This window comes from Vagococcus humatus (assembly GCF_003950325.1).
Lineage (GTDB): Bacteria > Bacillota > Bacilli > Lactobacillales > Vagococcaceae > Vagococcus_C > Vagococcus_C humatus.
The window spans coordinates 1-57,671 of sequence record NZ_PXZH01000007.1 but is presented as its reverse complement, the minus strand read 5'-3'; the positions used below and the strand labels follow the sequence as shown (position 1 = coordinate 57,671).

The window sequence follows — 57,671 nt, the reverse complement described above, 5'->3', positions numbered from 1 at the left end:
TTACGAGTTTTTTCTAAAGGATATTCTCTAGGCATTCTTGTGTTTCTCCTCTCACTTGTGCTAAAAATCTTTTATTTATCATGTCATCTGCTTATTAGTAACAGTGTTTCTTTTCTAAAAGCAGAGAGGATTTTACCAACGGTAATGAGCAAACGCTCTGTTGGCTTCAGCCATTTTATGGACATCTTCACGTCTCTTAACAGATGCACCACTGTTGTTAGCAGCATCCATTAATTCTTTTGCTAAACGTTGTTCCATTGTATGTTCTCCGCGTAAACGAGAGAAGTTAACAATCCAACGTAGAGCTAAAGTAATTTGACGTTCTGGACGAACTTCAACGGGTACTTGGTAGTTAGAACCACCTACACGACGAGCTTTAACTTCTAAAACAGGTTTAACGTTCTCTAAAGCTTGTTCAAAAACTTCAATTGGATCGTTTCCTGTGGATTCTTTGATTACATCAAATGCGCTATACACAATAGATGCAGCAGTTCCGCGTTTACCATCAACCATTACACGGTTAATTAAACGAGTCACTTCTTCTGAATGAAACATAGGATCTGGTAAAACTTCACGTTTTGTGACAGGACCTTTTCGAGGCATTCAAAATTCCTCCTTCCAAATATTTTTTATATGTATTTAAGTAAGTTGATTTTTCTTATATATAAGAAAGCTTCAATTAAGCTTTAGGTTTTTTAGCACCGTATTTAGAGCGGCTTTGTTTACGATCAGTCACTCCAGCAGTATCTAAAGCTCCACGTACGATATGGTAACGTACCCCTGGTAAGTCTTTTACACGTCCACCACGAATAAGAACAACACTATGTTCTTGTAAGTTGTGTCCGATTCCTGGGATATAAGCAGTTACTTCAATGCTGTTTGATAAACGAACACGAGCATATTTACGTAACGCTGAGTTAGGTTTTTTAGGTGTCATAGTTCCTACACGAGTACAAACTCCACGCTTTTGAGGAGAATTTGTATCAGTAAAAGATTTTTTCAAACTATTGTAGCCTTTTCCTAATGCAGGTGAGTCTGATTTAGTAGTTTTTGATTGACGTGATTTACGAATCAATTGGTTAATTGTTGGCATTCTTTTTCCTCCTTCCTCACATTTGTTTCTAGTACCACACATCCTGGTGGTTCATTTTTTTGACAAAAAAGAATGCAAGTAATCTTGCAGTCACTTTGTAAATGCTTTTCAAGACAGTCAGCACGTCTTTTAAGAGACCTGTACTTAAAGCACCTTAAAAAGCTTATCATATACAATTTAACCTGTCAACAATTTTTCATTTATTTTTTTATATGTCCCTATTCATGGAAAATATCTCACAAAAGATAAAAAATCTGAAAGAATTCAAGAAAACGCCTACCAATTTAAGCTAATTATCAGTACAATAGTTAATTGTAAATCATATATTGTTGGAGGTTATCATGAATTTAAAAGAAATGGTTGGTATCGAAGCAGCAAAACATGTTAAAAGTGGCATGGTGGTAGGTTTAGGAACAGGTTCAACTGCCTATTATATGGTGGAAGAAATTGGCCGTCGGATGAAAGAAGAAGGCTTAGATATTGTCGGAGTAACGACTTCTTCTGCAACAGAAAATCAAGCAAAAGAATTAGGCATCCCCCTAAAAAGTATTGATGAAGTGTCACACGTTGATTTAACTATTGACGGAGCGGATGAAATTAGTCAAGCTTTTAACGGTATTAAAGGTGGCGGAGCTGCTCTTTTATTTGAAAAAATTGTGGCAACCTATTCTAAGAAAGTCATTTGGATTGTGGATCAATCTAAAATGGTAGAAGACTTAGGTAAATTTCCATTACCTGTAGAAGTCATTCCTTATGGTTCAGACCAGCTTATGCGTTTGTTTACGGAAAAAGGGTTACATCCTGTTTTACGTCAAGATGAACAAAAAAATATCGTGAAAACAGATAGTCAAAACTACATTATTGACTTACATCTAGAACAAATTAAAGATCCAGATGAATTAGCTAATTGGTTAGATAAACAAGTAGGCGTGGTTGAACACGGGTTATTCTTACATATGGTTGATACAGTTATCGTTGGGTATGAAGACGGTCCGAAAACTCTACAAGCAACTAAGTAAATGAAACAAAATTAGAATGAGGAAGGAATTTGTTTAATGCATACGCCAGATGAGATTGTTGATATTAGTATTAATATGGGAGTCAAAAAAGTACATAAACCTTTATTATCAAAATTAATTTTAGGGTTTATTGGAGGAGCTATGATTTCCCTTGGCTATTTAGCCTACATTCGAGTTATTTCTTCGGTAGCTCATGAATGGGGAAGTTTTGCTAGTTTAATTGGAGCTAGTGTCTTTCCAATTGGTTTAATTGTTATTTTGCTAGCTGGAGGCGAGTTAATCACAGGAAATATGATGGCTGTCTCTATTGCTTGGTACAATAAAAAAGTAACTGGTAAACAACTACTTCAAAATTGGGTAGTGATCACACTAGCCAACTTAGTCGGCGCACTATTTGTCGCTTACTTTTTTGGTCACCTTGTAGGATTAACTAGTAGTGGCGTCTTTTTAGAAGAAACTATTGCAGTTGCTCAGTCAAAAGTAGCGGCTACGCCATTACAAGCGATTATCTCTGGAATCGGCTGTAACTGGTTTGTTGGTCTTTCTCTGTGGTTATGCTACGGAGCAAAAGACGGTGCTGGAAAAATTTTAGGCACTTGGTTCCCTGTTATGGTTTTTGTTGCCATTGGTTTTCAGCATAGTGTGGCAAATATGTTTGTCATTCCTGCCGCTATTTTTGAAGGCGGAGCTACTTGGGGACAATTTATTCAAAATGTTATTCCAGTGTACTTTGGTAATATTATTGGTGGAGCTGTTTTTGTCAGCGGAGCTTATTACGTTAGTCTAAAACATCACTAAAAGCCATGTCACTCCTAATCACTTTTCTTGGATATTTTCTGAAAAGAAGGTACAATATAGGTGTTATAAGGATACTTAAACACATAGGAGTGAATAATATGGCAAAATTAGTCTTTGTTCGTCATGGTGAAAGCCAATGGAATGCTTTAAACCAGTTTACTGGTTGGGTGGATGTAGATCTAAGTGAAAAAGGAACGGAAGAAGCAAAAACGGCTGGACATAAAATCAAAGAAGCTGGTATTGCGCTAGACGTTGCTTATACATCTGTGTTGAAACGTGCGATTAAAACTTGTCATTATATTTTAGAAGAATCTGATCAATTGTGGGTACCTGAATATAAATCTTGGCGTCTAAATGAACGTCACTATGGAGCTTTACAAGGATTAAACAAAAAAGAAACAGCTGATAAATACGGAGCAGACCAAGTCCAATTATGGCGTCGGTCTTATGACACATTGCCTCCATTATTAGCCGAAGACGATCCTGAATCTGCTGTTAACGATCGTCGTTATCAACACTTAGACAGACGAGTGATCCCTGGCGGAGAAAACTTAAAAGTGACTTTAGAACGGGCAATTCCTTACTGGGACGACTTTATTGCACCTAGCTTAATTGATGGTAAAAATGTTTTAGTTGCCGCTCATGGTAATTCACTAAGAGCCTTAACCAAACACCTAGAAAATATTTCAGATGATGATATTATGGGCGTTGAAATTCCAACTGGCCAACCAATTGTTTATGAATTAGATGAACAATTAAATATTATCTCTAAATCAACCCTTTAAAACTAATAAAAAAGAGAGCCTTTTTCAAGGTTCTCTTTTTTATTTTCTAATTTAAATACCTTGAGTTAAACAATTTTCATAAATAGCTCTAACATCTTTTACAGCTAAAGGTACATAGGCTGTTGTTGCTAACGTACTATGTTCTACTGCTTTTTCAGCCATTAACTGCAAGTTATCTTCTGGAATACCCACTTCTTCTAAGGTCATAGGAATACCCCAAGACACAAAGCAATCATAAAAAGCTTGAATGCCTTTTTCAGCTGTTTCAAATAAATTATCTGAATTAACTGGAATGTCCCATACATAATGAGCTAAATTAGCCATTTGTTCCACTGTGTCTTCATTTAAGATATACTTCATCCAACGTGGGGTTAAAATAGCTAGACCGATCCCATGAGTAATGTCATAAAAAGCACTTAACTCATGTTCCATTGGGTGACAACTCCAAGTCCCAACTTTCCCTCGACCAGTTAAACCATTTAAGGCTAATGTACTGGACCACATTAAATTAGCCCGTGCTTCATAATTATCTGGTTGTTTTAGCGCTTGTGGGGCATAGTTGATTACTGTTCGCATTATTCCCTCAGAAATTCTATCTTGGACATAAGCTCCTTTATTTTGACTAAAATAGTTTTCTAATAAATGACTTAAAATATCCACTGAACCTGCTGCTGTATGTTTAGTTGGCACTGTATAAGTATAAGTTGGATCTAAAATAGACACTTTAGGAATCATTAAAACAGAATGAATACCTAATTTTTCATTTGTTTCAACATTGGTAATTACTGCTCCCCAGTTCATTTCAGACCCAGTTGCTGCCATTGTTAATACTGTAAATAATGGCAATGTTTTAGTAATCAAACTAGAATCTTTCGTAAAATCCCATGGACTGCCTTCATAGAACACACCAGCTGAAATAGCTTTTGAACAGTCAATGGTAGAGCCTCCACCAATAGCAATAATTCCTTCTATTTGATGATCTCGGCATAATTTAACGCCTTTTTCAACTGTTTCTAAACGAGGATTTGGTTCTACCCCACTTAGTTCAGTTATTTCAAACCCTTGTTCAGTTAATAATGTGGTAGCTTGATCATAAATGCCATTACGTTTGATACTTCCTCCGCCATAAACAAGCAATACTCGTTTACCATAAGGGGCAATACTCTGTGGTAATTTTTTGATTTGATCTTTTCCAAAATAGATTTTGGTTGGTGTATAAAAAGTGAAATTTTCCATAATATCCTCCGGTTCATTCATAATTGTTTAAGCAATCCTTACATTTATAGTAACAAAAAACTCAATGAATGCACATGAAAAGATTCATGGCTTTCATTGAGTTTTTCTTGATTAAGCTTGAATAAGCGTTTCTAACGCAACAATAATCATTTCATCAAAGGTTTTTTGACGTTCTTCAGAAGTGGTTTCTTCCCCAGTTAACATGTGATCACTCACTGTCATAATCCCTAGGGCTTGGACTTGGAATTTAGCTGCTAAATAGTATAAAACTGCCGCTTCCATTTCAATTCCTAAAACGCCGTACTCCCCTAATCGGAAAGTATCCTCTAAACTATCTTTATAAAAAACATCATCAGATAAAACATTCCCAACATGGGTAGTAAAACCATGTTCTTTTGCAATTTGATAAGATTTTAACAACAAGTCAAAATCCGCAATTTGCGGAAAATCATATTTAGGAAAATCATTTCGAATCATAGAAGAAGGAGTTGCAGCTGCTTGAGCTAAAACTAAATCACGCACATGGACATCTTTTTGAATTGAGCCACATGTTCCTACACGTACTAATTGTTTCACATCATATTCACGGATTAATTCATTGATATAAATAGCTGCAGAAGGCATTCCCATCCCAGTTCCTTGAACAGAAACAGGGACTCCTTTATATGTTCCTGTAAATCCTAGCATACCTCTTACTTCATTATACAAAGTAGCATTTTCTAAAAAATGCTCTGCAATATATTTTGCCCGTAATGGATCTCCAGGCAGTAAGATTTTTTCAGCAATTTCTCCAGGTTTTGCCCCAATATGAACACTCATGACAGTTTCTCCTTTATCTTATAGATTAGCTAATGTTTGTTTGATTAATGATTTAAAATCAGCTTTGACACGTTCAGTTGTTTCAACTACTTCTTTATGGTTTAAAGTAGCTTGCATTCCTGCCGCTAAATTAGTCACACAAGTAACACCTAAGACACGCATACCCATGTGACGAGCTACAATAACTTCTGGTACTGTTGACATACCTACAGCATCTGCTCCCATTAAACGAGCCATTCTAACTTCTGCTGGAGTTTCGTAGGTTGGACCTGAAAATCCCATGTAAACCCCTTGTTGTAAAGTGATTTTTAATTCTGTTGCAACAGAACGAGCTACTTTGCCGTATTCTTTGTCAAAGGCTTCAGACATGTCAGGGAAACGAGGTCCTAAGTTTTCATCATTAGCACCAATTAATGGATTAGCTCCCATAAAGTTAATTTGATCGGTAATAAGCATTAAGTTACCTGGTGTAAATGAAGTATTAACTCCACCAGCTGCATTAGTTACCACTAATGAGTGAGCACCTAAAGCTTTCATTACTCGAACTGGGAAAGTAACTATTTCCATAGTGTTTCCTTCGTAATAGTGGAAACGACCTTGCATAGCTAACACTTTTTTACCAGCTAATTCACCGTAAACTAGTTGCCCTGCATGTCCAACAACAGTAGATACAGGGAAGTTTGGGATGTTTTCGTATTTAATAATAATAGGTTCGCTAATTTCATTAGCTAGTTCACCTAAACCAGAACCTAAGATTAAACCAAAATCGACGTCAGTCACTCCTTGTTCTTTGATATACGCTGCTGTTTGTTGTAATTTTTCACTTAATGTTGTCATGTTAGAAACTCCTTTTTATTTTGTTAATTAGTTTAACTCAGTTAAGAAACTTTGACCGTTTTCAGGTAAGGTGACCTTAAAGTTATCTGCAATTGTTGCCCCAATATCTGAGAAATGGCCAACCGGAAGAGCGCCTGACTCTTTCATTTGTTTACTGTAAACCATTAACGGAATATATTCCCGGGTATGATCGGTACCTTTAAAGCTTGGATCGTTCCCGTGGTCTGCTGTAATCATTAATAAATCATCCTCTGCCATTGCCTCAATAATTTCAGGTAAGCGAGCGTCAAATTCTTCTAAAGCTTCTCCGTAACCTGCCACATTCCGGCGGTGTCCGAATAAGGCATCAAAGTCTACTAAGTTAGTAAAACTTAAACCGGTAAAGTCTTGTTTCATAACAGTAAGTAATTGATCCACTCCGTCCATGTTAGATTTTGTTCTCACAAAATCTGTCACTCCTTGACCATTAAAAATGTCATTGATTTTACCTACAGCGATCACGTCTTTTCCACCTTGTTTTAAGTGGTCTAACACAGTATCCCCAAATGGATCTAGAGCATAGTCATGACGGTTAGGAGTTCTAGTGAAGTTACCTGGCTTTCCGACATAGGGTCTAGCAATAATTCGGCCAATCATATACGGATCCTCTTTGGTAATTTCCCGAGTGTAGTCACAAATTCGGTACAATTCTTCTAACGGAATAATGTCTTCGTGAGCGGCAATTTGAAGCACAGGGTCTGCTGAGGTATAAACAATTAAATCCCCTGTTTTCATTTGATGCTCACCGTAATCATCCAGCACTTTTGTGCCGCTATAAGGTTGATTACACACAATGCCGCGACCTGAAAATTCAGAAATTTTTTCTAGTAATTCTTCTGGGAAGCCTTCTGGAAAAACTCTAAACGGCGTTTGAATATTTAAGCCCATGATTTCCCAGTGACCTGTCATGGTATCTTTTCCAACAGACACTTCTTGTAATTTCGTTGCATAACCTTTTGGCTTAGCTACTTCTTTGACCGTTTTTAAGGGAGCGATGTTCCCTAATCCTAGTTGTTCCATGTGAGGCACATGTAAGCCAGCTATTTCTGAAATATGTCCCAACGTATGAGAACCTACATCCCCAAACTGCGCGGCATCTGGTGCTTCTCCAATTCCAACAGAATCCAATACAATTAAATGAACACGATTAAACATGTTGATTCCTTCTTTCTTTTCTCCATCAAGTATTATTTACCAGAAACGTGCCATAAGAAAGGACAAATTCTGTCATTCCTTGGCACGTTTTGTTTATTATTTAGATTTAATATAAGTTTGTCCGTTTGCTTTAGGCCCTTGAGATTTACCAATGAATAGAACTAATACCAATACAGTCAACACGTAAGGTGCTGCTTGTAAATAAACAGATGGTAAATTTTTCAAGAAGTCAATTTGACTACCAATAACTGCTAAACTTTGAGATAATCCAAAGAAAATAGCTGCAGCCATTACGGTTAATGGGTTCCACTTACCAAAAATCATAGCCGCCATAGAAATGAATCCTTGACCAGCAATTGTGGAAATAGAGAACTGTCCAGAAATAGATTGAACAGCTACCGCTCCACCCATACCGCCTAAGAAACCAGAAATCATTACGCCAGCATATTTCATGCCGTAAACATTAATTCCTAGAGTATCAGCCGCTTGTGGATGTTCCCCAACCGAACGCAATCTTAAACCAAATTTAGTTTTAAAGATAACATAGTAAGCTAAAATAGCAACTAATACTGCTACATAAGCTGGTGCTGATGTATCTTTAAAGAAGATTTCTCCTAAAACCGGAATATCTTTTAATATAGGAAAACTAGTTTTACCAAAACGAGCTTTAATCAAGTCTGTTTGACCATGTCCATCAAAGATCATTTTAGTTAAAAATACTGTCAGACCTGGTGCCATTAAGTTAATAACAGTACCACTAACAATATGATCAGCACGCAAGTTAACAGTTGCTACTGCGTGAATCAAAGAAAATAGTATTCCAATTACACCACCGAATAACATAGCTATCCAAGGTGTTAATGCGCCAAATATATTGACAGTAAATAAGTTAAACACTGTGGCACTAAATGCCCCAATTGTCATGATACCTTCTAATCCTACGTTTACAATCCCACTACGTTCTGAAAATGTACCACCCAACGCTGTAAATATTAAAGGAGCTGAGTAGACTAGAGCAGAGGATACGATAATCGCTAATGTTCCTACCATGATTAAGCCTCTCCCTTCCCAGTCATTTTTTTAGCTGCAAATTTATCCATAATGTAGCGAATGGCATAATTAATTCCTACAAAGAAGATAATAGAAGCAATCACAATTTCTACAATTTCTTTTGGCACACCAACACTTGGCATTTTCAATCCACCAATTTTAAGAACGCCAAATAATAGGGAAGATAATAAAATACCAATTGGATTTCCGCCACCTAATAGAGAAACAGCTAAACCATCAAATCCAATTTCTGGAGCAGCACTTAATACATAAAGATTTTCAAATGTTCCTAATCCTTCTACAACTCCACCCATACCTGCTAAAGCACCTGAAATAACCATTGCTAAAATAATGTTTTTCTTAGCATTCATACCAGCATATTCAGAAGCAAGTGGATTCAATCCAACTGAACGAAGCTCAAAACCTGCTGTTGTTCTCTTCATTAGAACCCAAACTAAAACAATCATTAATAAGGCTAAGAAGATACCGCCGTTTAAACGAGAGCCTCCTGAAAGTTGAGTTAAAAAGTCACTTCTTAAAGAGGCATTCGGACTAATTTTAGGAGTAGCATCTGCATTGTCAGTTAACACATAACGAACAATATGGTTACTAATATATAAAATAGTGTAGTTCAACATAATAGTTACGATAACTTCACTTGTACCAAATTGAGCTCTAAAGAAACCAGCAATCCCTGCCCATAAAGCACCTGCTAGAGTTCCAGCAATAATACATAACGGTACTAATAAAGCTTTAGGTAAATCTGGGAAGGTCATAGCTAACCAAATGGAAGCAATCCAACCACATAAAGCTTGACCAGCTAACCCAATATTAAAGAAGCCAGCTGTATAAGCGACTGAAAAACCTAAACCAGTTAAGATTAGCGGAGTAGCTAGCCGAACAACTTCTCCTACATTATACGCACGACCAAAGGCTCCTTCTATCATAGCCCCGTACCCTTCAACTGGATTGTATTGGAAAACTAACATAATAATGGCACCTAGTAATAATCCGGCTAAAACCGAAATAACTGGAACAGCTATACTTCTTACTAATTCATTTTTCTTATTCATGACTTACCGCTCCTTCCTTCACTTGCGCAACTTCTGCTCTTGCTCGTTCTAAAGGAACACCAGCCATTAATAAACCAAGCTCTTGTTCGTTTGTTTCTTTTGGATCAACAATTCCAACTACTTGTCCTTCAAACATCACAGCAATTCTATCAGAAACATTTAAAATTTCATCTAATTCAAAACTAACACACAAGACACCTTTACCACTATCTCGTTGTTCAATTAATCGTTTATGGATGTATTCAATCGCTCCCACGTCCAACCCACGAGTTGGTTGTGCTACGATTAATAAATCTGGATCTCGATCAATTTCCCGTGCGATAATCGCTTTTTGTTGGTTACCACCGGACAAAGCACTGGCTGGTACCAACTCGTTAGTGGTTCTCACATCGAATTCTTCTATCAGTTCTCGTGCGTGAGAATTAATCATCTTATAATCTAAAATACCATGCTTACTTAATGGCTCTTTGTAATAAGTTTGAAGAGCTATATTTTCCGCTAGTGTCATTGGTAAAACTAAACCAAAACGATGACGGTCTTCTGGAACATGTCCCACGCTATTTTCAGTAATAGTTCGTGGTCGTTGACCGGTCATATCTTTTCCGTTAATTTCAACTGTTCCACTTTCTACTTTTCGCATACCTGTAATGGCTTGAAGTAATTCACTTTGACCATTACCATCAATTCCCGCAATCCCAACTACTTCTCCTGCGCGAACTTCTAAATTTAGTCCATTAACTGCATTCAACCCACGATTTTCTTTCACCACTAAATCTTTAATTTTTAGCACTGGTTTCGTAGGATGAGATGGGCCTTTCGGTGTCTTAAAGGACACCGAACGACCTACCATTAAATCGGCCAATTCTTGTTGAGAAACGTCTGCTACATTAACTGTATCAATACTTTTTCCTCGACGAATAATTGTACACCGATCTGCTACAGCTTTAATCTCATCTAATTTGTGAGTGATAATAATAATAGATTTTCCTTCTGCTACTAATTCTTTCATAATCACGATTAACTCATCAATTTCTTGAGGAGTTAACACAGCAGTTGGTTCATCAAAAATTAATAAATCTGCCCCACGATATAATGTTTTTAAAATCTCAACACGTTGTTGCATACCAACAGAGATATTACCGACTAATTCCCCTGGTTCAACTTTGAAACCATATTTTTCCGAAACAGCCAGAATGTCTTGATATGCTTGTTTGTTGTCAATAGCAACACCATTAGTTGGTTCGCTACCTAAAATGATGTTTTCGGCAATTGTAAAATTGTCAATCAACATAAAATGCTGATGCACCATTCCAATACCTAAGCGATTAGCAACAGTCGGACTAGATATTTTTTCTTCTTTACCATTAATACGAATAGTTCCTGAGGTTGGTTCTAATAAACCTGATAAAATATTCATTAATGTTGATTTCCCAGCACCGTTTTCACCTAATAAGGCATGAATTTCACCCTTTTTAACACGTAAATTAATGTTATCGTTGGCTTTGAAATTCCCAAATGCTTTTGTTATGTTTTCCATTTCAATCACGTATTGTGATTCGCCCACTTTATTCACTTCCTAACTATTTCGGTCAAATATGTTAACGTGTCACTTGTCTAAGTGTCTTAACAATTATTTTTTACTTGGTTTTTCTGGAACTTTAATGTCACCAGCAATAATTTTATCTTTTGCTTCATCAACTGCTTTTTGGATATCAGGATTTACTTCGTCTAATTGGCCCTTAGTTAAATCAACACCGCCGTCTTTAAGACCAAATACTTCTGTTTTACCACCATTGTATTTGCCATCTTGTGCGTCAGTAGCAATTGTTTTAACAACAGTACCTACACCTTTTAATGTTGAAGTTAATGTTACGTTACCGCCGTCATATTCACCTTCATCATGTTGGTCACGGTCTACTCCGATTACCCATACAGGATTTTCAGGTTTAGTTTTCATAACGTCGATTGCTTCTGAGAACACACCATTACCAGTATCACCTGACGCATGGAAAATCACGTCAGCACCACTTTTATACATAGCTGCTGCAATAGATTTACCTTTAGCAGCATCACCAAATGATCCTGCATATTTCACATCAATTTTGATGTCTTTATCTACTGATTTAACACCATCAACAAAGCCAGCTTCGAAACGGCCAATTACTTCCCCTTCTTGTCCACCAACAAAACCAACATGTTTAGTTTTGCTTGCTTTAGCTGCTGCAATACCTGCTAAGTATGATGCTTCATTATCTTTAAAGATAACTGATTCTACGTTATCTTTTCCTTTGATAACATCATCAATGATTACAAATTGTGTGTCTTTGTTAGCATCTGCAATTTCTTCAATGGCTGGTTGTAATTTAAATCCAATACCAAAAACTGTGTTGAAACCATCATCAATAGCACTGTTTAAGTTTGGTGTAAATTCTGAGTCTGAGTTAGATTGGTAGTAGTTATAACCACCTGTTCCTTTTTTCTTATCGTTCTCTTTACCCCACTCTTGTAAACCTTCCCAAGCAGATTGGTTAAATGATTTATCATCTACCCCACCTACGTCAGTTACTAATGCTGCTGAGTAGTCTGCTCCTTTACCTTTGTCTCCACCTGTTGCAGTATCGTCAGCTTTTTTGCCTCCACCACAAGCTACTAGCGATACAGCTAGACCTAGAGTAAGTAACCCTAAACCAATTTTTTTAGATGTTTTCATCTTCTAAAGCCCCCTATATATTTTTTTTATTTAACAGCCAATCCGGCCAATTAAATCAGAAATTATAACTGCTCTTCAGTAAATGAATATGGTAATAACTCACCAACGGTTACATCTTTTAGTTCGCCATCTTTATTTACTAAGGTAACTGGCATTGATGGGTCGCAAAATTCTATCATGACTTGCCGACAAGCTCCACAAGGTGAAATAGGTTCATCTGTATTGCCTGAAATAACTAAATGACTGAATTCCTTATCTCCTTCAGATACCGCTTTAAAAATAGCTGTACGTTCTGCACAATTAGTTAAGCCAAAAGATGCATTTTCAATGTTACTACCTGTGTATATTTTACCTTCTTTGGTTACTAAACAGGCACCAACAGGAAAATGTGAATAAGGAACATAGGCAAAATCTTGTGCCTGTTGAGCGGCTTTAACCCATTCTTCTTTAACACTACTCATCGTTTATAGCCTCCTAAGCTTCGGTTACGATTTGAATACTAGCACTAGTACCTAAACGTGTGGCACCAGCGTCAATCATAGCTAACGCTTCTTTTTTCGAATGAATTCCACCAGAAGCTTTAACTCCCATTTCAGGTCCAACAGTTTGACGCATTAACTTAACATCTTCTACTTTTGCCCCACCTGTTGAAAAGCCTGTGGAAGTTTTAACAAAATCAGCACCAGCTTCTTTAGCTGCTTGACATGCTAGTTTAATTTCTTCATCTGTTAATAAACAGGTTTCAATAATTACTTTGACTAATGCTTTATTTTTAGCTTCTTTAACGACTGCTTCAATATCTCTTTGAACGACTACTAATTGTCGGTCTTTCAAAGCACCAATATTAATCACCATATCCACTTCATCAGCCCCGTTTAAAATAGCATCTTTTGTTTCCAGAGCTTTGACTTCGGTTGTTGTAGCTCCTAAAGGGAATCCAATAACTGTACAAACAGCAACTGGCTCTTTAGCTAAGGCTTCATAAGCATATTTGACCCATGTAGGATTCACACATACTGAATAAAATTGATGTTTCTTCGCTTCTTCAATAAGTTGCTTAACCTGAGCTTGAGTTGCATCAGCCTTCAATAGCGTATGATCAATTTTTCGATTTAACTCCACGTTACGTCCCTCTTTCTATTACTCTGTGATAATTTTCCTAACTAATACAGGTTCAGCGACTTCTTCACCAATTTCTATATTGTTATATAATAGCTGTTCCACTTCTGTAATATCTTCCGTATTAGCGTATACCGTAACAAGTGGTTCACCTTGTTCAACAGCCATACCAACTTTTTTATGTAGTTTAACACCAACTGTGTAATCAATCACGTCTTCTTTTGTCTTACGGCCTGCTCCTAATAACATAGCGGCAATCCCAACGTTTTCAGCGTGAATATTGCGAATATAACCTGATTCTTTTGCTGGTAAAACAGTAACATATTTAGCTGTTCCCATTTTTTCTGGTTGATCTACAACACTTGGGTCTCCCCCTTGGTTTTCGATCATTTCTTTGAATTTAGCTAACGCTTTACCAGAATGAAGAGCTTCTTCTAGTAATTGGCGGGCTTCTTCTAAAGTTTCAGCTTTTTTAGCTAAAACAACCATTTGACTTCCTAAAACAAATACCATTTCTTCTAAATCTTTAGGTCCTTGTCCTTTTAAGGTATTGATAGCTTCTTCAATTTCAATAGAATTACCAATCGCTTCTCCTAAAGGCTGAGACATATCAGATATAACAGCCATTGTTTGACGACCAGCTAATTTACCAATACGAACCATTGTTTCAGCTAAACGTGTAGCATCTTCAATATTTTTCATAAAAGCACCATCACCTGTTGTTACATCTAAAACAATTGCATCTGCCCCAGCTGCAATTTTTTTACTCATAATAGAACTAGCGATGAGAGGAATTGAATCAACAGTTGCTGTCACGTCCCGTAACGCATATAATTTTTTATCTGCAGGGGCTAAATTTCCGGATTGGCCTGTAACAGCAACCTGACTCTCATTCACTAAACGAATGAACTGTTCATTAGGTATTTCTACTTGAAAGCCTGGAATCGCTTCTAATTTATCAATCGTTCCACCAGTATGTCCTAAGCCTCGGCCAGACATTTTAGCTACTGGAACGCCAACACTTGCAACTAGAGGGGCTAATACTAATGTAGTTGTATCACCAACTCCACCTGTTGAATGTTTGTCTACTTTTATCCCTGTGATAGATGCTAAATCAATCACATCGCCTGAATTGGCCATATTAAGAGTTAAATTAGTAATTTCAGTATCAGTCATATCTTGATAAAAAATAGCCATTAATAAAGCACTCATTTGATAATCAGGAATATCCCCGTTAGTATAACCTTTTACTAAAAACTCAATTTCTTCTGTTGTTAATGATTTTCCGTTTCTCTTCTTTTCAATAACATCGACCATTCTCATTCGATCATCCCCTTATAGTTCGTTATTAATTATAACTAAATCTACTGAAAATATAAAATATTTTCTAGTAAAGCGTTTTACTAAAAGTAATCGCTTTCTTTAATCGCTTACAAAAGAGATAATAACATCTCTTTTTTAATTAGTCAACCGTTTTACGCTATCTCTTACCAATAATTTAGTCTCAAAAATCTTGTTAGGAATGCGTTGTTTAGGGTTTTCTATAGCATCTAAAATAAATTTTGCTGCATAAAAACCAATATCAAAAGTTGGCTGGTAAACAGTGGTTAAAGCCGGTGCCATATACCGAGCAATTTCTAACCCGTCAAACCCTATAACTGATACATCATCAGGAACACGTAAATCAGCTTCTAAAAGAGCTTGGTAAGCTCCCACAGCCATTTGGTCATTACTACAAAAAATAGCTGTAAAATCTTTTTGACTTTGTTCGATAACTTGTTTCGTTGCTTGATAACCACCTTGCATAGTTAATGGTCCTTCTGAAATTAATTGAGGATTATAATCTATATTGTAGTCTTCTAGACAGTTCAAATAACCTGTAATTCGTTCTGATAATTGATAGTAGTCACCAACTTCTTGAATAAAGGCAATTTTTTGATGGCCCATTTCTATAAAATACTTAACTCCGGAATAAACCCCTTGATATTCTTCTACCAATAATTTACCTTGTTCTCGAGGATTTTTACCCATATCAATCAAAACAAGTGGAATATGTCTTCTTAACACATCATCATTTTTCAAGATTTTCTCACTTAATATATTAGGCGTAGCAATAATAATTCCTTCTACAGAACGGTAAACCAGTTGTTGAAAATATTTTTCTTCAAGTTTAGGATCATGTTTAGAGTTACATAAAATAATCATGTATCCTAAGGAATTAAAATAAGATTCCACTCCTTCGATTAATTTAGAGAAAAACAAATCTGTTACATCTGGAACAATCATCCCGATTGTTCGAGATTTTTTCATGATCATATTTTGAGCAAAAAAATCAGGTTGATAGTTCAGTTCATCTACTACTTTAAGTACACGTTGCCTTGTTTCTTCACTAAACCGACTGCCTTTATTATTTAAAATATGGGAAACAGTCGTCGTGGAAACACCTGCTTTTTCCGCAATATCTTTAATCGTAATTTTCATTTTGCTCCTTCTCCTTAATATAAATTAACGGACCAATATCCCCTTAAGAATACCAAACTTTTTGAGAAATAGGTAGTTTCTTTTTTTCTGAAAATCTGAAAATTAAATTGACTTATTTCTTTATATTTTATATAATGAGAAAAACATTAAGAAATGAGGAGTTTTTGCTATGAAAATCTTACATCACTTAAAGAATATTCGCCCCATAAATAACTCATTTTTCTTTAGCTATTTTAGATAGCGTTTGTAAACATGTCACTCATGGATACAAACGTTAACCTTGTATCTATGATGGCTAAAGCATTTTTTGTTGGATTTGTTTGCCACATAGCAATTGCTCTGAATGGCTAAACTTTCTAACAAATAAAAGACAGGTATGATTTTATCATTATTTTATTATTAGAATTCAATCCATTCAGATAAATATCTGAATGGATTTTTTTATTTTATTTTTAAGGAGGAAACACATGAAAAAAAGAAACCGCTGGCTCATTTATCTGTTTGGTTGCCTTAGTTTAATGATTAGTATCGGACTAGCCACCCACCTGACTAAAGAAAAAGCCAAAAACTATTACACTGTTGGAGTACTACAACTAGTTCAACATCCTTCACTGGATGCAGCTTATCATGGGTTTAAAGACCGGTTAGAAACAACTCAGCAACTAGATAAACCTGTTCATATTGTCTTTCAAAATGGTCAAGGAAATCAGGATAATCTTAAAAACATGAGCGAAAAACTAATTCGTGATAAGCCAAATTTACTACTAGGTATCGGTACCCCCTCTGCTATCTCTCTTTTAAATGAAACAAAACAACTGCCAATTTTAGTGACAGCTGTAACAGATTTAACTAGTTTACATTTAATTCACTCCAATCAACATCCTGGTGGAAATTTAACTGGAACTTCTGACATGGTGCCAATTACTGACCAAATAACCTTACTTCTAAAATTACTTCAAGGAAAAAAACATGTAGGTATTCTCTATAATGCTGGAGAGGAAAACTCTGTTATTCAAGTTAATCTTGCCAAACAATTTTTAGAAAAACAGCATTGCCAAGTTTCTTTACTCACAGCGACTAGTACCAATGATGTGCAACAAGTAACAGAAAGCTTAGCTAAAAAAGTCGATGGACTTTATATTCCAACTGACAATATCTTTGCTAGTGCTATGCCTATTGTTGGTCAAGTAGCTCAGAAATACCAACTCCCTGTCGTCACTGGCTCTATTGATATGGCTAAAGAAGGAGGCACTGCTACTTACGGAATCGATTACTATTCTTTAGGACAGCAAACTGCTGATATGGCGATTAACCTGCTTAAACAAAAAAAACAGCCTGCTACTTATCCAGTAGAAACTTCTAACCACCTGACTTTATATCTTAATCATGACAAATTAAATCAACTGAATATTCCATTAGAGTCTATTCAAGTTAACTAGAAAGGAAGTTTTATATGCTTAATTTTTTAACTCATTTACCAAGTATTTTTATCTCATCTGTTAGTCAAGGGTTTCTTTGGTCATTTTTAGCTGTAGGCGTTTATATTACCTTTCGCTTATTAGATATTCCTGATATGACCACAGAAGGTAGTTTTCCTTTAGGTGGGGCAATTGTTTCCATCTTGATTTTACAAGGCGCTTCTCCAGTAATTAGTACAAGTTTAGCCGTTTTAGGTGGCATGTTAGCGGGTTTAATCACTGGTTTGTTACACACAAAATTAAAAATACCTGCTTTATTAGCAGGTATCATCACAATGACTGGTTTATATTCGATTAATTCACGAATTATGGCGAACAGTGCTACTTTATCTTTAATTCAGCAACCAACTGTTTTCTCATGGTTTGAAAAAATACTTAAACAGCCCCATCTTTCTATCATTATATTAGGAGGAATGTTATTGCTGATCCTACTTCCATTATTATATCTGTTTTTCCAAACTGAAATAGGTTTAGCCATTATTGCTACAGGAGATAATCTAACGATGAGTCAAGCTAATGGCATCAATACGAATAGTACACAATTACTTGGCTATATGTTAGCTAATGGCTTAATTGCTTTAAGCGGTGCGCTTTTAACTCAGCAAAAAGGATTCTCTGATTTAAACGCTGGCATAGGTACCATTGTCATTGGTCTAGCCTCAATTATTGTAGCGGAAGTTCTATTTAAACAAAAACCCTTACTCACTCGGCTATTCACTATTGTTTTAGGCACTGTTGTTTACCGCTTAATTCTGGCCTTTATTTTAGAATTGCCAATTCAAGCTAATGATAATAAGTTTTTCTCAGCTTTATTTTTAGCTGGTTGTCTCTGTTTACCACTTTTACAACAACAAGAAAAAAAATTAAAAAAAGGAGTGACTTATCATGGCTAATCTGTTAGAACTAAATAATGTCAATCATTATTTCCACTTAAACACGGTTCATGAAACCCATGTCCTTCAAGATATCCAATTAACGATGAAAGAAGGAGAGTTTGTCACCATTATTGGTGGAAATGGGGCAGGGAAATCTACCTTATTAAATAGTATTGCTGGCACTTTCCCAGTCACATCTGGAAATATTCTCTTAAATCAAGAAGATATTACTAAAAAAAATGTTGTACAACGTAGTCAATTTATTAGTCGAGTCTTTCAAGATCCTAAAGCTGGAACTGCTGTGCGACTAACAGTAGGTGAAAATTTAGCTATCGCTGCTTGTCGTGGTAAAAAACGGACGTTATCTAGGGCGAAAACAGCTAAAAACCGTTCCTTTTTTATCGAAAAATTAAAAGGATTAAACATGGGTTTAGAAGAAAAAATAGATACTGAAATCGGCTTATTATCAGGAGGACAAAGGCAATCTATTACTCTTTTAATGGCAACATTAAACAAGCCTAAATTACTCCTATTAGATGAACATACTGCTGCTCTTGATCCTAAATCTTCTCACATAATTATGAATAAAACCAAAGAATTAATTGACCAACAACACTTAACAACTTTTATGATTACTCATAATATGGAAGATGCTTTAAATTATGGACAACGACTCATTATGTTACATCAAGGAAAAATAGTAGTAGATTTAGATGAAACAGCGAAGAAAAATTTAACAGTAGCTGACTTATTAACACTTTTCCAAGAACAAAGTGGTCATTCTATACAGGATGATGCCCTTTTATTACAGTAAAAAAATAGTTATCCACATGTGGATAACTATTTTCAGCTATTATTCTTTACTTTTTTCAATATATTTTAACGCACCACTGGGACAAGTGTGGATAGTTTGAATAACTTTTTCTTTGTTGTCTGCATCAGGTAATACCCAGGGTTTTCTTTCTAAATTAAATACCTGTGGATTACCTGTTGTACATTTAGCAGAATGCTGGCACTTATTTAAATTAAAATAAACATCTACCTCTTTTCCTCTATATTTGCGGTATCCTTGATCTAATAATTCTTGCTCCTTCATTTGTCATCATCCTTTTTTATTTTATACCTTTATTATACAAAAAAAGCCACTTAGGAGCTAATCATTTAAGATTAGCCTGAGTGTCTTTTTTTATTTAGCATGACGGTTATGCTTAAAACTGTAAATAGTTAATAACATAGCCAAACTACATAAGATAAACGCACCTGTATAAACAACATGCATCCCATAAATAAAATAATTAGGATGATCTTCCAAATAAGTGGTAACAGGATAACCTGCTCGGTGGCTCATAGACCCATAAAGTAAGGTAGTAGATAAAGCAATACCAATCACCATACCAATGTTTCTAAATAAACCATTTAAACTCCCAACAACCCCTAATTGATCTAAGGATACACTACTCATAACAATAGTATTATTCGGTGACTGAAAAATACCATTTCCTAAGCCAAGTAAACCAATACTTACAATAAACCACCAAAGCGGTGTTTTTAAATCAATAAACGCAAATGAAAGTTGAGCAAGAGTCATAATAGCTAAGCCAATGATTGTTAACACTCTAGGACCATATTTATCAGTAAAATAACCACTGACAGGAGCTGTTACAACCATTACTAAAGGGAATACCATCATAAGTAATCCTGCAAATGAGGCGTCATATCCATGAGCATTTTGTAAAAAGAACGGCAATACCACATTCATAAAAAAGTTAGCAGCAAACACTAACATAGCGGTAACTAACCCAGCTGTTAAAACTTGGTTATTAAATAATTTAAAGTCTATTAACGGTTGAGCCACCCTTTTTTCTCGGTAATAGAACAAGACAAAACTAAGTACGCTTATAGCTAGTAAACCTAAAATCAAAGGTTGAAGAAACCCGATTTCTTGTCCTAAAAAAATACTGGCAAAAAATGGTAGTAAAAAACTAGCAAAACTGATAAATCCTAGCCAATCAATAGCCACACCACTTTTACTAAAGTCTTGGGGTAAAATATATTTGCCTAATACCATAGCTAATAAACCAACAGGGACATTAATCCAAAAAATATAAGACCAACCCATGTTAGCCACTAAAACTCCGCCAATACCTGGTCCAGTAATAGAGCCTAGTGACACAAAGGTCCCAATTAACCCTAAAGCTCGTCCTCTTTCATGAAAAGGAAACACTTCAGTAATAATCCCAATGTTAGTAGCCATTGTCATACTAGCCCCTAAAGCTTGAATAACTCGGCCTACTAATAAGGTTGTTAGTGAATGAGGAACGCCACACAAAAAAGAACCTATCACAAAAATGAATGTTCCTAACTTAAATATTTTAATTTTTCCCACACTGTCACCAATTTTCCCAAATAAAGGTAAACAGGTACAAATCGTCATTAAGTAAATCGAAACAACCCAAGTAATTTGATTAGTTGGGACTTGTAACTCTTTAGACATGGTGGGTAAAGCAATATTAACAATACTCCCATCTAAAGTTGCCATAAATGTAAATAAACCCACTGCAAATAAAATAAGCCAGCGTTTCTTCTGAACTGCTGGGTCCTGCTGAAAATCAATATGTGTTGCCATAAAATTCCTCCCTAATTTTAAATCTCTACTTATTATACTGATTCTAAAAAAAAGATGTAAGTAAAATCAACTCAAAAAAAACTGATAAAATGTTGGGACTACTTCCAATATCTTATCAGTTTCTTTCGTTAATATAATTAGATTAATTTCTAATCTTTCTGTTAATTACCTAATAAAAAATCCAGTACATTCATACCGCTCTCAGTTTCAGCTCGGTATAATTCTGTAAATCCACATCGTTTACAGCTAATAGTTAAAAACTTTTTATTCTGAACATCAAAAATTTTAGCAAAATTTCCGCCTGTTGCTTGAAACTGATCAGATATGTAATGCTCACAGCCACATTTATCACAAATATATTGTTTTTTCTCCATGTTAGTTCCCTCCAATTAATCTCTTTCTTTTATTATACCTTTTTTTTGGACATAATTTATCCGTCTTTGGTCTAGTATTTAACTGTTCTTCTAAGTTAAAATAAAGGGAGTGAAAGGAGTTTTCTTGATGACAACAAAAGATAAGGTACTAGCCTTACTAATTAACGATTATCCACAAGCAATTTCTGGAGAGCATATTGCTACACAACTGAATCTGTCTAGAACGTCTATTTGGAAAGCTATCCAAGAGTTAAAAAAAGAGGGACATCACATTATTAGCACTCCAAATGTAGGCTATCAGTACGTGCCAAATAATACATTAAGTGCCGCTGCTATTAGTCATTTTCTATCCCCTGATTTAAAAAAAGCTATTCAAATCGAGCTAAAAGAAGAAGTGGCTTCTACTAATCAACTCTTAAAACAACAAGCAGATTCTATCAATGCCGACCATTACCTCTTAATTGCCAATAATCAAACCAAAACAAGAGGCCGCTTTGGAAGAGAATACTTTGCATCTGACAAAGGAAATGGCATTTATTTTAGTCTGATGCTACATCCTCACTGTGAACTAGATTATATCCCTCAATATACCATTATTACTGCAGTTGCCTTAGTTAAGGCTATTCAGGACTTAACGGATAAACACCCTAATATTAAGTGGGTCAATGATATTTATCTTAACGAGAAAAAAATAGCTGGTATTTTGTCTGAAGCAATTACTAACATTGAAACCCAAACAATTTCTACTATTATTATTGGTGTAGGAATTAATTTTTCTATTCCACAACAAGAGTTTCCTGTAGATTTACAAGAAAAAGCCACCTCACTTTTTTCAAAAGAGGCCCCTACTATCTCTAGAAATGAATTAATTGCTCGGTTTCTTACCCATTTTTATGACTGTTTAAATCACTTAGATACTTATCCTTTCATGGATATTTACCGACAACATTCTTTTGTGTTAGGTCGCTTAGTCAGTTTTACCCAAAATCAGAAAAAATACCAAGGAAAAGCTATTCAAATTACAGACAAAGGAGAGTTAGTGGTAGAATTAGCAGATCAAAGCCAAAAAATTCTCTCTTCAGGAGAAATTAGTTTACAATCTTATTAACTAATTAACTTGAACTCCTGCAAATAACTCGCTATAATGCCTAGAGATTACTAATTTTAGAAATGGAGAATGACATGATAACTGTAACAAATGTAAGTTTACAATTACCAGATAAAAAATTATTCGAAGACGTTAATATTAAATTTACTCCAGGAAATTGCTACGGCCTAATTGGGGCTAATGGAGCAGGTAAATCAACCTTTTTAAAAGTATTAGAAGGACAAATCCAACCTAGTTCAGGATCCGTGACACTAGGACCTGATGAACGCCTTGCTACTTTAAAACAAAATCACTTTGACTACGAAGATCACACTGTTTTAGAAACAGTCATTATGGGACATAAACGTCTCTATGAAGTTATGACAGAAAAAGATGCTATTTACATGAAAGAAGATTTTTCTGACGAAGATGGTATTCGTGCAGCAGAATTAGAAGGAGAATTTGCAGAGTTAAACGGATGGGAAGCTGAACCAGAAGCTGCCACTCTTTTACAAGGTCTACAAATTCCAGATGAGTTACATCAATTAAAAATGGCAGAATTACCTGCTGGACAAAAAGTAAAAGTATTGTTAGCTCAAGCTTTATTTGGCCAACCAGATGTTTTACTATTAGATGAGCCTACTAACGGACTTGATATTCAGTCCATTGCTTGGTTAGAAGAATTTTTAATTGAATTTGAAAATACCGTTATCGTTGTATCCCATGACCGACACTTTTTAAATAAAGTATGTACTCATATGGCTGACCTTGATTTTGGTAAAATTCAATTATATGTAGGTAACTATGATTTTTGGTTAGAATCTAGCCAATTAGCGGCTAAACTTCAAGCGGATCAAAATGCTAAAAAAGAAGAAAAAATTCAAGAATTACAAGAATTTATCGCACGCTTTAGTGCTAATGCCTCTAAATCTAAACAAGCTACTTCTCGTAAAAAAATGTTAGATAAAATTGAATTAGATGATATTAAACCATCTTCTCGTCGCTACCCTTACATTCATTTTAAACCAGAAAGAGAAATTGGAAATGATTTATTACGTGTAGAAAATCTATCTAAAACAATTGATGGTAAAGCTTTAATCAATCAAATTTCTTTTACCTTAAATAAAGATGACAAAGTAGCATTTATCTCAACAAGTGATATTTTGCCAACTATTTTATTTAAATTATTAATGGGCGAACTAACGCCAGATACTGGTAATATTCATTGGGGAGTGACTACTTCACAAGCTTATTTACCAAAAGATAGTTCTAAAGAGTTTGAAAATGGTGAGCCAATTTTAGAATGGTTACGTCAATATGCTTCAAAAGAAGAAGATGATAATACTTTCTTACGTAGCTTCTTAGGTAGAATGTTATTTGCTGGAGACGAAGTATTAAAACCTGTTAATGTTTTATCTGGTGGGGAAAAAGTTCGTTGTATGTTATCTAAATTAATGCTGTCTAAAGCCAATACTCTTATTTTAGATGATCCAACTAATCACTTAGACTTAGAATCTATTACCGCTCTAAATGATGGGTTAATCAATTACAAAGGTTCGTTATTATTTACTTCTCATGACCATCAGTTTATTCAAACAGTTGCTAATCGAATCATTTTCATTACTGAAAAAGGAATTGTAGATTGTCCAGAAACAACTTATGATGAATTTTTAGAAAATGAACGGATTCAAAAACGAGTACAAGATATTCTTTAATCAAAAAAAGTTTCCTAAAGGGTTAATCCTTTAGGAAACTTTTTTATTAATTATTTCATTTAGATCTGATCCCAAACATTTTTTAACACGTTAGTTTGAGTTCTATCTGGTCCAACAGAAAATGTTACTAAGTCTATTCCTACTAATTCTTCAATTCGTTTGACATAGTTTAAAGCATTTTGAGGTAATTCCTCTAATGTTTGACACATAGTAATATCTTCAGACCAACCAGGTAATTCTTCATAGATTGGTTGACAACGAGCAATTTCTTTTAAACTAGCAGGATAGTAATCAATCCGTTCACCGTCTAGTTGGTAAGCCACACAAATTTTGACTGTGTCTAGTCCACTTAATACATCAATCGAGTTTAAAGATAAATCAGTTAAACCAGATACCCGTTTAGAATGACGCATAACTACACTGTCAAACCAACCAACTCGTCTAGGTCGACCAGTCACCGTGCCAAATTCTCGGCCAACTTGACGAATTCTTTCTCCAACTTCATCAAATAATTCAGTCGGGAAAGGACCGTCTCCTACTCGTGAAGTGTAAGCTTTACACACCCCTACCACTCTGCTTACTTTAGATGGACCAAATCCATTACCTACTGTAACCCCACCAGCTACTGGGTTAGATGATGTAACAAAAGGATAAGTTCCATGATCAATGTCTAACATAACCCCTTGTGCCCCTTCAAATAATACCTGTTTGTGACTATCAACAGCATCATTTAAAAGAAGGGAAGTATCTGTTACATAAGATTTAATCTGTTGTCCATAAGCATAATATTCTTCAAAAATATCCTCAAAATTCACAGGTGTTCCCCCATAAATTTTAGTAATCACTTCATTTTTTTCTTGAATATTTAAGCGAAGTTTTTCTTCAAATGTTTCTTTGTCTAGTAAATCTGCCATCCGAATGCCAACACGGGCTACTTTATCCATATAAGCTGGACCAATTCCTTTATTAGTAGTCCCTATTTTAGCCTCTCCTTTAGCAGCTTCTTGTAATGTATCTAAAATAATATGATAAGGCAAAATAACATGAGCTCGGTTTGAAATTCGTAAATTATCCGTTTGAACTCCTTTGTCTTGTAGATAAGTCATTTCTCTTACAAGTGATTTTGGATTGACTACCACTCCATTACCGATCACACTAATTTTATCAGAATAAAAAATCCCTGAAGGAATTAATTGTAATTTGTATGTTACTCCATCAAATTTGATAGTATGTCCAGCATTGTCTCCACCTTGATAACGCGCAATAACATCTGCCTGTTCGCTTAAAAAGTCAGTGATTTTTCCTTTACCTTCGTCGCCCCATTGTGTTCCTACTACTACTACTGATGACATAAAACACACCTCTTTTATTTTTTTATTACCGACATATTTTACCACACACTTATAGAAAATCAACTTATTTCCTAACATTATTAAAAAAAACCAAAAAAAACACAGAAATTACTGTATATTTTTTTGGTTTATTCCATATAAATCATTAAATGACGAACATTATTTAAAATTCATCTCGGTGAGCTAGGGAAGAAAACTTATTATATTCTTTAACAAAAAGAAGCTCAACTGTTCCCCTTGCTCCACTTCTATTTTTTTCGATAATAACTTCAATGATATTGTTACTAGACGACTCCTGTTCGTCCTCATCATCATTTTCTCGGTCATAATAATCATCCCGATATAAAAAGGCAACAATATCAGCATCTTGTTCAATCGAACCAGATTCTCGAATATCACTTAAAACAGGTCGTTTATCTTGTCTTTGTTCTACACCACGTGATAACTGAGATAAAGCTATCACTGGAACTTTTAATTCTTTAGCTAATTTTTTTAATTGTCTAGAAATTTCAGACACTTCTTGTTGACGATTTTCACGACCAGTTCCTTCAATTAACTGTAAATAGTCAATTAAAATCAAGCCTAAATTTTTATTTTCTTGAGATAATTTACGACATTTTGCACGAATTTCTGAAACTTTGATCCCTGGGGTATCATCAATATAAATGTTAGCTTTAGATAAACTTCCCATAGCCATAACTAAATTATCCCATTCTTCTTCAGAAAGTTGACCGGTTTTTAAATGACTAGCATCAATCGTACCTTCAGCACAAAGCATCCGGTTAACTAGTGATTCAGCTCCCATTTCCAAACTGAAAATAGCCACAGCTTTATCTGTTTTAGTTCCCACATTTTGAGCAATATTTAAAGCAAAAGCTGTTTTACCTACCGCAGGACGAGCGGCTAAAATAATTAATTCTTCTGGCTGTAAACCAGCAGTCATTTTATCTAAGGCATGATAACCTGTTGGTAAACCAGTAATTTGATTTTTTTGTTGAGAAAGTTGATCAATTTGTGTAAACGCTGTATTTAATACATCTGCAATTGGTAAAAAACCGCTTCGATTTCTTTTTTCAGAGACACTTAAAATACTTCTCTCAGCCTCATCTAAAATAACATCTACTTCTTCACCTTGAGCAAATCCTTTAGAAACAATATCTGTTCCCGTTTGGATTAATTGTCTTAACGTGGATTTCTCCCCTACTATTTTAGCATAATAATGAATATTAGCGGAAGTAGGAACGGACATCGTTAATTCTGTTAAATAAGAAATTCCACCTACATCTTCTAAACTATTAACAGAGTCTAAATACGCTTTGACTGTAATCAAGTCAATTGCTTCATTTCGGTCATGAAGATACTTCATGCCTTGAAAAATGATTTGATGCCCTCGTCGATAAAAATCCTCTGTATCAACGTATTCCATAGCTTCAATAATCGCATCAGCATCTAAAAAAATAGCTCCTAAAACAGCTTGCTCCGCACTTATGTTCTGAGGAGGAATTCTTTCTTGAAGCCCTTCTTGCATACATCTTCTCTCCTGCCTAAAAATAAATAAACCTCAGCCTTACTCTGCTACAACATGTACATTTAAAACAGCTGTAACCTGTGTATGCAATTTAATCGTTACTTTTGTATATCCTAAGCTACGAATTGGTTGAGGTAAATCCATCTTTCTTTTATCTATTTTTATATCATGTTGTTTTTTTAAAGCTTGGGCAATTTGTTTAGAAGGAATCGATCCAAATAATCTACCATCTTCTCCTGCTTTTGCTTTAATAACTACTTCAAAATTTTCTTGTTCTATGATTTCTTTTAACTTTTCAGATTCAGCTTTAACTTCTGCTTCTAATTTTTCTTTTGCTTGTTTTTGGCCTTTTAATTCACTTAAACTAGCAGCAGTTGCTTCTTTAGCTAAGCCTTTTTTTATTAAAAAGTTTTGACCATAACCATCAGATACTTCTTTGACTTCACCGCGTTTTCCTTGACCTCTTACGTCTTTAATAAATATAACTTTCATTTGCGACATCTCCTTCACGACAAAATTCATTTAACATACTCATTATTTTATCACAGAATCACCTTTTTACAACTTTTCCTTATTTAAATAATGTTTCACGTGAAACATTATTTAAATAAAAAAAAGGAGAAGCCTTGGCTCTCCTTTTTAATTTATTATTGTTCGTCTGCTACGAAAGGTAATAATCCCATAATTCTAGCACGTTTAATTGCTATTGTTAATGTACGTTGATGTTTAGCACAAGTACCTGTTACACGACGTGGTAAAATTTTACCGCGTTCTGATACAAATTTATTTTTTAATAAGTCAACATCTTTGTAATCAACATGGTCGATATGGTTAGCACAGAAGTAACATACTTTACGACGTCTTCTTCCGCCTCTTCTTTGTTGAGCCATTCATATCCCTCCTTCGATTTTAGAATGGTAAATCATCATCTGATATATCAATTTGAGATCCAGCGCCAAATGGATTAGTATCCCGGCCTAAATTTCCTTGTGACATATCATTCTGATAGGATGATGAAGATTGGTTTGACGATGGATTAAACTGTTGATTCATATTTCCAGTACCAGATTCTTGGCGGCGTTGTTCACTAACCGTTTTAGACTCTAACATTTGGAAATTTTCACAGACAACTTCAGTCACATAGACTTTTTGACCTTGCTGGTTCTCATAATTACGCGTTTGAATACGACCTTCCACACCAATTAATGCACCCTTACGAGCGAAATTAGCTAATGCTTCAGCAGGTTTCCTCCATAAAACACAATTAATAAAATCAGCCTCACGATTACCGCTTTGGTTCGTGAAGTTACGGTTAACAGCAAGTGTAAAAGTAACAACAGCAACTCCATTCGGTGTATAACGCAAATCAGGATCTTTGGTAAGTCGACCTACAAGTACAACATTGTTAATCACTTCTTCATCTCCCTTCGAAATGTTTCACGTGAAACACTCTAGTTTTCTTCTTTAATGATCATATGACGTAAAATGTCATCATTGATTTTAGCTAAACGATCAAATTCATTGATTGCTTCAGCATTTTCAGAAGAAACTTTTACGATATGGTAGATACCTTCGCGGAAATCTTGGATTTCATATGCGAAACGGCGTTTTTCCCAATCTTTAGATTCTAAAATCTCAGCACCATTGTCTTTGATGATGTTATCAAAACGTTCTACTAATGCTGTTTTTGCTTCTTCATCAATGTTCGGACGAATAATATAAGTAATTTCATAGTTCGTTACTTGACTCATTGACTTCACCTCCTTATGGACTTTGGCTCTAACTAGTTAGTATAGAGCAAGGAGAGTTAATCTAAAAGATTCACTCACATTTGAATACTATACTAGTTTTTTGTCAAAAAAGCAAGGTTTATATTTGAAAAAGCAGCGAACTGATTCAATCAATCACACTGCTTTTTCCTATACGCAATTATTCTTCTGTAGAGTTTGATTCAGTTACCTCATCGAAGTCTTCTTCTAAATCATCATCTGATTCTACTTTTGCCATTGTGGCTACAGTAGCGTTAGTTTCTAAACGAATGAGTTTAACCCCTTGTGTCGCTCTACCAACTTGGGAAACAGAAGCAATATCAAAGCGAATCATAATACCACCATCAGTAATGACTAAAATATCTTCTTCTCCTGTTACTGTAGTTAATCCAATTAATGGTCCATTTTTATCGGTTATTTGAGCTGTTTTAATCCCTTTACCACCACGACCTTTAACTGGATACTCTTCCCAGCTAGTCCGTTTTCCATAACCTTTTTCAGTTATAACAAAAACTTCTGTGTTTGGCTCTAACACATCCATACCAACCACATAGTCATCTTCGCGTAAGCGAACACCTCTAACCCCTGTAGCTGTTCTTCCCATGCTTCTGACATCTGTTTCTTTAAAGGTCACAGAATAACCTTGATGAGTTCCAATAATAATGTTTTTAGTTCCATCAGTAATAGTCACATTAATTAGCTCATCCTGCTCTCTTAAACCAATCGCAATCAACCCATTGCTCCGAATGTTAGCAAATTCTGTTACATCTGTTCGTTTTACAGTACCTTGACGGGTTGTAAAGAATAAATAATGACCAGTTTCTGCTTGTTCTTCAACATTAATAATAGCTTGAACTTTTTCCGATGAGTCAATCCCTAATAAGTTAATAATTGGGATTCCTTTTGCAGTTCGGCCGTACTCAGGGATTTCATACCCTTTTGCTCGGTAAACCTTACCATTGTTAGTAAAGAATAGTAGTGCATCATGAGTTGAACAAGAAACAAGTGTTTCGACAAAGTCATCATCATGAACTCCCATTCCTTGAATACCACGTCCACCACGTTTTTGAGTTCTAAACTCTGTACTTGGCATCCGTTTAATATAACCATTATGAGTTAAGGTAATAACAATATCTTCTTCTTCAATTAAATCTTCATCTTCAAGACTTAAAACTTCCCCAACCAATAATTCTGTTCTTCTAGGATCGGCAAATTTCTTACGAACTTCATCTAATTCAGTTCGAATAATATGCAGCACTCGTTCATGATTAGCTAAAATATCAGTTAAATCAGCAATCAATGCTAATAAATCTTGATATTCTTTTTCAATTTTTTCTCTTTCTAAGCCAGTTAATCGGCGTAAACGCATATCTAAAATAGCTTGCGCTTGTCTTTCTGATAATTCAAATTGCTCCATTAAGCCTTTTTTAGCCACATCATCTGATTCAGAACTACGAATTAAATGAATAATAGCATCAATGTGGTCTAAAGCAATCCGCAACCCTTCTAGAATATGGGCTCTAGCTTCAGCCTTTTGTTTATCAAATTCTGTTCTGCGGCGAATCACTTCTTCTTGGTGAGCAATGTAGTGTTCTAGCATTTGTTTAAGTGTTAATACTTTAGGTTCTCCGTTAACAATTGCTAACATGTTGAAACCAAATGAACTTTGAAGAGCAGTTAATTTATACAAATTGTTTAATACAACTGAAGCACTTGTATCTCGTCTCACTTCAATCACAATTCGCATACCTTCTCTAGAAGACTCATCTCTTAAATCTGTAATACCTTCTATTCGTTTATCTCGGTGCAAATCAGAAATTCTCTCAATCAATCTAGCTTTGTTAACCATATAAGGTAACTCAGTCACAATGATTCGTTCTTTTCCGTTAGCCATTTCTTCAATTTCAACCCGAGCACGAATGGTTATAGTTCCTTTACCAGTATCATAAGCTTTACGAATGCCTGATTTTCCCATAACCAAACCACCTGTTGGAAAGTCTGGTCCTGGTAGGACTTCCATTAAATCCATTGTGGTAGCTTCAGGATTATCCATTAAGACATAAATAGCATCCACTACTTCACTTAAATTGTGAGGAGGAATATTGGTTGCCATCCCAACCGCAATGCCTGTTGTCCCATTTACTAATAAGTTAGGAAAACGAGCAGGTAAAACAGCTGGTTCTTTTTCCGTATCATCATAGTTAGAAGTAAAATCTACTGTATTTTTATTAATATCTCTTAGCATCTCTAGTGCGATTTTACTCATTCTTGCTTCTGTATAACGCATAGCCGCAGCTCCGTCACCATCAACAGAACCAAAGTTACCATGTCCATCAACTAACATATTACGGTAACTAAAGGGTTGAGCCATCCGTACCATTGATTCATAAATAGCACTGTCTCCGTGGGGATGGTATTTACCCATTACATCCCCAACAATACGGGCTGATTTTTTATGAGGTTTATCTGGCGTTACCCCTAATTCGTGCATGCCGTATAAAATACGACGATGAACTGGTTTTAACCCATCACGAACATCTGGTAATGCCCGAGAAACGATAACACTCATCGCATAATCAATAAATGATTCTTTCATCTCACTTGTCAATTTGACGTCTTGAATATTTTCTCTTTTATCTTCCATGAATGTTTTGTCCCTACTCTCTTTTTAAAGAATAATTAGATATCTAAATTTTTAACATAGCGTGCATTAGCTTCAATAAATTCTCGTCTTGGTTCTACACGATCCCCCATTAGCATATCGAAAATTTCATCAGCTTGTTTAGCATCATCCACTGTAACTCTTAACATAACGCGGTTTTCAGGATCCATTGTAGTCTCCCATAATTGATGATCATCCATCTCTCCAAGTCCTTTATATCGTTGAACAGTTGGTTTAGGTGACGGAGATAAAGAAGCTACTACTTCAGCTAACTCTTCTTCTGCCCGTTTACCTGGTTGAATGTAGGTAATATTTTTGCCTTGTTTAACTCCGTATAAGGGTGGTTGTGCAATATAAACATAACCTGCTTCAACAATTGGACGCATATATCGGTAAAATAACGTAAGTAATAAAGTTCTGATATGAGCACCGTCAACGTCCGCATCGGTCATAATAACTAATTTATGATAACGAGCTTTGGACACGTCAAATTCTTCACCAAACCCTGTTCCCATAGCTGTAAATAAAGAACGAATTTCTTCGTTTGCTAGGATTTTTTCCATGCTTGCTTTTTCTACATTCAAAATTTTACCTCGAATAGGTAAAATCGCTTGAAATTCTCGGCTACGACCTTGTTTAGCAGAACCTCCAGCAGAATCTCCCTCAACAATAAATAATTCAGATTTTTCAGGGTCACGGCTAGAACAGTCGGCTAATTTACCAGGTAAATTACTGATTTCTAATGCCCCTTTACGACGAGTAACTTCACGGGCTCTTTTAGCAGCCATCCGCGCTTTAGCAGCTAATAAACCTTTTTCCACTATTTTTTTCGCAACAGTTGGATTTTCTAGTAAAAATTTATTTAACGCTTCAGAAAATAAGCGATCTGTTACTGTTCTCACTTCAGAGTTTCCTAATTTAGTCTTAGTTTGCCCTTCAAACTGAGGTTCTGGATGTTTGATAGAGATAACAGCTGTCATACCTTCTCGGACATCTTCTCCGCTTAAATTATCTTCATTGTCTTTCATTAAGTTTTGTTTCCGAGCATAGTCATTAATTACCCTTGTTAAAGCTGTTTTAAAGCCTGCCTCGTGGGTTCCACCTTCATAGGTATGGATATTATTCGCAAAGCTTAATAAATTGGTATGATAGCCATCTGTATATTGTAGGGCCACTTCCACCATAATATCTTGTTGTTCGCCTTCTAAATAAATGGGTTCTTCAAATAAAACAGCTTTACTGCTATTTAAGAATTCCACATAACTTTTAATACCACCTTCATAATGGTATTCTAACTTGTCTTCTCGGCCTTCACGCTTATCTTCAATAGTTAAACGTAACCCTCGGTTTAAGAAAGCTAACTCACGAACTCGAATCGCTAATGTTTCAAAGTCAAAATCAGTGGTTTCTTTAAAGATTTCAGGGTCAGGAACAAAATGAACAGTTGTTCCTTGTTTATCTGTTTCTCCAATCATTTTCAAGTCATTTACTACATGACCTCGTTGAAATTCTTGGTAATGAACTTTGCCATCTTTATAAACTGTGACACTTAGTTTTGAAGATAGAGCATTCACTACAGAGGAACCGACACCGTGTAAACCACCAGAAACTTTGTATCCTCCACCGCCAAATTTACCTCCTGCGTGCAAAATAGTAAAAACTGTTTCCACAGCAGGACGTCCTGTTTTTGCTTGTATATCTACTGGAATTCCGCGACCGTTATCCACAACAGTCACACTACCATCTTGTTCAATAATGACATTGATTTCATCACAAAAACCAGCTAATGCTTCATCAATGGAATTATCCACAATTTCCCAAACTAAATGGTGCAAACCTTGTCGACTAGTAGAGCCGATATACATTCCTGGACGTTTTCTAACTGCTTCTAATCCTTCTAATACTTGAATTTGACTGGCATCATATTCATGGGCTTGTTTATTCTTTTCTTCCTGATTCACTTTGTTCACTAATCCTTTCTACAACACCTTGTTTTACCATGAAAACATCTGGATGAACCGTTAATTTATCTGATAGATGATCTAAACTAGTCGTAGTTATAAATGTTTGAACTTTATTTTCAATACTACTTAGTAAGTGAACTTGTCTTTCGTCATCTAATTCACTCATCACATCGTCTAGCAACAAAATAGGATACTCCCCTATTAAGTCATGTATCAGTTCTATTTCAGCTAATTTCACACTTAAAGCAGTCGTTCGCTGTTGCCCTTGCGAACCATATGTCTGAACATTTTGCTGATTAACTAAAAAAATTAAATCATCCCTATGAGGTCCAACTGATGTATTTTGTTTATATAAATCTTTTTCTTGATTTTTTTTCAATTGTTCATAAAAAATTTGAAAAATTTCGTTCTTAGCATGTTCTTTTGTTACAGGGATACTTGTCTCATAAATAATTTGAAGTAATTCTTTATGATTGGTGATTTTTTGATGTAATTGATTGGCCCAACTTTCAAGTTGCTGAATGAATTGATACCGGTAATAGATAACTTCACTACCTGCTTGAGCTAATTGTTCGGTTAAAACATCTAAATACACTTCATCTGTTTGAGCTTGTTTTTTAAGTCCTAGTTGCTTAAGATACTTATTTCTTTGTTTCAACGTTTTTTGATAAAGACTTAGGTGATAAAGATACACAGGATTCATCTGACCTAGCTCCATATCAATAAAACGACGCCTTACTTGGGGAGAACCTTTAATTAAATAAAGATCCTCTGGGGCAAATAAGACGACGTTTAATTCACCTATATATTCACTTAGACGTGATTGCTCTATATGATTGACTTTTGTCATTTTCCCTTTGTTAGAAATAGCCATTTCTAACAACACTGAAGTTTGACGTTTTTCTACTTCACCAACTAAACGAGCGACTTTTTCATCCCATTTAATTAATTCTTTATCAGAATTGGCTCTATGACTTCTTGCCATGGCTAATACATAGATACTCTCTAACAAATTAGTCTTCCCTTGAGCATTTTCACCTAAAAACACATGAATATTTTCTGAGAAAGACAAGTCAACAGAAGTATAGTTTCGGTAGTGACTCAATGTTAATTTATTCAGTCTCATCGGTTAAATCTCCTGGCTCTCCCTCACTTTTATCCATAAAAAAAGTACCCATTTCAGGTATCTCTATCATCATGCCAGGATATAATTTTCTACCGCGACGGTTTTCTAACTCATTATCCACAAAAACCGAGTGCTCTGACAAATAAAATTTAGCCATACCACCACTTGAAATGATATTAATTTCTTTTAAAAATTGGCCTAACGTGATGTACTCTGTTTCAATGTAAAATTTTTGTTTCAATTCATCACCTTCTTATCCCCAAATATTACTTTAATTATACTCTTTTTTACCCTAAAAAACAAATATACCTATTTATTTTCGACTTTTAAGCAGTTTGGCATAAAATAGATAGTTTTTATCCCTTTGTTCATAAAAAGCTCAAAAAGGGCTTATTTTCCCTTAATATAAAAAAAGCAAGGAATGAAAATTTTCATTCCTTGCTTTCAAATAGGCTAATTAATTGGTTCTAACTGGAGTAATTAATTGAATAAATTGCTCATCACTATCAATCGGAACAATTGTAAATGGTCTTAATGGTTCAATAAAATTAAGAGCTATTTCAATATTGCCAAAAGCTTTTAGTGCATCCTTCATGTAGTCAGGATTAAATGCGATCTCTAAAGGATTTCCTGAAACAGATTTATAGTCTAACTCTTCTTGAACATTACCAATTTCTGGAGAGTTACTGTGAATCATCACTTCATTTTCGTCAATTCTTAATTTAACAATATTATTTCGACCTTCATGGGACAATAAAGAAGCTCGCTCAATAGCTGCTAAAAAGGTTGGGACATTAAATTCAATCCGTGTATTAAAGCTAGTTGGAATTAACCGGTTTGTATCTGGATATTTTCCTTCTAGTAAGCGGGAATAAAAAGACATGCTAGGTGTTTTAAATAAAACTTGATTTTCCATAATACTAATTTCTACCATCTCTTCATTTTCCTTAAAGGAACGAGATAATTCTAATAAACTTTTACCAGGAATGATAATGTCAAAATCTTCTTCGCTATTCATCACGCCAATAATTCTTTGGCTAAGTCGGTGACTGTCTGTAGCAACTGCCAATAGTTCATTATTAGAAAATACAAAATGAACCCCTGTTAAAATAGGACGACTTTCATGTAGGGATACTGCAAAAGATGTTTCACTAATAATACTTTTCAACACGTTAATAGGAATTTTTAATTGATTCGTCGCTTCAACAACAGGTAAATGGGGATAATTATCTGCATCAATCCCTTTTACTAAGAATTCAGCAGGACCTGAAGTAATTTTTACTTGATTTTGTGACATAACTTCTAAGGTAAAGGTGGTTTCTGGTAATTTACGAATGATTTCCCCAAAAAAACGAGATTGTAAAACAATCGCTCCCTCTTCTTCAATTTGAAGATTGGCTTTTTCTGTGCTTACTGGTAAATAAGATTCAATTGAGATATCTGCGTTACTTCCTGTTAAGTGTAATCCTTCAGACGTTAAAACTAATTTAACACCAGTCAAAATAGGAATAGTCGTTTTGCTAGAGATAGCTCGTTGAACAATTGATAATTCTTCTAAAAATGCATTTCGGTTAATAGTAAATTTCATAAGGATATCCTTTCTTGTCTATATATATATATTATTAATATAAATAATAGTAGTAGTAGGGGCTGTTAACTGTGTGGAAAACACTAGCTAACATAGAAATAATAAAGTTACCCACCTGTGTATAACTTGTGGATAACTCATAGGTTGTTTTAATACTTTTCCACAAGGACCTTTGTCATTAGTTAAAAAGTATTTGTTTAAGTTCAGTTACTTCTTTTTGAAGCACTATATCTGTTTCTAAAAGTTGTTGAATTTTTTCATGGGAGTGAATAACTGTGGTGTGATCTTTACCACCAAACTCAGCGCCAATTTTAGGAAGAGAGTTGTCTGTTAATTCTCTAGATAAAAACATCGCAATTTGTCTAGGAACTACAATACTTTTCACTCGTTTTTTTCCTTTTAAATCTTTTAGCTGCAAATGGTAATAATTGCAGACTGTTTCTTGAATTTTTAAAATAGATAATTCCTTTTTTTCTTCAGTTGGTCGTAATGTTTTTAGCGAATCCGCTGCTAGACTAGTGGTGATGTCTTGACCATTCATAGTAGCATAAGCTTGAACTCTAACCAAGGCCCCTTCTAATTCACGAATATTAGAATCAATTTGACCGGCTATGTAACTAAGGGTATCATCTGGAATTTCTAGTCGTTCAGCATCTGCTTTATTTCTTAAAATCGCAATTCTAGTTTCTAAATCTGGGGGAGTAATATCTACGGATAGTCCCCAAGCAAATCTTGAAATGAGTCGTTCTTGTAACTTAGGAATTTCATTAGGTAGACGATCACTTGTTAAAACAATTTGCCTTCCGTCATTATACAAGGCATTGAAGGTATGGAAAAACTCTTCTTGTGTCCCCTCTTTATCTGCAAAAAATTGAATGTCATCCACTAGCAGTAAATCAACATTGCGATATTCTTGTCTAAAGGCTTCAGAAGTTCTGTTTTGAATAGAATTAATAAAGTCATTGGCAAACGTTTCACTACTAACATATTTTACTTTGGCATTAGGATTATTAAGCAGCATCTGATGACCAATAGCATGCATTAAATGAGTTTTACCAAGGCCAACCCCTCCGTAAAAGAATAATGGATTGTAAGTTGAACCGGGGTCTTCAGCTACTACCAACGCTGCTGCATGAGCCATTTGGTTCCCTTTCCCAATAACAAAAGTATCAAAGGTATATTTAGGATTTAGTAAAGCTTTGCGGCTGTTTTCCATAGCAGATAGTTCTTCTAATGGATTTTTTTTATTTGTTTTTTTAAGCGATTTTTCATCAGGTATCTCATTTTGAATGATAAAAATTGGAGTGATCTCTTGTCCAGTTAGTTTAAATCCTGTTTCTACAATTTTAGTCGATAAATTTTTTTCCCAATACTCTTTATGTAAAGTGGAAGGAACTTCAATTGTGAGTTGATTATTGACTAAACTAATGGGGCTAGCTTGTTCAATCCAGGCATTAAAACTAGGAGTGGTTAAAACTTTCCGGTAGCTATCCTCTAATTCTTTCCAAATATATTCAATATTTGGCATGTGTATAACTCCTCCTTATCAATTTATAGTCTCAATCATTCTAGCACTAAACTAAAAAGTTTTCCACTTCCAATATAGCTTGTGGATAAAAAAATAAACAAGAATATAACAAGTTATACACAGGATGGTTTTAAGTTGTGCATAATTTTCAACTTATAAAGTTATACACATAAAAATAAACTATTTATTATTGAAGTATATCAAGATATCTATGTGTTTATTCACAAATATATAAACAATTGTTAACACAGTTTTACACAGGTGTTTATCTGTGGATATTCTGGGTAAAAGCCTGTGATTAATTGGTTGATAAAAAAAGTTTATCCACATAGTTTTTCAGATGAAAAAATATTTTTTGTGGATAAGTTTTTTATTCTTTTTTTATTTTTATAGCCAATAAGGTTGACAGGTTTCCGGTTGTTTCGTATACTATTGGAGTCTGTCTAACTATAAAAAAATAGGATAATTCTAGGAGGTGGCTTTAAATGAAAAGAACATACCAACCAAATAAACGTAAACATAATAAAGTTCATGGTTTCCGTAAACGTATGAGTACAAAAAATGGACGTCGCGTATTAGCAAGTAGACGTCGTAAAGGAAGAAAAGTTTTATGTTCATAAGCCGCTGACATCCATCAGTGGTTTTTTTTTATGCCTAAATAGAAGTAAGCCCTTATTTTAGCGTAATTTTTATCGATTTACTGAATTCATTTATGCTATTATAGAGAAGTGTGGCATAAAATTTGATTAGGAACGAAAGGAATATTCCATGAAAAAATCCTATCGTATAAAAAAAGAAAAAGAATTTAAACAGATCATTCAAAAAAGACAGTCATTTGCTAATCGACACTTAATTGTCTATGTGCGTTTAAATGAGGAGTCTGATCATTTTCGAGTAGGTTTATCTGTTGGTAAAAAAATAGGTAATGCTGTGACTCGTAATAGAGTGAAACGACAAATCAGACAAAGTGTTTTTGAGCTACAAGAAGACATTGTCTTACCTTATGATCTAGTCATTATTGCACGACCCAATATTGTCCAATTAAGTACATTGGAAGTAAAAGAAAATTTACGCCATGTATTACAAATTGCAAACGTTATAGGTAAGCGAGGGAAAGAAAGTGAAGAAAAAACGGTGGATGTCTAAAAAAGTCATCTTGTCTATGATGCTAGTAGCAGTTGTATTAGTGTTAACAGGATGCGGAACAAGTGAGATTACAGCAAGTAGTACTGGGATTTGGGATAGGTACATTGTTTATAATTTTGCAAGAGCTATTAAAGGCTTGTCCTTTGGTAATGCAGGAATTGGGATTATTTTATTTACTTTAGTTATTAGAGTTATTTTATTGCCTTTGATGCATTATCAAACGAAAGCTATGAGAAAAACTCAAGATTTGCAGCCAGAAATTAAGGCGCTGCAAGAAGAGTATTCTTCTAAAGATCCAGACACACAAAGAAAATTACAAGAAGAAACTCAAAAATTATATGATAAACATGATGTAAATCCTTATGCAGGTTGTTTACCATTACTAGTTCAAATGCCTATTTTAATGGCTTTATGGCAAGCTATTTCACGGGTACAAGGTTTATCCCAAGGAACGTTTTTATGGCTAGAATTAGGGGTTAAAGATCCTTATTATATTTTGCCGATTTTAGCTGCTGTTCTTACTTATGTGAGTACAAAACTAAATAGTATGAGTCAATTAGAAAGTAACCCTTCAATGAAAATGATGAATATCTTTATGCCACTAATGATTCTTTTCATGGGTGTTAACTTAGCTAGTGGCTTATCACTTTACTGGGTAATTTCTAATGGTTTCCAAGTAGTTCAAACCTTGATGATTAATAATCCATTTAAAATTCGTCAGGAAAGAGAAGAAGAAGTGAAGAAACAAAAAGAATTAGAAAAAGCCTTGAGAAAAGCTCAAAGTCCTAAGAAAAAACGTCAGAAAAAATAAAGCTTATTAAAATATAGGAGGTATCTATTATGCCAACATATGAAGGTGCAACCGTTGATGAAGCCATTCAATTGGGATTAAAAGAGTTAGGACTTACAAAATCAGAAGTCACTCTAAAGATTGTTGAAGAAGGAAAAAAAGGATTTTTAGGGATTGGGAAAAAACAAGCTGTTGTTGAATTAACTCCTAAGCCTGTAGAAAAAGAGCCGGAAGAAAGTCATCGTTCATCAGAAGAGTTAAAAGAGCGACAAGAAGCTGCAGCTGAAATTATTGCAACGGTTCAACAGACAAAAGAAGTTCCAACTGAAGCAATGACTTCAGAAGAAGCCTCTGATTTATCTGTTAAAGAAGACTTGGAAGATGAGGAAGCAATCAAAGAGTTAGCTTTTTATCTAACTAATATTACGAAAGAATTAAATGCGCCAGCTATGGTTCGAATCAAACATGAAAAAGATACTGTAGTGTTTCATTTAGATAATGAAAAGCCAGGGATGTTGATTGGCAAACATGGTAAAATTTTAAATGCTTTACAATATTTGTCTCAAGTCTTTATTCACCGAGCAGCTAAAAATAAACTTTCAGTTGTAGTGAATGTAGGTAATTACCGAGAAAAACGTGCAGAAACCTTGAAACGTTTGGCAAATAACACAGCAGATAAAGCGAAAAGAACTGGTCAACCAGTCTTCTTAGAACCAATGCCAGCTTTTGAAAGAAAGCAAATTCACGCTATCTTATCAGAAGATCATTATGTGACCACTCATTCTGAAGGGGACGAACCTTATCGTTATCTTGTGGTAGAACCTGTTAAAAACAAATTATAAAAAATATATTGACATTATGAACAGATATAGCGTAGAATTTAGTACGAAATCATTCTTATCAAAGTAGAAAATACGATGATAAAAACTCTTTGGCAACCTTAACCGGTTGTCAAAGAGTTTTTTTACAGACATTTTTAGAAAGAAATTGCAAATTGAGACAGAATCATGTAGAATGTTCAATGAATTTAATGTATGAGATACATACAGTGACTAAATTTACTTATAAAAAAGAATGAAAAATGCAGTCAAAGTGCTTAATTCATCCAATTAGTTTAGACTAAAGGGTGAAGTGGGCACTTTTTTATTGTCTATAGATGATGATCCAAATAAGAAAGGAAGTAAATCATGAATATCACCTCAGAATTTGATACCATTGCGGCTATTTCCACTGCGCCAGGTGAAGGGGCTATTAGTATTGTACGATTAAGTGGGGATGATGCACTGAAAATTGCTAGTCGAGTTTATCAATCTAATACCATTGATTTAAACCAAGTTTCTTCTCACACTATTCATTATGGTCATATAAAAGATCCTAAACGAGATAAATTAGTGGATGAAGTGATGGTTTCTGTGATGCGAGCACCTAAGACTTTTACCCGAGAAGATGTCGTAGAAATCAATTGTCATGGTGGGATGGTTGTCACTAATCAAGTGCTACAACTATTGCTACGAGAAGGGGCTAGATTAGCTGAGCCTGGTGAATTTACAAAGCGAGCTTTTCTAAACGGTCGAATAGATTTATCCCAAGCTGAAGCAGTTATGGATATTATCCGGGCGAAAACAGATAAAGCGATGGATGTAGCTATTCAGCAGTTAGACGGAGATTTATCGCAACTTATTCGCTCATTACGTCAAGAAATATTAGAAACGTTAGCCCAAGTTGAAGTGAACATTGATTACCCAGAATATGATGATGTGGAAGAAGTAACTACGCGACTTTTAGAAGAAAAAGCGAGAATGATTCAAAACCGTATTCAAGGTTTATTACAAACAGCAAAACAAGGAAAAATATTACGGGATGGTTTATCCACTGCGATTATTGGCCGGCCTAATGTGGGGAAATCAAGTCTACTGAATCATTTGCTAAAAGAAGAAAAAGCTATTGTAACAGACATTGCTGGAACTACTCGGGATGTAATTGAAGAGTTTGTCAATGTTAGAGGGGTTCCTTTAAAATTAATCGATACAGCAGGTATTCGGGAAACAGATGATGTGGTTGAAAAAATTGGGGTGGAGCGTAGCCGAAAGGCGTTAGCAGAAGCTGATTTTATTCTATTAGTATTAAATCAAAGCGAAGCACTTACTGCAGAAGATATCGATTTATTAGAAGCTACTAAAACCTTGAAACGAGTTATTCTGTTAAATAAAAGTGATTTAGCTCCTCAACTAGATTTAGCGACACTATCTCGCTATGTCACTGAGGAAGAAATCTTAACTGGCTCTGCCAAGACTAAAGAAGGCATGGATCAACTAGAAGAGCGAATTGCCGCATTGTTCTTTGACGGAGGCCGAGTTGAGAAAGATGCCACTTATGTTTCTAATACTCGTCATATAGGCTTGTTAGAACAAGCTGAACAAGCTTTAGGTGATGTTTTAGCTGGTATTGAAGCAGGTATGCCAGTTGATTTAGTTCAAATAGATATGACTAGATGCTGGGATTTATTAGGTGAAATTGTGGGAGATAGTGTACAAGATGAGTTAATTACCCAATTATTTAGTCAATTTTGTTTAGGAAAATAAGGAGTGGATGGTATGGAACAATTTGAACGAGGAGAATATGATGTTATTGTAGTTGGAGCAGGACATGCTGGAAGTGAAGCTGCTTTGGCTTCTGCCCGCATGGGATGTAACACACTACTTTTAACCATTAATTTAGACATGGTAGCCTTTATGCCATGTAACCCATCTGTTGGAGGACCAGCTAAAGGAGTGGTTGTCCGAGAAATCGATGCTTTAGGCGGAGAAATGGGTAAAAATATTGATAAGACTTACATTCAAATGAGAATGTTAAATACAGGAAAAGGGCCAGCAGTTAGAGCTTTACGTGCTCAAGCAGATAAAAATGCCTATGCTGAAGCCATGAAACATACAATTGAACGACAAGAGCACCTTACCTTACGTCAAGGATTAGTAGATGATTTACTAGTAGAAGAAGGAAAAGTAGTTGGAGTAGTGACTTCTACTGGAGCTGTTTACCGTAGTCAAGCTGTAGTAATTACAGCAGGAACAGCTCTTAAAGGAGAAATTATCATTGGTGAATTAAAATATTCTTCTGGTCCTAATAATTCTCAACCATCGATAAAATTAGGGGAAAGTTTACGTCGCTTAGGTTTTGAAGTGGACCGGTTTAAAACAGGAACACCTCCACGTGTCAAATCAAGCACTATTGACTATTCAAAGACAGAAATTCAACCAGGTGATACCTTACCTAATCATTTTAGTTTTACAACACCAGATAGTGAGTATTTGAAAGATCAAATTCCTTGTTGGTTAACTTATACCAATGAAAAAACGCATCAAATTATTCAAAAAAATCTTCACAGAGCTCCAATGTTTACTGGGATTGTTGAAGGCGTGGGAGCTAGATATTGTCCGTCAATTGAAGATAAAATCGTCCGGTTTGCTGATAAACCTCGTCATCAGATCTTTTTAGAACCAGAAGGACGTTATACAGAAGAAGTGTATATTCAAGGACTATCTACCTCACTGCCTGAAGATGTACAACATGCAATGGTTCAATCAGTTGAAGGATTAGAACAAGCGGAAATTATGCGTAGCGGTTACGCTATTGAGTATGATGTCGTGCTACCTCATCAATTACGTTCTACTTTAGAAACTAAATTAGTCGAAGGCTTGTTTACAGCAGGGCAAACCAATGGAACAAGTGGCTACGAAGAAGCAGCTTGCCAAGGATTAATCGCAGGGATTAATGCAGCACGTAAAGTGAAGCAAGAAGAACCTTTTATTTTAAAAAGAAGTGATGCCTACATCGGTGTATTAATTGATGACTTGGTAACTAAAGGAACAAATGAACCTTATCGTTTACTAACTTCTCGAGCAGAATATCGGTTAATCTTACGTCATGATAACGCAGACTTACGCTTAACTGAAAAAGGACATGCTATTGGATTAGTTAGTGATGAGGACTATGCCCTTTATTTAAATAAAAAGCAACAAATTGAAGAGGAAATGACTCGGTTACGTTCTATTAGACTAAAACCAACGCCAGCTATTCAAGCCTTTTTAGAAAGTAAACAAACAGCTCAGTTAAAAGATGGTATTTTAGCAGGTGACTTTTTGAAACGTCCTGAAATTAGTTACCGAGATTTAGCTACTTTTATTCCTGAACCAGAAGAAGAGTTAGATCATACAGTGATTGAGCAGGTCGAAATTCAAGTGAAGTATGAAGGATATATCAAAAAAGCGTTAGATAAAGTTGGAAAATTAAAACGAATGGAAGCGAAAAAAATTCCAGAGAACATTGATTATAATGCTATCAACGGTTTAGCTACTGAAGCACGTCAAAAACTTATTAAAATTGAACCAGAAACTATTGCTCAAGCAAGTCGGATTAGTGGTGTAAACCCTTCGGATATTAGTATTTTAATGGTTTATATAGAACAAGGGAAAATAGCGAAATTGCCTAAATAAGTAGGTGGTTTTTAAAAAATGTTTCACGTGAAACATTTTTAGTTATGAAAGTAAGCGGTACTATAGTCAATTAAAAGAAAAAAAGTAGGTGAGAAATCTCCTACTTTTTTTCTTTTAAATAAGTCATAAAAAGATTGAACTTCCTAACTATTTCAGTTAGAGTTAGTAATGGTTAAGTTGTGAAACATTTTGTTTCACGAGGAGGAGAGTAAAATGAATCCAAATGAATTTCAAGAGTATCTAGCCCAAGCAGGGATAGTCTTAAGTGAGAAACAACTAGCTCAATTTCAACGTTATTATGAATTATTAGTTGAATGGAATGAAAAAATGAATTTAACAGCTATTACAGAAAAAGAAGAGGTCTATTTAAAACATTTTTATGATTCTTTAATGGTAGCTCATTCTATGGATTTAACAGAAAAACCTATCACTTTATGTGATGTGGGTTCAGGAGCTGGATTTCCAAGTATCCCGTTAAAAATTGTTTATCCTAATATTCAAGTGACGATTGTTGATTCTTTAAATAAACGCATTAATTTTTTAACTCATTTATGTGAAGAACTAGAGTTAGAAGGAGTTTCTTTGTATCATGACCGAGCAGAATTATTTGGTCAAAACAAACAATTTCGTGAGCAATTTGATTTAGTTACAGCAAGAGCAGTAGCTCGTTTAAATGTATTAACAGAATTGTGTTTGCCTTTAGTTAAAAAACAAGGTTCTTTTTTAGCAATGAAAGCAGCTAAAAGTGAAGAAGAATTAACGGAAGCGATGAAGGCAATTAAATTATTAGGCGGAAAGGTAGTTAAAGAAGAAAAAGTTAGCTTACCTTTAAGTGAAGATACTCGCTACATTATTACGATTCAAAAGAAAAAAGAAACGCCAAATAAATATCCGAGAAAACCAGGAACCCCTAATAAAAAACCTATTAAGTAAGTCTTACCAGTTAAGAAAATTCAATTTTTTTATGTTACAATGAAACCATTGAAAAAAGATTGGCAAGATAGAATCGGAGGAAATAACATGGCACGAATTATTTCAGTAGCAAATCAAAAAGGTGGGGTTGGCAAAACTACCACCACTGTGAATCTAGGTGCCTCACTTGCGTATAATGGGAAGAAAGTCTTATTGATTGACACTGATGCACAAGGAAATGCTACTAGTGGTATTGGAGTCAAAAAGTCAGAGGTTAAAAAAGATATTTATGACGTATTAGTGAATGAATATCCTATAGCAAATGTGATTAAACCGACTAGTCGAGAAGGTTTGGATATTGTACCTGCAACTATTCAGTTAGCAGGGGCAGAAATTGAATTAACTCCTATGATGGCTCGGGAATCTCGCCTAAAAAGCGCTATTGATGAAATTAAAGACCAATATGACTATATTTTAATTGATTGTCCTCCTTCTTTAGGACATTTAACGATTAACGCCTTTACTGCTAGTGACTCTATTTTAATACCAGTACAGTGTGAGTACTATGCTTTGGAAGGGCTTAGTCAGTTATTAAATACTGTTCGTTTAGTTCAAAAGCATTTTAATCCAGAACTTCAAATAGAAGGTGTTTTATTAACCATGTTTGATGCTAGAACTAACTTAGGAGCAGAAGTTGTTGAAGAAGTTAGAAAATACTTTCGTGAAAGAGTCTATGATACAATCATTCCTCGGAATGTTCGGTTATCTGAAGCACCAAGTCATGGGATGGCTATTATTGACTACGATCCCCGCTCAAGAGGTGCAGAAGTCTATTTAGCTTTGGCAAAGGAAGTGTTGATGAATGAGTAACAGTAAAGGTTTAGGTCGAGGGATTGATGCGTTATTTCAAGATTTTTCTGCTTTAGAAGATGTAGATGTACATAAGGAGCAAGTGTTAGAAATTTCTTTAGAAGATTTACGTCCTAATCCTTATCAACCTCGTAAGATTTTCGATGAGAAAGGGCTGAAAGAACTGGCTCATTCCATCCAACAGTCTGGTGTTTTTCAACCAATTATTGTGAGAAAGTCTAAAATTAAAGGGTATGAAATTATTGCAGGAGAACGTCGTTTTAGAGCGTCTAAATTAGCTGGCAAAGAAACTATTCCAGCAATTATTAGAGATTTTGAAGAAGAAGCGATGATGCAAGTAGCTGTACTAGAGAATTTACAACGAGAAGATTTAAGTCCGTTAGAAGAGGCAGAAGCTTATGACATGCTAATGAAAAACTTAAATTTAACTCAAGTAGAATTGTCAGAAAGATTAGGGAAAAGTCGGCCGTATATTGCTAACTATTTACGCTTACTAAGCTTACCAACAGAAGTGAAAGAATTGGTTCAGGAAGAACAATTATCAATGGGACAAGCGAGAACGTTACTTGGTCTAAAAAAACCAGAACAAATTATTTTGCTAGCTAAACGAGCAGTAAAAGACAACTTGACTGTAAGACAATTAGAAAAATTAGTAACGGAGTACAATACCTTTGATCATAAACAACCTAAAAAAGTATCAAAAAAACTAGCACCTAAACCGATTTATATTCGGGAAAGTGAAGAAAGATTAATGGATAAATTTGGTACTCAGGTAGCTATTCATGAAAAAGAAGGCAAAGGAAAAATTGAAATCGAATATGTTTCTAGTGATGATTTAACTAGAATTTTAGATTTACTTCAGTTATCTTTTGATGAGGATGAATAAGAAAAGAGGTGTGTCTCATGTATGATTTAGGTGATACAGTAGAAATGAAAAAACCGCATGCATGCCAAACTAATGCATGGAAAATTATTCGAATGGGCATGGATATTAAGATTAAATGCCTTAATTGTGGCCAAATTGTCATGATGCCACGTCGTGAATTTGATAAAAAAATGAAAAAAGTAATCGCTAAGCATGATTCAATTAACTAGACTAAAGATGAAAGAGTGAATAATTTATGGCTTTAACAGCAGGAATTGTGGGCTTGCCGAACGTTGGAAAATCCACTTTATTTAATGCAATTACCAAAGCTGGAGCAGAAGCAGCTAACTATCCTTTTGCAACAATTGACCCAAACGTAGGCATGGTGGAAGTACCAGATGCTCGTTTACAAAAATTAACAGAATTAGTTAAACCTAAAAAAACAGTTCCGACTACATTTGAATTTACTGATATTGCAGGGATTGTTAAAGGAGCTAGTAAAGGAGAAGGATTGGGTAACCAATTTTTAAGTCATATACGACAAGTAGATGCAATTTGTCATGTTGTTCGTTGTTTTGATGATGAAAATATTACTCACGTAGAAGGTCGAGTAGATCCTTTAGCTGATATTGATACGATTAATTTAGAATTGGTTTTAGCTGACCTAGAATCTATTGATAAACGTTATACAAGAGTGGCGAAAGTAGCTAAAACAAAAGATAAAGAGGCTATGGCTGAATTGTCTGTTTTAGAAAAAATTAAGCCAGTTTTAGAAGCAGGAAAATCAGCAAGAACTGTTGAATTTACTGAAGAAGAACAAAAATTGGTTAAAGGTCTATTTTTATTGACGACTAAACCTGTTTTATATGTAGCCAATGTAGCTGAAGATGAAGTGGCTAATGTAGAAGAGAATGACTATGTAAAACAAGTGAGAGAATTCGCTGCAAGTGAAGGGGCAGAAGTGATTGTAGTTTGTGCCAGTGCAGAAGAAGAAATTGCTGAATTAGATGCAGAAGAAGATCGTCAAGAATTTTTAGAAGCATTAGGTATTGAGGAATCAGGTCTAGACCAATTGATTCGTGCTGCCTATGATTTATTAGGTTTAGCTACTTACTTTACAGCTGGTGAACAAGAAGTACGGGCTTGGACATTTAAAAAAGGGATGAAAGCACCTGAGTGTGCCGGAATAATTCACACGGATTTTGAACGTGGCTTTATTCGAGCAGAAACAGTTTCTTATGATGATTTACTACATTATGGAAATATGCATGCTGCTAAAGAAGCAGGGAAAGTTCGCCTTGAAGGAAAAGAATATTTAGTTCAAGACGGAGATATCATGCTTTTCCGTTTTAACGTATAATTGTGGCCAAATCATCTGCATTCGGAAATTCTGAAGCCATAGGAGGATATCACGTGGAAGAACAAGAATTACAAACCTTAGTTGCTGAAAATGAGATTTACGAAAAACAATTAACTAAGCGAAATGAGCAGTACATTTTTGATTTAAAAAAATCTCTAACAGCAGGCAACTTGTCACCTGAACTACAAGCTCAAGCTTTGAATCAATTGCTGCCTGAAATTGTTGAAGGACAAAAATCAGGGCAAACAGCTAGACAATTATTTGGAACAGTAACAGAGCGGACACAAAAAATATTAGAAGATCCTGAACCTAAACGAGCAAGAACGCGTAATGAAATTTGGTTAGATAATACGTTATTAATGTTTTCATTTTTAGCTTTGATGGCAGGCTTGCTACCTTTAATGAGTAAAAAAGGTCAAGTTACTCAACAAAATGGTTTGCTTTCCTTAATTATTGCATCGATTGCAGGGGGATATGCTTTTTACTTAATTTATAAGTATATTTATCAATATGATCAACCAGATGCAGATAAATCTAAACGACCAGGTATGTTTAAATCAATGCTTATCATGATGGGAATTATGTTAATTTGGATGTTTGTCTTTACTTTAACGGTATTAATTCCACCAGCTATCAACATTGTATTAGATCCATTTGTTTACGTTGTGTTAGCTATTTTAGTATTTGGTATCAGAATGTATCTTAAAAGAAAAATGAACTTACAAGGCAGTATTTTTAATAAGTAAGCAACAGACTAAAAAACACTTAATCTTAGGAATTAAGTGTTTTTTACTAAACTAAACCTTTTTTCATGAAAAAATCATTGGAAATTGGGAAGAATCATTGACTTATCTAAAAAGTAGTGATATTTTTGTAAGTAAAAAATTAAACAGAGGAGTGGCGATAAAAATTATGTCTAATTGGGAAACAAAGTTCGCAAAAAAAGGATTAACATTTGATGATGTTTTATTAATACCAGCAGAAAGTCATGTTCTTCCAAATGATGTGGATATGAAAATTAAATTAGCAAAAAACATTACGTTAAATATTCCATTTATCAGTGCAAGTATGGATACTGTTACAGCCAATAAAATGGCAATAGCAATGGCTCGTCAAGGTGGTTTAGGAGTTATTCACAAGAATATGACCATCGAACAACAAGCAGATGAAGTACGTAAAGTAAAACGCTCTGAAAGTGGCGTAATTATCGATCCATTTTTCTTAACCCCTGAACACTTAGTGGCAGATGCGGAACATTTAATGTCTAAATACCGTATTAGTGGCGTTCCTGTAGTTGAAACGTTAGAAAACAGAAAATTAGTGGGTATTTTAACTAACCGTGATTTACGTTTCATTACAGATTATCAAGTAAGCATTGAAAGTGTGATGACAAAAGAAGATTTAGTCACAGCTCCTGTGGGAACCTCACTAAAAGATGCAGAGAAAATTTTACAAAAACATAAAATTGAAAAATTACCTATCGTAGACGAAGAAGGTCGTTTAAGTGGCTTGATTACGATCAAAGACATTGAGAAAGTGATTGAGTTTCCAAATGCAGCCAAAGATGAACATGGACGATTATTAGTAGCAGCTGCTGTTGGTGTAACTAGCGATACTTTTGAAAGAGCTCAAGCTTTATTAGATGCTGGGGCAGATGCTATTGTTATTGATACAGCTCATGGACATAGTGCTGGAGTTATTCGTAAAATCAAAGAAATTCGTGAAACATTCCCTCAAGCTACTTTAATTGCTGGTAATGTGGCAACTGCTGAAGCTACTAAAGCCTTGTATGATGTAGGAGTTGACGTGGTGAAAGTTGGGATTGGACCTGGCTCTATTTGTACAACTCGTGTGGTAGCTGGAGTTGGGGTTCCTCAATTAACGGCTGTTTATGATGCTGCTAGTGTGGCACGCCAATATGGTAAAACAATTATTGCTGATGGAGGTATTAAGTACTCTGGAGACGTGGTAAAAGCGTTAGCTGCTGGTGGACATGCTGCTATGTTAGGAAGTATGTTAGCAGGAACAGATGAATCTCCAGGTGAATTTGAAATCTATCAAGGTCGTCGTTTTAAAACTTACCGAGGAATGGGTTCTCTTGGCGCAATGGAAAAAGGCTCAAGCGACCGTTATTTCCAAGGAAGTGTCAATGAAGCGAATAAATTAGTTCCTGAAGGTATTGAAGGACGTGTAGCTTATAAAGGTAGCGTTTCGGATATTATTTTCCAATTAGTTGGAGGACTTAAAGCAGGCATGGGTTACGTTGGAGCAGGTAACTTGGAAGAATTACGTGAAAATGCTCAATTTGTTCAAATGAGTGGTGCTGGATTACGTGAATCACATCCTCATGACGTTCAAATTACTAAAGAAGCACCTAACTACTCTGTAGAATCTTAATAGAAAAAAATAAAGACTAACCTAATTAAATGGTTAGTCTTTATTTTTTATTTCCTGATAGTGATAGCCACTATAATATACAGTCATAGGGGTTTCTTCTCGGTTTAATAGCTCTGAAATAGTCACTAGCTGATAGTTCTCTTGTTTAAGATAGACTAAAAGGTTATCTAAAGTTTCAGCTGTGGTTTGATGAATATCATGGAGCAAAATAATATTACTCTGTGATAATTGTTTTTTTATGTCAATCATAATTTGTTCTGGGTTTTTAGTTTTCCAGTCGAGAGAGTCTACATCCCAATTAACAATTGGAGTAGCAATATTTTGAGCAGTATTATAAGAAATATTTCCATAAGGTGGTCGAACATATTGAGGTATAGTTCCTGTTATTTGATAAACAATTTGTTGAGTTTTTAGTATTTCAGTTTTAACTTCTTTAGGTGTTAAGGTTTCTAAATTAGGATGACTAAAGGAGTGATTCCCTATTTCGTGTCCTTGTTTAACTAGTTGAGTAAGAATATCAGGATAGCGAGCAGCTTGTTTTCCTAAAACAAAAAAGGTGGCTGGAACTTGGTGTTGGTTTAAAATGTCTAATATTTTTTGAGTAGTTTCCGGATGTGGACCATCATCAAAGGTTAATGCAATTTTTGGTTCAGGTGTTGTTTGTACTTGGTATAACTCTTTTGTTTTTTGCCGGAAAGACTTAGGAATAAGAGGTTGTTCCATAAAAGCTGCGTAAGTATGAAAAGGCAAGTGCCAAGTCTTTTTTGGTGTGTTAACGACAATTTGTTTATCCTGATAACTAAAGTTTGTCATATCTTCTTTTAAAAGAGACATATCTAACAGCGTATCTAGTTGGTTAGGTGTTTTCTTTAACTGATCCATTTGCTGTTGATGATTGATTTTAGTTAGTAAAGCTTGACCTTTAAAAAGATCCCCTAAAGTTAAAAGTCTATCAGTATCTAGTCGCCAATAAAAATGAGACTGACTTGTTTTGGCTGATTGCTTCCAGTTTTTTAGCCAAGTTTGCCAATTAAAATAGGTAATATCATAGTGAAAGTAGTTCACTCCTTCTAGTTGTTTCTTAGGTGTAACAGTCACTTTTATTACCTGATTAGAAGTAGCAGGAGCTACTAAGTGTTGTTGTTTAAGATCGGTATAAATTTGCTTATGTGTTAAATAAGAAGGGGCGTCAATGATTATTGTTGGAGATTCTTGACTAAGGAAAAGTCTATCAGATTTAACAGGCGCTTGTTTTAATTGATTTACAAGCAGTTGTTGTTCTTTATTTATTAGTTGTTGCTGGTAACTTTGTTCATGTTGAACAAAATAAAAGAGATAGGTAAGAAGTAAGCCAGCTAACATAAAGTATAAGAGAATTTTTTTACTAGTCCCTGTCATAAGCAACATTCCTTTTCCTAACGAGTTACTTTTATTGTAAAGAGGTTGTTACATAAATGCAATGAAAATGATAAAAAGCTTTTCCCACTAAATAAGTGGAAAAAGCTTTAGTTAAGTGTTTATTTTGTTATTTTAGTTATGCCACCCATGTAAGGAACTAAGACTTTAGGGATTGTAACACTACCATCTTCATTTTGGTAATTTTCTAAGATTGCCGCTACGGTTCTACCTACTGCTAAACCAGATCCATTTAAAGTATGCACATATTGTAGTTTGCCTTCTTGATTACGGAAACGGATTTTTGCCCGACGAGCTTGGAAGTCTACACAGTTAGAGCAAGAACTAATTTCTCGGTAAGTATCTTGTGCAGGAATCCATACTTCAATATCATAAGTTTTCGCTGCAGAAAAGCCCATGTCTCCTGTACATAAAGTAATTCGGCGGTAAGGAAGATTTAGTTTATCTAAAATATCTTCAGCGTTTTGCGTCATTTTTTCTAACTCATCAAAAGAATGATCCGGATGAGCAAATTTCACCATTTCGACTTTATTAAATTGGTGTAAACGAATTAAGCCGCGAGTATCTCGGCCGGCACTTCCTGCTTCAGATCTAAATGATGGACTTAGAGCAGTGAAATAAATAGGTAACTCTTGTTCATCTAAAATTTCATCTCGGTAAAAATTAGTCAAAGGCACTTCAGCTGTTGGAATTAAGGTATAATCTGAATCTGCTAATTGGAACACATCTTCTTTAAATTTAGGGAACTGTCCTGTGCCAAACATCGATTGATTATTAACCATGTAAGGAGTAATCATCTCTTGGTAACCATGGTCATAAACGTGAGTGTCTAACATAAAGTTATAAACAGCACGTTCTAACCGAGCGCCAAGTCCTTTGTAGTAAAGGAAGCGACTACCTGTTACTTTAGCCCCACGTTCAAAGTCTAAAATATCTAGTTCTTCCCCAATTTCCCAGTGAGGTTTAGGCTCAAAGGTAAAAGTTTTAGGCGTACCAACTCGGTGAACTTCCACATTTTCATCTTCATCTGCCCCAACAGGAACAGTTTCATCTGGCAAGTTAGGTAAACGAGTCATAATATAAGTCATACTGTCATCGATTTGATTGACTTGATTATCTAACTCTTTAATTTCATCCCCTAATTGTTTCATCGCTGCTATTTTATCTGTAGCATCTTCTTTGTTGCGTTTTAATAATGAAATTTCTTTAGAAGCTTCATTTCTAAGTTGTTTTTTAGCTTCTACTTGTACTAGAAGTTGGCGACGTTTTTCATCCAATTCCATTAATTCATTTAAGGTTTGTGCCTCAACACCACGAGTCATTAACTTTTCTTTGATTCCATCAAAGTGATTTCGAACCATTTTCATATCTAACATTATATATTTCCTCCTTTAAATTAATTAATGCCATAAAAAAACCATTTCATCTCAAGAGTAAACACTCTTGGGACGAAATGGTTTGAATTCGCGGTACCACCCAAGTTCAACCAACAATTTGTTGTTGCACTTTTAGACTATAACGGAGTCTTTAACCGAAATAGATTATGTCTCTATTTGATCTAAATAGGATGGATTCGGACTTATTCTTAATTGACTTGCAGCAACCGTCAACTTTCTGGATAAGAAGGTAAGCCTTACTAGTTCCTAAAATCTTGTTATGAAATTACTTTTTAGTATAGTCAGTCTTTTTTTTAAAGTCAAGAATATTTACAAAAAGATTAGAAAGATTGCACAAGATGTTTTATTTTTCGACCTAACAATACAAAAGGATTAGCTTTTTCTACAGAGCTAGTCACAATTACTGGAGCTTTTTGGACTTGCTTAGGTGTATCTAAATAGCCTAAAGTATCTTCAGTTAATTGAACGGTAACATTTCCAACTTCTGTATTTTTTTGAATAGGTGCGTAAACAGTTGGTTGATTATTATTACTGTGAGTATCCATGTTAATTGTGTAGGTTAAATGTTTAGTTGGCATATTTTTTTCTGTCCAAAAAGTAAGATCTTGATTAATTTTAATGGGGACAGTTAACTCTTTTCCTTTATTAACAGAAACCACAGGAAAATCTGGGATAACATCCCCCTTATGAATGAGAGTTTCTTGTTGCCAATTGTTATACACATAATCCATTAAGTTAGCTGTTTCTTTAAAGCGTACACCACTATCTTGTTCCCAATTGTCTGCATTCATAACAACAGTAATCAATCGTAAATTGTCTTGCTTAATGGTACCGACAAAACATGCTCCTGCAAGTAAGGTGGTCCCTGTTTTTAATCCATCTACCCCAGCTTTTTCATAAGGCATACCTGGAAGCATCATATTCCAATTGCTCATCGGTATTTCATTAGTCGTTCCTTTAGCGAATATGTCAGATGATTTTTTAGAATAGTCTAAAAATTCTGGATAGTCATGAATTAAGTGTCTAGCAACAATTGCCATACTTTTAGCTGACATTTTATTTTCATCTTTTGGTTGACTTCCTGGATAGATTTGTCCTTTGGCATCTTCATTGTTGATACCCGAAGTTGAAATTAAGTAGGCATCATCTAGCTGCCATTCTTTGACTTTTGCTCGCATACGGTCAACGAAATCTTTTTCAGATCCAGCAACTTTTTCTGCAAGAGCAACCGCTGCAGCATTAGCAGACACAACTTCTGTTGCATTAAATAAATCTTTAACAGTATAGGTGCCATTTTTTTCAAAAGGAACATTAGAAAGTTCCATATCTTGACTTAATTCGTATAAATGATCATTTATCGTGACCTTGTCATCCCAGTTAAGCTCTTTCTGATGTATTGCTTCTAAAACTAAGTACATCGTTAAGAGTTTAGTCATAGAAGCGATAGGTAAAGCTTCTGTTGCATTTTTTTCATAAAATATTTTACCACTGTCGCTATCAATGGCGATGGCGGCTTTTGCTTGTACATCAAAATCAGTTGTAAAACTAGTGTCATCTGCATAAACAATCGTGGTGAATGTTCCAATGACTAAATTAAGTAGTAGAAAACCAATAATAAACCTTGTTTGTCTTTTTTTCATAGTGACCTGCCCCTCCAAGCATTTTATAAATCCTTTTATAATGTATCTATTTTTTGTTTCAAAGGCAAGTGCATAACAAAAGAAGTCCAATGATTTTCCGATTTAGCATAAATATATCCACCATGAAGGACTACGATACTTTGAGCAATTGCTAGCCCTAAACCAGTGCCACCAGTTTCTTGATTTCGTGATTCTTCCACTCGGTAAAATCGATCAAATAAATGAGACAGTGAATTTTCAGGAATAGTTGGGCCGTCATTCATAATGGTAATCACTGCCTCACTACCAATTTTTTCAGCTTGTAAGATAATTTGTTTACCACCTTTACCATATTTCAAGGCATTGGAAATTAAATTATTAAAAACCCGAACTAGCTTTTCAGTATCTCCTTCCATTATAAAAGGAGAAGGGTGGGTGGTAACTTCAATGGACATGCCTTTTTTGTGAGCATCTAGTTCAAAGTCGATGGCAATCTGATCTAAAAGTTGTTCCATATCAAATTGAATGGCTTGAATCGGTGTAGAAGGTTGTCTTACTTTCGTATATTCAAATAAATCATCTACTAAGACTTTCATTTGTTTAGATTTAGAATAAGCTGTATGAGTATATTTGAGTAACTCTTCTTCTGAATGATACTGTTTATCTTCTATTAAACCTAGATAACCAATAATAGAGGTTAAAGGAGTTCGAATGTCGTGACTAATATTAGTAATCAGTTCATCTTTAGATTGCTCTATTTTTCTTTCTTCTTCAATTGCTTCCACAGTACTATCGACTAAGCCGTTAATACTTTCTACTACTTTTCCAAGATCTCCGCTAAGTTCAAAAGGAATTCGGTGATCATAGTTGCCATTTGCAATGTAGTGTAATTCACTAATAATATGACGTAGTTGCATTTGTTTATATCTACGAATTAAGCGCCAAAAAAGCACAGCCAAATCAATGACTCCTAAAAAAAACATAAAAGCAGTTCCTAATGAATAAAATGAACTATCAAAGAAGGTTTTAGCTAACACATCTTTGACTCCAAAAATAATATTTTCTAGGGTATAGCTTTCATTAATAATTTGTCTAGCAATCACAATGATAGCTAAATTCAAAAGAAGTAGGAGGACAATTGTAACAATTCCTTCAATAACTAATTCACTTTTTTCTTTAGAAGTTAGTTTTATCCGAGTCATTTTCTTTTGTGGCGTAACTTCTTTTTCTACATTAGTGGTATCAACTTGATTGCGACGTTTAAGCTCCTTCAATTTTATAGCCAACTCCCCACACTGTTTGGATGACTTTTTCTCCGCCAGTAGCTTCTTCGATTTTATCTCGCAGGTGGCTAACGTGAACCATCACTGTTTTAGCTGAAACAAGACTTTCCTGTTGCCATACACGCTCAAAGATTTCGTCAGCACTAAAGACTTTGTTAGGATGGCTTGCTAATAAATATAAAATACCAAACTCTAGAGCAGTTAGTTGTATTTCTACACCTTGATCAGTTTTTACCTCATGAGAGTCTTTTTTTATAATAAGCGGGCCAATTTCTAAAATATCTGGTTCATCATTGGTTACTTGCATGCTAGTACGTCTTAATAGTGATTTTACTCTAGCCATAACTTCTAATGGATTAAAAGGTTTGGTAACATAGTCATCTGCACCAGCTACTAGTCCTTGGATTTTATCCATATCTGTGGTTTTGGCTGTTAAAAGAATAATGGGAATTTGAGATTCTTTTCGCAACTCTTTCACTACCTGCATGCCATCCATTTTAGGCATCATAATATCTAGGATCATTAAATCAACATCTGGATTAGTAACAAGTTTTGTGATAGCTTCTTTTCCATCATAAGCTTTAATCACCTCATATCCTTCGTTTTGAATATATATACTCAACAGTTCAACAATTTCTTTATCGTCATCAACTACTAAAATCTTCATCGCATAAATCCTCCATTAGTATTATCATTATTTCTTTTATTGTATCAGATAAGAGAGAGAGTCAGAAATATAGTGATATAGAAGTTATAATAATTTTTAGATTTTTAAGAAAAAAATAGAAAAAAGACTTGCAATTGATTTAAAATCTTGCTATATTATTACTTGTCGCTAAGACATCAAAACAATTTTGTTTAAATAAAAAAACATTTAAAAAAAGTGTTGACAGTATTTAAATCGAATGTTATGATATAAAAGTTGTTAAGTGCTTCGTTAAAACGACTCGAAAAAATTATTTTAAAAAGTTGTTGACAAAGTCAACTGTTTCTGATATGATTAAGTAGTTGTTGAAACACGACAATTTAGACCTTTGAAAACTGAACAAAGAATAAGACGAACCAAATGTGTAGGGCGTTTTTACAAGATGTAAAAACAAACTTATATTATTATAGTGAAGTCAATTCGCTAGCAAACAAAATTGAGCTAAATGTCTTCGGACATTATCATACTTTTATTGAGAGTTTGATCCTGGCTCAGGACGAACGCTGGCGGCGTGCCTAATACATGCAAGTC

Annotated in this window: 56 protein-coding genes, 1 rRNA gene and 1 other annotated feature (1 of these 58 running past the window's edge); of the genes, 22 read left to right on the top strand and 35 right to left on the bottom strand. The window is 34.8% G+C overall.

Features of this window, described 5'->3' with window-relative positions:
- The 3 genes from fusA to rpsL all read right to left on the bottom strand — a co-directional run.
- Positions 1 to 35, bottom strand: the start of a protein-coding gene (gene fusA, locus C7P63_RS09605) for an elongation factor G (RefSeq protein ID WP_125943941.1). 2,050 nt of this gene lie to the left of the window's left edge; 35 of the gene's 2,085 nt are visible here — the first part of the coding sequence; the start codon lies at positions 33 to 35; its stop codon lies beyond the left edge, outside the window.
- A gap of 97 nt (positions 36 to 132) precedes the next feature.
- Complete coding sequence (gene rpsG, locus C7P63_RS09600; protein ID WP_125943940.1) at positions 133 to 603, bottom strand: 30S ribosomal protein S7; 471 nt, start codon at positions 601 to 603, stop codon at positions 133 to 135.
- Between the two features lie 76 nt (positions 604 to 679).
- Positions 680 to 1,093 carry a 30S ribosomal protein S12 gene (gene rpsL, locus C7P63_RS09595; RefSeq protein WP_125943939.1) on the bottom strand — a complete coding sequence of 138 codons (414 nt, stop codon included), beginning with the start codon at positions 1,091 to 1,093 and terminating at the stop codon, positions 680 to 682.
- Between the two features lie 341 nt (positions 1,094 to 1,434).
- Between rpsL and rpiA the strand changes: the two genes are divergently transcribed.
- The 3 genes from rpiA to C7P63_RS09580 all read left to right on the top strand — a co-directional run bounded on the left by rpiA (position 1,435) and on the right by C7P63_RS09580 (position 3,695).
- The gene (rpiA, locus tag C7P63_RS09590) at positions 1,435 to 2,112 is read left to right on the top strand and encodes a ribose-5-phosphate isomerase RpiA (RefSeq protein ID WP_125943938.1); all 678 of its coding nucleotides are present in this window, start codon (positions 1,435 to 1,437) and stop codon (positions 2,110 to 2,112) included.
- Positions 2,113 to 2,148: 36 nt separating this feature from the next.
- Positions 2,149 to 2,910 (top strand): formate/nitrite transporter family protein, encoded by a 762-nt coding sequence (locus tag C7P63_RS09585; protein WP_125943937.1) that lies wholly within the window; start codon positions 2,149 to 2,151, stop codon positions 2,908 to 2,910.
- A 98-nt stretch (positions 2,911 to 3,008) separates the two neighbouring features.
- The gene (locus C7P63_RS09580) at positions 3,009 to 3,695 is read left to right on the top strand and encodes a 2,3-diphosphoglycerate-dependent phosphoglycerate mutase (RefSeq protein WP_125943936.1); all 687 of its coding nucleotides are present in this window, start codon (positions 3,009 to 3,011) and stop codon (positions 3,693 to 3,695) included.
- Between the two features lie 51 nt (positions 3,696 to 3,746).
- Here C7P63_RS09580 and C7P63_RS09575 read toward each other — a convergent pair whose 3' ends face one another.
- The 12 genes from C7P63_RS09575 to C7P63_RS09520 all read right to left on the bottom strand — a co-directional run bounded on the left by C7P63_RS09575 (position 3,747) and on the right by C7P63_RS09520 (position 16,214).
- Positions 3,747 to 4,931 carry an iron-containing alcohol dehydrogenase gene (locus C7P63_RS09575; protein WP_125943935.1) on the bottom strand — a complete coding sequence of 395 codons (1,185 nt, stop codon included), beginning with the start codon at positions 4,929 to 4,931 and terminating at the stop codon, positions 3,747 to 3,749.
- 111 nt (positions 4,932 to 5,042) lie between these two features.
- Positions 5,043 to 5,750 carry a purine-nucleoside phosphorylase gene (deoD, locus tag C7P63_RS09570; protein WP_125943934.1) on the bottom strand — a complete coding sequence of 236 codons (708 nt, stop codon included), beginning with the start codon at positions 5,748 to 5,750 and terminating at the stop codon, positions 5,043 to 5,045.
- A gap of 18 nt (positions 5,751 to 5,768) precedes the next feature.
- Positions 5,769 to 6,587: a purine-nucleoside phosphorylase gene (locus tag C7P63_RS09565; protein WP_125943933.1), complete on the bottom strand. Its 819-nt coding sequence runs from the start codon at positions 6,585 to 6,587 to the stop codon at positions 5,769 to 5,771.
- A 27-nt stretch (positions 6,588 to 6,614) separates the two neighbouring features.
- On the bottom strand, positions 6,615 to 7,781 hold the full coding sequence (gene deoB / locus C7P63_RS09560; RefSeq protein WP_125943932.1) for a phosphopentomutase: 1,167 nt from the start codon (positions 7,779 to 7,781) through the stop codon (positions 6,615 to 6,617).
- A 96-nt stretch (positions 7,782 to 7,877) separates the two neighbouring features.
- Positions 7,878 to 8,831 (bottom strand): ABC transporter permease, encoded by a 954-nt coding sequence (locus tag C7P63_RS09555; protein WP_125943931.1) that lies wholly within the window; start codon positions 8,829 to 8,831, stop codon positions 7,878 to 7,880.
- 2 nt (positions 8,832 to 8,833) lie between these two features.
- Positions 8,834 to 9,904: an ABC transporter permease gene (locus C7P63_RS09550; protein ID WP_125943930.1), complete on the bottom strand. Its 1,071-nt coding sequence runs from the start codon at positions 9,902 to 9,904 to the stop codon at positions 8,834 to 8,836.
- Positions 9,897 to 11,441, bottom strand: coding sequence for an ABC transporter ATP-binding protein (locus C7P63_RS09545; protein WP_165863818.1), 1,545 nt, complete (start codon positions 11,439 to 11,441; stop codon positions 9,897 to 9,899). Before C7P63_RS09545 ends, C7P63_RS09550 begins: the two co-directional genes overlap by 8 nt.
- A 93-nt stretch (positions 11,442 to 11,534) precedes the next feature.
- On the bottom strand, positions 11,535 to 12,614 hold the full coding sequence (locus C7P63_RS09540) for a BMP family lipoprotein (protein WP_125943928.1): 1,080 nt from the start codon (positions 12,612 to 12,614) through the stop codon (positions 11,535 to 11,537).
- A 62-nt stretch (positions 12,615 to 12,676) separates the two neighbouring features.
- A complete protein-coding gene (locus C7P63_RS09535; RefSeq protein ID WP_125943927.1) occupies positions 12,677 to 13,075 on the bottom strand; it encodes a cytidine deaminase in 399 nt (132 codons plus the stop codon).
- 13 nt (positions 13,076 to 13,088) lie between these two features.
- Positions 13,089 to 13,736 (bottom strand): deoxyribose-phosphate aldolase, encoded by a 648-nt coding sequence (gene deoC / locus C7P63_RS09530; protein WP_125943926.1) that lies wholly within the window; start codon positions 13,734 to 13,736, stop codon positions 13,089 to 13,091.
- Between the two features lie 18 nt (positions 13,737 to 13,754).
- Positions 13,755 to 15,056 carry a pyrimidine-nucleoside phosphorylase gene (locus C7P63_RS09525; protein WP_125943925.1) on the bottom strand — a complete coding sequence of 434 codons (1,302 nt, stop codon included), beginning with the start codon at positions 15,054 to 15,056 and terminating at the stop codon, positions 13,755 to 13,757.
- Between the two features lie 135 nt (positions 15,057 to 15,191).
- A complete protein-coding gene (locus C7P63_RS09520) occupies positions 15,192 to 16,214 on the bottom strand; it encodes a LacI family DNA-binding transcriptional regulator (RefSeq protein WP_125943924.1) in 1,023 nt (340 codons plus the stop codon).
- A 467-nt stretch (positions 16,215 to 16,681) separates the two neighbouring features.
- Between C7P63_RS09520 and C7P63_RS09515 the strand changes: the two genes are divergently transcribed.
- From C7P63_RS09515 to C7P63_RS09505, 3 genes are read left to right on the top strand one after another with little or no spacing between them, the layout of a single operon-like run.
- Positions 16,682 to 17,653: an ABC transporter substrate-binding protein gene (locus tag C7P63_RS09515; RefSeq protein ID WP_125943923.1), complete on the top strand. Its 972-nt coding sequence runs from the start codon at positions 16,682 to 16,684 to the stop codon at positions 17,651 to 17,653.
- 14 nt (positions 17,654 to 17,667) lie between these two features.
- Positions 17,668 to 18,585: an ABC transporter permease gene (locus tag C7P63_RS09510; protein WP_125943922.1), complete on the top strand. Its 918-nt coding sequence runs from the start codon at positions 17,668 to 17,670 to the stop codon at positions 18,583 to 18,585.
- Positions 18,578 to 19,381 (top strand): ABC transporter ATP-binding protein, encoded by an 804-nt coding sequence (locus C7P63_RS09505; protein ID WP_125943921.1) that lies wholly within the window; start codon positions 18,578 to 18,580, stop codon positions 19,379 to 19,381. The genes C7P63_RS09510 and C7P63_RS09505 overlap by 8 nt, the downstream gene beginning before the upstream one ends.
- Before the next feature lie 39 nt (positions 19,382 to 19,420).
- Here C7P63_RS09505 and C7P63_RS09500 read toward each other — a convergent pair whose 3' ends face one another.
- The 3 genes from C7P63_RS09500 to C7P63_RS09490 form a co-directional block, all read right to left on the bottom strand.
- Positions 19,421 to 19,663 carry a (4Fe-4S)-binding protein gene (locus C7P63_RS09500; RefSeq protein ID WP_125943920.1) on the bottom strand — a complete coding sequence of 81 codons (243 nt, stop codon included), beginning with the start codon at positions 19,661 to 19,663 and terminating at the stop codon, positions 19,421 to 19,423.
- 90 nt (positions 19,664 to 19,753) lie between these two features.
- Positions 19,754 to 21,193, bottom strand: coding sequence for an MFS transporter (locus C7P63_RS09495; protein WP_125943919.1), 1,440 nt, complete (start codon positions 21,191 to 21,193; stop codon positions 19,754 to 19,756).
- A gap of 161 nt (positions 21,194 to 21,354) precedes the next feature.
- On the bottom strand, positions 21,355 to 21,567 hold the full coding sequence (locus C7P63_RS09490) for a zinc ribbon domain-containing protein (protein ID WP_125943918.1): 213 nt from the start codon (positions 21,565 to 21,567) through the stop codon (positions 21,355 to 21,357).
- A 127-nt stretch (positions 21,568 to 21,694) separates the two neighbouring features.
- Here C7P63_RS09490 and C7P63_RS09485 point away from each other — a divergent pair, with 127 nt between their 5' ends.
- Both C7P63_RS09485 and C7P63_RS09480 read left to right on the top strand, forming a co-directional pair.
- A complete protein-coding gene (locus tag C7P63_RS09485; RefSeq protein WP_125943917.1) occupies positions 21,695 to 22,675 on the top strand; it encodes a biotin--[acetyl-CoA-carboxylase] ligase in 981 nt (326 codons plus the stop codon).
- 74 nt (positions 22,676 to 22,749) lie between these two features.
- Positions 22,750 to 24,369 (top strand): ABC-F family ATP-binding cassette domain-containing protein, encoded by a 1,620-nt coding sequence (locus C7P63_RS09480; protein ID WP_125943916.1) that lies wholly within the window; start codon positions 22,750 to 22,752, stop codon positions 24,367 to 24,369.
- Positions 24,370 to 24,428: 59 nt separating this feature from the next.
- Here the strand turns inward: C7P63_RS09480 and C7P63_RS09475 are convergent, their stop codons facing one another.
- From C7P63_RS09475 to dnaA, 12 genes are all read right to left on the bottom strand, one after another.
- Entirely contained in the window at positions 24,429 to 25,721 is a 1,293-nt protein-coding gene (locus C7P63_RS09475) for an adenylosuccinate synthase (protein ID WP_125943915.1), read from the bottom strand.
- A 163-nt stretch (positions 25,722 to 25,884) separates the two neighbouring features.
- Positions 25,885 to 27,249, bottom strand: coding sequence for a replicative DNA helicase (gene dnaB / locus C7P63_RS09470; RefSeq protein ID WP_125943914.1), 1,365 nt, complete (start codon positions 27,247 to 27,249; stop codon positions 25,885 to 25,887).
- A gap of 39 nt (positions 27,250 to 27,288) precedes the next feature.
- On the bottom strand, positions 27,289 to 27,741 hold the full coding sequence (gene rplI, locus C7P63_RS09465; RefSeq protein WP_125943913.1) for a 50S ribosomal protein L9: 453 nt from the start codon (positions 27,739 to 27,741) through the stop codon (positions 27,289 to 27,291).
- 155 nt (positions 27,742 to 27,896) lie between these two features.
- Complete coding sequence (rpsR, locus tag C7P63_RS09460) at positions 27,897 to 28,139, bottom strand: 30S ribosomal protein S18 (protein WP_125943912.1); 243 nt, start codon at positions 28,137 to 28,139, stop codon at positions 27,897 to 27,899.
- A gap of 19 nt (positions 28,140 to 28,158) precedes the next feature.
- Complete coding sequence (ssb, locus tag C7P63_RS09455) at positions 28,159 to 28,662, bottom strand: single-stranded DNA-binding protein (RefSeq protein ID WP_125943911.1); 504 nt, start codon at positions 28,660 to 28,662, stop codon at positions 28,159 to 28,161.
- A gap of 38 nt (positions 28,663 to 28,700) precedes the next feature.
- Positions 28,701 to 29,000, bottom strand: coding sequence for a 30S ribosomal protein S6 (rpsF, locus tag C7P63_RS09450; protein WP_125943910.1), 300 nt, complete (start codon positions 28,998 to 29,000; stop codon positions 28,701 to 28,703).
- A gap of 178 nt (positions 29,001 to 29,178) precedes the next feature.
- Positions 29,179 to 31,662 carry a DNA gyrase subunit A gene (gene gyrA, locus C7P63_RS09445; protein ID WP_125943909.1) on the bottom strand — a complete coding sequence of 828 codons (2,484 nt, stop codon included), beginning with the start codon at positions 31,660 to 31,662 and terminating at the stop codon, positions 29,179 to 29,181.
- Between the two features lie 35 nt (positions 31,663 to 31,697).
- A complete protein-coding gene (gene gyrB, locus C7P63_RS09440; RefSeq protein WP_125943987.1) occupies positions 31,698 to 33,641 on the bottom strand; it encodes a DNA topoisomerase (ATP-hydrolyzing) subunit B in 1,944 nt (647 codons plus the stop codon).
- Positions 33,619 to 34,770 carry a DNA replication/repair protein RecF gene (gene recF, locus C7P63_RS09435; RefSeq protein WP_125943908.1) on the bottom strand — a complete coding sequence of 384 codons (1,152 nt, stop codon included), beginning with the start codon at positions 34,768 to 34,770 and terminating at the stop codon, positions 33,619 to 33,621. Before recF ends, gyrB begins: the two co-directional genes overlap by 23 nt.
- On the bottom strand, positions 34,757 to 35,011 hold the full coding sequence (gene yaaA, locus C7P63_RS09430; protein ID WP_125943907.1) for a S4 domain-containing protein YaaA: 255 nt from the start codon (positions 35,009 to 35,011) through the stop codon (positions 34,757 to 34,759). The genes recF and yaaA overlap by 14 nt, the downstream gene beginning before the upstream one ends.
- Positions 35,012 to 35,227: 216 nt before the next feature.
- Positions 35,228 to 36,358: a DNA polymerase III subunit beta gene (dnaN, locus tag C7P63_RS09425; protein WP_125943906.1), complete on the bottom strand. Its 1,131-nt coding sequence runs from the start codon at positions 36,356 to 36,358 to the stop codon at positions 35,228 to 35,230.
- A 178-nt stretch (positions 36,359 to 36,536) separates the two neighbouring features.
- Positions 36,537 to 37,886 (bottom strand): chromosomal replication initiator protein DnaA, encoded by a 1,350-nt coding sequence (dnaA, locus tag C7P63_RS09420; protein ID WP_125943905.1) that lies wholly within the window; start codon positions 37,884 to 37,886, stop codon positions 36,537 to 36,539.
- 485 nt (positions 37,887 to 38,371) lie between these two features.
- On the opposite strand from dnaA, the gene rpmH reads away from it, so the two are divergent.
- The 13 genes from rpmH (at position 38,372) to guaB (ending at position 50,719) form a co-directional block, all read left to right on the top strand.
- The gene (gene rpmH / locus C7P63_RS09415) at positions 38,372 to 38,506 is read left to right on the top strand and encodes a 50S ribosomal protein L34 (RefSeq protein WP_125943904.1); all 135 of its coding nucleotides are present in this window, start codon (positions 38,372 to 38,374) and stop codon (positions 38,504 to 38,506) included.
- Between the two features lie 148 nt (positions 38,507 to 38,654).
- Positions 38,655 to 39,032, top strand: coding sequence for a ribonuclease P protein component (rnpA, locus tag C7P63_RS09410; RefSeq protein WP_125943903.1), 378 nt, complete (start codon positions 38,655 to 38,657; stop codon positions 39,030 to 39,032).
- Positions 39,025 to 39,843, top strand: a complete 819-nt coding sequence (locus C7P63_RS09405; protein WP_125943986.1) for a YidC/Oxa1 family membrane protein insertase — start codon at positions 39,025 to 39,027, stop codon at positions 39,841 to 39,843. The genes rnpA and C7P63_RS09405 overlap by 8 nt, the downstream gene beginning before the upstream one ends.
- A gap of 29 nt (positions 39,844 to 39,872) precedes the next feature.
- Positions 39,873 to 40,664, top strand: a complete 792-nt coding sequence (gene jag, locus C7P63_RS09400; protein WP_125943902.1) for an RNA-binding cell elongation regulator Jag/EloR — start codon at positions 39,873 to 39,875, stop codon at positions 40,662 to 40,664.
- A 342-nt stretch (positions 40,665 to 41,006) separates the two neighbouring features.
- Positions 41,007 to 42,404 (top strand): tRNA uridine-5-carboxymethylaminomethyl(34) synthesis GTPase MnmE, encoded by a 1,398-nt coding sequence (gene mnmE / locus C7P63_RS09395; RefSeq protein WP_125943901.1) that lies wholly within the window; start codon positions 41,007 to 41,009, stop codon positions 42,402 to 42,404.
- Between the two features lie 12 nt (positions 42,405 to 42,416).
- Positions 42,417 to 44,315, top strand: coding sequence for a tRNA uridine-5-carboxymethylaminomethyl(34) synthesis enzyme MnmG (gene mnmG / locus C7P63_RS09390; protein WP_125943900.1), 1,899 nt, complete (start codon positions 42,417 to 42,419; stop codon positions 44,313 to 44,315).
- A 213-nt stretch (positions 44,316 to 44,528) separates the two neighbouring features.
- A complete protein-coding gene (gene rsmG, locus C7P63_RS09385; RefSeq protein ID WP_125943899.1) occupies positions 44,529 to 45,248 on the top strand; it encodes a 16S rRNA (guanine(527)-N(7))-methyltransferase RsmG in 720 nt (239 codons plus the stop codon).
- 87 nt (positions 45,249 to 45,335) lie between these two features.
- Complete coding sequence (locus C7P63_RS09380) at positions 45,336 to 46,097, top strand: ParA family protein (protein ID WP_125943898.1); 762 nt, start codon at positions 45,336 to 45,338, stop codon at positions 46,095 to 46,097.
- Complete coding sequence (locus tag C7P63_RS09375) at positions 46,090 to 46,983, top strand: ParB/RepB/Spo0J family partition protein (RefSeq protein WP_125943897.1); 894 nt, start codon at positions 46,090 to 46,092, stop codon at positions 46,981 to 46,983. The genes C7P63_RS09380 and C7P63_RS09375 overlap by 8 nt, the downstream gene beginning before the upstream one ends.
- Before the next feature lie 17 nt (positions 46,984 to 47,000).
- Positions 47,001 to 47,192 (top strand): DUF951 domain-containing protein, encoded by a 192-nt coding sequence (locus tag C7P63_RS09370; protein ID WP_125943896.1) that lies wholly within the window; start codon positions 47,001 to 47,003, stop codon positions 47,190 to 47,192.
- Positions 47,193 to 47,218: 26 nt separating this feature from the next.
- Positions 47,219 to 48,322, top strand: coding sequence for a redox-regulated ATPase YchF (gene ychF, locus C7P63_RS09365; protein ID WP_125943895.1), 1,104 nt, complete (start codon positions 47,219 to 47,221; stop codon positions 48,320 to 48,322).
- 53 nt (positions 48,323 to 48,375) lie between these two features.
- A complete protein-coding gene (locus C7P63_RS09360) occupies positions 48,376 to 49,068 on the top strand; it encodes a DUF1129 domain-containing protein (RefSeq protein ID WP_125943894.1) in 693 nt (230 codons plus the stop codon).
- 166 nt (positions 49,069 to 49,234) lie between these two features.
- A complete protein-coding gene (gene guaB, locus C7P63_RS09355) occupies positions 49,235 to 50,719 on the top strand; it encodes an IMP dehydrogenase (RefSeq protein WP_125943985.1) in 1,485 nt (494 codons plus the stop codon).
- Between the two features lie 33 nt (positions 50,720 to 50,752).
- On the opposite strand, the gene C7P63_RS09350 is transcribed toward guaB, so the two are convergent.
- From C7P63_RS09350 to croR, 5 genes are all read right to left on the bottom strand, one after another.
- Positions 50,753 to 52,117 (bottom strand): polysaccharide deacetylase family protein, encoded by a 1,365-nt coding sequence (locus C7P63_RS09350; RefSeq protein ID WP_165863815.1) that lies wholly within the window; start codon positions 52,115 to 52,117, stop codon positions 50,753 to 50,755.
- A gap of 119 nt (positions 52,118 to 52,236) precedes the next feature.
- Entirely contained in the window at positions 52,237 to 53,511 is a 1,275-nt protein-coding gene (gene serS, locus C7P63_RS09345; protein WP_125943892.1) for a serine--tRNA ligase, read from the bottom strand.
- Between the two features lie 65 nt (positions 53,512 to 53,576).
- Positions 53,577 to 53,791: a binding site (T-box leader), on the bottom strand.
- A 61-nt stretch (positions 53,792 to 53,852) separates the two neighbouring features.
- Positions 53,853 to 55,172 carry a serine hydrolase gene (locus C7P63_RS09340; RefSeq protein WP_125943891.1) on the bottom strand — a complete coding sequence of 440 codons (1,320 nt, stop codon included), beginning with the start codon at positions 55,170 to 55,172 and terminating at the stop codon, positions 53,853 to 53,855.
- A 35-nt stretch (positions 55,173 to 55,207) separates the two neighbouring features.
- Positions 55,208 to 56,353, bottom strand: coding sequence for a sensor histidine kinase (locus C7P63_RS09335; RefSeq protein ID WP_125943984.1), 1,146 nt, complete (start codon positions 56,351 to 56,353; stop codon positions 55,208 to 55,210).
- 58 nt (positions 56,354 to 56,411) lie between these two features.
- On the bottom strand, positions 56,412 to 57,101 hold the full coding sequence (croR, locus tag C7P63_RS09330) for a response regulator transcription factor CroR (protein ID WP_125943890.1): 690 nt from the start codon (positions 57,099 to 57,101) through the stop codon (positions 56,412 to 56,414).
- 507 nt (positions 57,102 to 57,608) lie between these two features.
- Between croR and C7P63_RS09325 the strand changes: the two genes are divergently transcribed.
- Positions 57,609 to 57,671, top strand: a 16S ribosomal RNA gene (locus C7P63_RS09325); the annotation flags it as partial.

What these genes read in the sequence shown, in the direction of transcription:
- rpsG (WP_125943940.1), bottom strand. Translation starts at nt 603, where the DNA reads ATGCCTCGAAAAGGTCCTGTCACAAAACGTGAAGTTTTACCAGATCCT.
- rpsL (WP_125943939.1), bottom strand. Translation starts at nt 1,093, where the DNA reads ATGCCAACAATTAACCAATTGATTCGTAAATCACGTCAATCAAAAACT.
- rpiA (WP_125943938.1), top strand. Translation starts at nt 1,435, where the DNA reads ATGAATTTAAAAGAAATGGTTGGTATCGAAGCAGCAAAACATGTTAAA.
- C7P63_RS09585 (WP_125943937.1), top strand. Translation starts at nt 2,149, where the DNA reads ATGCATACGCCAGATGAGATTGTTGATATTAGTATTAATATGGGAGTC.
- C7P63_RS09580 (WP_125943936.1), top strand. Translation starts at nt 3,009, where the DNA reads ATGGCAAAATTAGTCTTTGTTCGTCATGGTGAAAGCCAATGGAATGCT.
- C7P63_RS09575 (WP_125943935.1), bottom strand. Translation starts at nt 4,931, where the DNA reads ATGGAAAATTTCACTTTTTATACACCAACCAAAATCTATTTTGGAAAA.
- deoD (WP_125943934.1), bottom strand. Translation starts at nt 5,750, where the DNA reads ATGAGTGTTCATATTGGGGCAAAACCTGGAGAAATTGCTGAAAAAATC.
- C7P63_RS09565 (WP_125943933.1), bottom strand. Translation starts at nt 6,587, where the DNA reads ATGACAACATTAAGTGAAAAATTACAACAAACAGCAGCGTATATCAAA.
- deoB (WP_125943932.1), bottom strand. Translation starts at nt 7,781, where the DNA reads ATGTTTAATCGTGTTCATTTAATTGTATTGGATTCTGTTGGAATTGGA.
- C7P63_RS09555 (WP_125943931.1), bottom strand. Translation starts at nt 8,831, where the DNA reads ATGGTAGGAACATTAGCGATTATCGTATCCTCTGCTCTAGTCTACTCA.
- C7P63_RS09550 (WP_125943930.1), bottom strand. Translation starts at nt 9,904, where the DNA reads ATGAATAAGAAAAATGAATTAGTAAGAAGTATAGCTGTTCCAGTTATT.
- C7P63_RS09545 (WP_165863818.1), bottom strand. Translation starts at nt 11,441, where the DNA reads ATGGAAAACATAACAAAAGCATTTGGGAATTTCAAAGCCAACGATAAC.
- C7P63_RS09540 (WP_125943928.1), bottom strand. Translation starts at nt 12,614, where the DNA reads ATGAAAACATCTAAAAAAATTGGTTTAGGGTTACTTACTCTAGGTCTA.
- C7P63_RS09535 (WP_125943927.1), bottom strand. Translation starts at nt 13,075, where the DNA reads ATGAGTAGTGTTAAAGAAGAATGGGTTAAAGCCGCTCAACAGGCACAA.
- C7P63_RS09525 (WP_125943925.1), bottom strand. Translation starts at nt 15,056, where the DNA reads ATGAGAATGGTCGATGTTATTGAAAAGAAGAGAAACGGAAAATCATTA.
- C7P63_RS09520 (WP_125943924.1), bottom strand. Translation starts at nt 16,214, where the DNA reads ATGAAAATTACGATTAAAGATATTGCGGAAAAAGCAGGTGTTTCCACG.
- C7P63_RS09515 (WP_125943923.1), top strand. Translation starts at nt 16,682, where the DNA reads ATGAAAAAAAGAAACCGCTGGCTCATTTATCTGTTTGGTTGCCTTAGT.
- C7P63_RS09510 (WP_125943922.1), top strand. Translation starts at nt 17,668, where the DNA reads ATGCTTAATTTTTTAACTCATTTACCAAGTATTTTTATCTCATCTGTT.
- C7P63_RS09505 (WP_125943921.1), top strand. Translation starts at nt 18,578, where the DNA reads ATGGCTAATCTGTTAGAACTAAATAATGTCAATCATTATTTCCACTTA.
- C7P63_RS09500 (WP_125943920.1), bottom strand. Translation starts at nt 19,663, where the DNA reads ATGAAGGAGCAAGAATTATTAGATCAAGGATACCGCAAATATAGAGGA.
- C7P63_RS09495 (WP_125943919.1), bottom strand. Translation starts at nt 21,193, where the DNA reads ATGGCAACACATATTGATTTTCAGCAGGACCCAGCAGTTCAGAAGAAA.
- C7P63_RS09490 (WP_125943918.1), bottom strand. Translation starts at nt 21,567, where the DNA reads ATGGAGAAAAAACAATATATTTGTGATAAATGTGGCTGTGAGCATTAC.
- C7P63_RS09485 (WP_125943917.1), top strand. Translation starts at nt 21,695, where the DNA reads ATGACAACAAAAGATAAGGTACTAGCCTTACTAATTAACGATTATCCA.
- C7P63_RS09480 (WP_125943916.1), top strand. Translation starts at nt 22,750, where the DNA reads ATGATAACTGTAACAAATGTAAGTTTACAATTACCAGATAAAAAATTA.
- C7P63_RS09475 (WP_125943915.1), bottom strand. Translation starts at nt 25,721, where the DNA reads ATGTCATCAGTAGTAGTAGTAGGAACACAATGGGGCGACGAAGGTAAA.
- dnaB (WP_125943914.1), bottom strand. Translation starts at nt 27,249, where the DNA reads ATGCAAGAAGGGCTTCAAGAAAGAATTCCTCCTCAGAACATAAGTGCG.
- rplI (WP_125943913.1), bottom strand. Translation starts at nt 27,741, where the DNA reads ATGAAAGTTATATTTATTAAAGACGTAAGAGGTCAAGGAAAACGCGGT.
- rpsR (WP_125943912.1), bottom strand. Translation starts at nt 28,139, where the DNA reads ATGGCTCAACAAAGAAGAGGCGGAAGAAGACGTCGTAAAGTATGTTAC.
- rpsF (WP_125943910.1), bottom strand. Translation starts at nt 29,000, where the DNA reads ATGAGTCAAGTAACGAACTATGAAATTACTTATATTATTCGTCCGAAC.
- gyrA (WP_125943909.1), bottom strand. Translation starts at nt 31,662, where the DNA reads ATGGAAGATAAAAGAGAAAATATTCAAGACGTCAAATTGACAAGTGAG.
- recF (WP_125943908.1), bottom strand. Translation starts at nt 34,770, where the DNA reads ATGAGACTGAATAAATTAACATTGAGTCACTACCGAAACTATACTTCT.
- dnaN (WP_125943906.1), bottom strand. Translation starts at nt 36,358, where the DNA reads ATGAAATTTACTATTAACCGAAATGCATTTTTAGAAGAATTATCAATT.
- dnaA (WP_125943905.1), bottom strand. Translation starts at nt 37,886, where the DNA reads ATGCCAAATATTGAATATATTTGGAAAGAATTAGAGGATAGCTACCGG.
- rpmH (WP_125943904.1), top strand. Translation starts at nt 38,372, where the DNA reads ATGAAAAGAACATACCAACCAAATAAACGTAAACATAATAAAGTTCAT.
- rnpA (WP_125943903.1), top strand. Translation starts at nt 38,655, where the DNA reads ATGAAAAAATCCTATCGTATAAAAAAAGAAAAAGAATTTAAACAGATC.
- C7P63_RS09405 (WP_125943986.1), top strand. Translation starts at nt 39,025, where the DNA reads ATGTCTAAAAAAGTCATCTTGTCTATGATGCTAGTAGCAGTTGTATTA.
- jag (WP_125943902.1), top strand. Translation starts at nt 39,873, where the DNA reads ATGCCAACATATGAAGGTGCAACCGTTGATGAAGCCATTCAATTGGGA.
- mnmG (WP_125943900.1), top strand. Translation starts at nt 42,417, where the DNA reads ATGGAACAATTTGAACGAGGAGAATATGATGTTATTGTAGTTGGAGCA.
- rsmG (WP_125943899.1), top strand. Translation starts at nt 44,529, where the DNA reads ATGAATCCAAATGAATTTCAAGAGTATCTAGCCCAAGCAGGGATAGTC.
- C7P63_RS09380 (WP_125943898.1), top strand. Translation starts at nt 45,336, where the DNA reads ATGGCACGAATTATTTCAGTAGCAAATCAAAAAGGTGGGGTTGGCAAA.
- C7P63_RS09375 (WP_125943897.1), top strand. Translation starts at nt 46,090, where the DNA reads ATGAGTAACAGTAAAGGTTTAGGTCGAGGGATTGATGCGTTATTTCAA.
- C7P63_RS09370 (WP_125943896.1), top strand. Translation starts at nt 47,001, where the DNA reads ATGTATGATTTAGGTGATACAGTAGAAATGAAAAAACCGCATGCATGC.
- ychF (WP_125943895.1), top strand. Translation starts at nt 47,219, where the DNA reads ATGGCTTTAACAGCAGGAATTGTGGGCTTGCCGAACGTTGGAAAATCC.
- guaB (WP_125943985.1), top strand. Translation starts at nt 49,235, where the DNA reads ATGTCTAATTGGGAAACAAAGTTCGCAAAAAAAGGATTAACATTTGAT.
- C7P63_RS09350 (WP_165863815.1), bottom strand. Translation starts at nt 52,117, where the DNA reads ATGACAGGGACTAGTAAAAAAATTCTCTTATACTTTATGTTAGCTGGC.
- serS (WP_125943892.1), bottom strand. Translation starts at nt 53,511, where the DNA reads ATGTTAGATATGAAAATGGTTCGAAATCACTTTGATGGAATCAAAGAA.
- C7P63_RS09340 (WP_125943891.1), bottom strand. Translation starts at nt 55,172, where the DNA reads ATGAAAAAAAGACAAACAAGGTTTATTATTGGTTTTCTACTACTTAAT.
- C7P63_RS09335 (WP_125943984.1), bottom strand. Translation starts at nt 56,353, where the DNA reads ATGACTCGGATAAAACTAACTTCTAAAGAAAAAAGTGAATTAGTTATT.
- croR (WP_125943890.1), bottom strand. Translation starts at nt 57,101, where the DNA reads ATGAAGATTTTAGTAGTTGATGACGATAAAGAAATTGTTGAACTGTTG.